This is a genomic window from Niabella sp. CPT15-335-S11 (assembly GCF_058792415.1).
The window spans coordinates 773,652-831,322 of the sequence record NZ_JBYTEI010000001.1; the positions used below are offsets into that span (position 1 = coordinate 773,652).

Sequence of the window (57,671 nt, forward strand, 5' to 3'; positions counted from 1 at the left end):
ACATTTCTTAACCGGCAGGTTGATGGTTTGATTATTACGCCGGTTGAAGGTTCAAGCACACAATTGAAACTGCTGAATAGAATGGATATGCCATATGTTTTGATTGACAGATCTTTTAGTTCGGATGATTCAAATGCTGTGGTCATTGATAATAAAGGCGCTTCGTACGAAGCGGTAAACCTTTTAATAAAGAACGGATATAAGCGGATAGGAATGATCGCTTATAATTCTGCTCTCACGCATATGCAAAATCGCATCGCGGGTTATAAGAGCGCGCTGTCAGATAACAATATCCCGCTGATCGAAAAACATATCTACAGGGTGACGCACGAAAACTTACGGGAAGATGTTCCTCATATATTAAATGAACTTTTAATGGGTAGGAAGCGTCAGGTGGACGCCTTGTTTTTTGCTACGAACTCCATATCTGTTGCAGCTCTGAAATATTTAAACACTTTGCGTATCAGAGTCCCAGGAGAGCTGGGAGTGGTTTGTTTCGATGAGAATGAGGCGTATGACTTTTTTTATTCACCGGTGACTTATGTCAAGCAGGACATGCAGGGCATTGGCGAAAATGCCATCAGGTTACTTACGGATTTTATCGAGGGAAAAGAAGTTCGCTCTCCGACGCTGATAATTCCGGCCACGGTTGTACAGCGTGCGAGCTCGGGATAATGATTTGCTGACCATGTTCATGGTGTGCTAGGCATGCTGCGAAAGGTCCTAATTCCAACGAATGTAGGAACGATTAAGCGTTGTCTGCCATAAGCTCAAATATAAAATGCCCTGACCTGTGGAACCCACAACAGTTTAAGTAATACATATCAAGACTATCTAATATTTAAACCTAATGTCTAATATCTAAAGTCTAATGTCTACTGTCTAGCGCCTCTCCTGAGTCTCAAAACCGTTTGCTCGACACCCCGGATCTCGGCAAGCGCTTTTAACCGGCCAATATAAGAGTAACCTGGGTACATGGTCCGGTCCATGGCAGAGATTAGGTGTCCATGATCGGGGCGCATGGGTATGCTTCGTTGCTCGTTTTCCTGGATACGGCTTATCTCCCCGATCAACGCTATCAGATCCGCGCTGCCTTCCAAATGGTTGGCTTCATGAAAATTCTTGTTGCCTTCTCTTTGAACACTTCTAAGGTGGAGGAAATGAATGCGGTTGCTATGTGTTTTTAGAATCTGAAGGAGATCATTGTCTTCCCCGGCGCCCAGCGAGCCGGTACATAAACACAAACCGGAGGAGCGAACCGGTATCGTCTCCAGGAGTTTCTGTATATGCGCGGTAGTGCTCATGATCCGTGGCAGGCCAAAGACTGGAAAGGGGGGGTCATCGGGATGAATAGCCAGTTTCAGGTTCAGGCTTTCCGCGACGGGAGCGATTTCCTCCAGGAACCGAAACAGGTGGTCCTGTAGCTGTTCTTCAGAAATATTGTTGTAACCCGCTAACAACTTCAGTACCTCGTCACTGGAAAAGGTACCGGTTGAGCCCGGTAGGCCCATCAGACAGGACTCCGACAACTTTTCTATTTGTTTTTCACTGAGCAGTGAAAAATACTTTTCTGCTTTTTCCAGGTCATCAGAGGAATAATCTTTTTCTGCGCCCGGTCTTTTCAGAATAAAAAGATCAAAACACACATAGGCAATCCATTCAAAGCGCAGCCCTTTTGCACCACTTTCCATGGGGTAGGAAACATCGGTCCGCACCCAATCCAGCGCTGGCATAAAGTTATAGGCAATCACCTCCAGGCCGGCATCGGCGAGATTTTGTAAACTGATCTTATAATGATCGATATATTCCCGAAAAGGACCACTTCTCCTTTTGATGTCTTCGTGCACCGGCAGACTCTCCACCACCTTCCAGGTTAGTCCAGCTTTTTCAATATCCGATTTTCTGCGAAGGATCTCTTCCCTGGTCCAGACATCCCCAACCGGAATCTGGTGAAGCGCGGTAACCACCGATTGGGCACCGGCCTGCCTGATATCGCTGAGGCTGATCTCGTCCTGTTCGCCAAACCAACGCATGCTGTAATTCATCTTATAAACCATCTTATTTCGCTTGTTTAGTTACAATAATTGAATGCAAATATGAGGAATTACGCCCAATTTGGCGCGGGCTCACTTAGAGGCAGCATAGACAGCTAAGTTGCGGGCCTTTATAACGGTGCATTTCATTATCGTAGACCGGGAATTTTATCAGGGTTGATTCGCGGCCAGATCACCCCGGCTGTACCGATCTTTTGAAGGACAGAGAGTGTTTGTGAATGACGACTCAAAACGTATTATTAAAATTTGATATTTAGTCATTTAAAGTGATTACTCCCTGGTAGGCCGGTTTTGCTTCTCCCTTCCTGTCGAAGAGTAACGGATAATTGGTCCGGCCCTTCACGGGCCAGTTGTTCAGCCATGACTGCCCGTCATAAACGCCCCAGAAGGTAACGCGGCTAATGTTTGCTTTATGTTTTAAGAAAATCCTGAACAAGGTCTCATAGTCGCTTTTCAGTTGTTCCTGAATCGCCTGCGGCAGGCCGTTTGGATAGGGGTTCAGTTTAGGGTCGGGGGCAAAATGCTGACTGACCTCAGCGCCGGACATCCTTTCGGGCCTGGGTAGTACATTGATGTCCAACTCGGTTATTGCTATCTTGATGCCAAGTGCTGCGTATTCAAGTATGCTTTGTTCAATGTCTTTGAAAGGGACCTGTCCAAGGCGCCAGTGCCCCTGGATGCCCACGCCATCTATTCTTGCGCCTGATGCCTGGATATTTTTGATCAGCTCAATGGCTCCCTTTCTTTTCGCGGGATGTTCAATATTATAATCGTTATAATATAATAAGGTGTTTGATGCGGCTTTTTCTGCAAGCCTGAATGCCTCGACGAGGTAAGCGGGTCCAAGCTTTTCCAGGAAGATCGATTTGCGGAGGCTCCCGTCTTCGTTCAGGGCTTCGTTGACCACATCCCAGCTATTCACTTTTCCTGCATAGCGGCCGGCGACCGTGCGGATGTGCTCCTGCATGAAGAGTCTAAGCGAATCGGCTGACTGGATCCGTTGTGCAAATGGGGATAGCTGGCTATGCCAGATCAGGGTATGACCCACGATAAACATATGATGTATTTGGCCATATGTAACGAAATCATCTGCCGGTTTGAAATTGTAGCGATCCCAAGTGGGATGAATCTCTGCGCTTTTCATCACATTTTCAGGAGTGATGGAGTTAAACTGTCTGGGGATGAGTTTTGCTGCAACCGCATCTTTTCCATCAACCTGGACCGCACTGATAGCGGCACCGATCAGAAAGTCATTTTTGAACTTGTCTTTTAAATCCGCGAAGGCCCGGTTGGTTTTTTGGCCACCCGCACAACCGCCCACCAGCAAAGCAGAGGCAGCTATCAGGAGAAAGGATAACTTTTTCATATGCTAAAGTTTTTGGTTTAAAGATGCAATCGCTTGCATGAAATTGAGGAATATTTCCTGATCAGCCAAAACAAAATTTTTGAATTGAAAGGATGAAAAACGGAAGGCAATGATTAATTTCTATCATTTCGTTTGCCGGGGCCAACCTAAGCTGGCCATTGTGATTGGAAATCTAAGCCCGCCCCCCATATTCTTCAAGAAGTAAAAAACAATTCGAGCAATCGGTTGCACCTTTGTTTCTATAATCGATATTCATTATTGTGAAAATGTGCCAATGAGGATACGCATATCGCGGGTATGGACAGTTTTGCCAGGGCATTGCTGGTGGCGGCAGCGGTCTGGGAGCAATCCGAATACCGGTCGCTGCGATCAAAGCGCTATGCGAGCTTTGATACAGGTGAGGGGCAGGCTTTTGAGGAAGGCAGGCTGACGCTGGAAGATCTTCGTCAGTATGCCATCGATCACGGTGAGCCGGAAACGATCAGCGGCAGACAGGAGTACATGGAGAATATCATCAACCGGTATATCTGAGCCCTACAGCTCAGTATTTGGGGTGAAAAGTTTTTTCTTTGCCGGGGCTGACCTACTTTTATCAGCAAATATCGCCTCTGAGCGGGTTAGCTCGAAAATAGTTTTACAAATTTCAACCGAAAAAGAATGAAATACCGGATACTGCTGGTTTGCCTTTTGTTGAGTGGAGCTTTCGTTTCAAATGGACAAAAAACAAGCGCCCTCAAAACGCATGCTTCTAAACCAAACATCATATTGATTGTTGCGGATGACCTGGGTTACGGGGATCTGGGAGTTTATGGTCAGCAGAAGATCAAGACGCCGAAGATCGACCAGTTGGCGCACGAAGGGATGAGATTCTCACAGTTTTATGCCGGAACTACGGTTTGTGCACCGTCGCGTTCTTCGTTGATGACCGGGCAGCATACCGGGCATACTCCTATCCGGGGGAACAAAGAAGTGAGGCCTGAAGGGCAATGGCCACTGAAAGCTTCCGCCGTGACGGTAGCAGAGCTGATGAAAAAGGCAGGATATACCACCGCCGCTTTTGGTAAATGGGGCCTGGGTTTCGTGGGGACCGAAGGTGATCCGTTGAACCAGGGGTTTGACCGATTTTATGGATATAACTGCCAGGCTCAGGCGCATAATTATTTCCCGGATCATCTTTGGGATAATGATCAAAGAATCGAGCTCGGTAATACCCCTACATCGCAGACGGCCTATGCTGCCGACATGATTCACCAGAAAGCGCTTTCATTTATCACAGAGCACAAAGACAGCCCGTTGTTTATCTGCCTGACTTATACCCTGCCGCATGCCGGCCTGCAAATACCAAAGAATGATCCCTTGTTTGAATACTATAAAAAGGCTTTTAATGAAAAGCCTGTTCAGGTGCCTGAAACCTGGAACGGCGTCGGTTACCAACCCCAGGCTTATCCAAAAGCAGCTTATGCTGCGATGGTCGGCAGGCTGGATAGATATGTGGGGGACGTCATTCAGACGCTTCAGAAGCTTGGCCTGGACAAAAACACATTGGTTTTTTTCACAAGCGATAACGGACCCCATCATGAAGGTGGGAATGATCCGGCATTTTTCAATAGTAGTGGTGTCTTCAGGGGGATCAAAAGAGATTTATATGAAGGCGGTATCCGGGTACCGATGATCGCCCGATGGCCGGGTAGGATTCGCGCGGGATCTGTAACTGATTTTGCGGGGGCTTTCTGGGATTTTCTTCCCACGTTTGCTTCCCTTGCCGCTGTGACTACACCCCGGGAAATAGACGGCGTTTCGATGCTTCCTACGCTGCTGCACAAAGGAACCCAGCAACAACATGAATACCTGTACTGGGAGTTTCATGAAGGTGGTGGCAGTCAGGCTGTACGAGCGGGAAAATGGAAAGCTATCCGGTTAAATGTAAAAGCTAATCCCAATAATCCTTTGGAGCTTTTTGATCTTAGCGCGGATCCTGCTGAGAAAAATAATGTCGCCAAAAAATATCCCGATATAGTGAAAAAAATGGGTGAATATATGAGGCAGGCACACGTAGAGAATACCGATTTTCCGCTGTTCAAACCCTGACCCGATGTTTCACATTAATTCTGGGCGATTAAAGTTTGAAGCGCGGTAAGCCTTGCAGAAACCTGCAGTTCGTTTAGATTAATTTGTGACAAATATCCAGATCGGGCAATTTTCAAATTTGCTGGGGCGGTCCGGAACTGCAATGTCGCCGGCCCTGTACAAACCGGTATCCTGTTCAAGACATTTCAGCCCGGGACCAGAACTGAATAGTCTTTAGGAATCTTCCAGGTCATAGCTTACCACCTTCATTTCTTTGCCCTCGGTGATAGAAACCTGGTAGCTTCCGCAATTGGGGCATGAAGTCGCGAAATGATGCATAGGAAATTCTGTGCCACAGGAATTACAGATCGCCCTCCCCTCGGCGATCTCAATGTTGAGCATGGCTCTGCTTAATAGCGTCTTCGCTTTCACAATGTCAAACGCGAAGAGCAAAGCATCCGTTTCTATCGCGCTTAATTCACCCACCCGGATATTGACTGCTGAAATATATCCAGGGGTTTCGGCCGGCTTTACCTCCGACATTAATTGAACGATCGACTGAGCTATAGATACTTCGTGCATGCGTCACATTCTATCAATCTGAAAAATCTGATGACGGTCAAAGTTAACCCAATAATCCCTAGCGAGTTTCTCTACGTATTGCCAATAAGCGGGCGTCATACCAAATTGTTCAATTCCTTTCTGGATATCCTTTTGCATTTTTTGCGCGACATCTTCGTTTAAAGTAAACTTCACACTTTGGTTATTAAACCGGAAAATGACGGTGGGTCGTTTTATGACTGTGTCAGAAACGGTGATAAGCCCCTGTCCAATCGTTGCCCCGCTGCTGATTTGAATGCCGTCGTTGAAACAACTGAGCGGTGGCTTGTTACCCGCAAAGGAAATAGCATATAAGTTATTTACCCCTACATTAAAGTATTCGCAGGCCCTGATGCCTGCTTTTGCGCCGATTATTGAATAGATGCCCGTATGTCCATGTACCTCGTTGGTTAAAGTGATCGCTTTCCATTCGGCCAGACCAAAGTCGGAGATTGTGCCCGGGATTATTTCTGCATAATCTTTCTTATACAGATTTTGCTGAATTGGAAATGTAGTGAAGACCCGGTTCATCGCCGCTGTTTTTGAATGCAGGATTTCAGCAATGTCGCCGTAGATCTTTGCAGCAGAAACGGTTTGTTTCAGCATGGCATTTTCATACCCGTCTTTCTTTTCCACATCAAACAAATCGGGGTGCGAAAGGTATAAGGGTACCAGATCATCCCATAACCCTGCATGTCCCTGCTTCAGTTTTTCTTTTACCACAGGTGTGTTAAGTACATCCAATATAGTTTTTGTATAGATGTTACCCGGCTGCTGCAGGGCGGACATATAGTCCTGATCAGGGGAAAGGGTCCTTTTCCCTTTAGAAACCATCACCAGCGGGACTTTTGAACCCATAATGTCCATCCACGCTAGACTGTCGGTGACGTAATTGAATGAGCCCGACTTTTCGGGTTCACAGTACCAGACAAGTTTCTCAATCTTGTCTAAAGAGTGCCTTGTCTGTTTGATCCACCGCGCATAATTCGTGAGCGGACCCAGGGCAACGAGCGTGACCTTCTCAGCACATCCGTCAACGGCTTTCTCAATAACATCAACGGCGCTCTGCTTTTTTAATCCCACTTGTTTTCCCCAGTTGATCTGTCTGGCAAAGCCGCTCCAGGCCGGCAATGGCTTTGATAAAGACTCTCCTGCGCCGATGGGGATGCCATTATGGTAATAGGTATAAAGCAAGGCGCCAACTTTATCAAAAACTTCCCCCTGGCTCAGGCTGCCCTGCGAAGCAGTAATGCCCAGAACGTTGAAATCGTGACCTGCGAGAAACATATTGATAGCCCTGAAATCATCCAGGGAGCCATCGGTATCAATGACTACATAATGAGATGGTTTCCCCGAATCCGCGATCGCAGGATACCGGAAGGAGAGTATCAAAAGCAAAATGATTGCTGCGTTCCTCATATGTAGATTTTTTATAAAATATCACCAAGTGGCTTAAAATCCAACATTGATGCCACCGGAAATATTGATACCTGGCATTGGGTACCCGTAGTTAATCTCATATTTCCTGTCCAGTAAATTATTGCCGGCTACGAACAAACTGATCTTTTTGAAAGGTGTCACACCCACACGGGCATTAAGCAGGGCATACGAATTGATTATTTCCGGATTCAGGTTACTATGCAGCTTGTCGATGTATTGCAGTCCGGTAAAGAAAGTCCAGATCTTATAATTGTAATTTCCATTTACATTAAATTGCTGCCGCGGCGCCGCCAGGGTGATTTTTTCCTGGTGCAGGTAGTTATAATTTGCATGCAGGTGCAGGTTGTTTATGGGAAAATAGTTGGCTGCAAATTCAATCCCTCTATTGGCGAATGTCCCCAGGTTCTGCCGTTTCATCTTCGGCGGTATGCCCGCAACCTGGATCAGGTTCGTGCCATTGGCGGTGTAACCCGTCAGTTCCAGCTTCAGCCGGTTGTTCAATAATTGCTGCAGCCAGCTTAGCTCATAGCTGACCATTTGCTCAGGCTTCAGCTCAGGGTTAGGTGCATACAAATACATCTCCATAATCGTAGGACTCCTGAAACCCTTCGCAACAGTTGCTTTGAAGGTAGTCCGGTTGTTCGGGCTCACTGCTGCGCCGACGGTAGGAATCCATTGCCCGCCCCAAACGCTGTTGTGTTCTGCCCGGATGCCACCGCTAAGCGTGAGAATACGGGCCAGTGTTTGCTGCGTGTAAACATAACCTGCAATCTCATTGACGGTTTTGAGGCTGTCCCTTGCAACACCGGTATTCGCTTTACCTCCATATTGTTTCAGATCTGTACCAATAGTTAATGAGTTACCTTTAAATAGCCGCAGTGTCTGGTAAAGCATGATCCCTGAGTTTCTGTCGCTTGATTTGAAACCGTCTGAAAGATCATGGTCCCCGAAATTATGATACAGTTTTAAAGCCCCTTCTGATTTTTCGAATTTATTGATCAGCGAGAAGGAAGTCTTTCCCCTTAAAATATCAATATGAAAAGCGGCGGGCTTAAAAACCGGACCGTTGTCGTTAGCGTCATATTTGGCAATCATCAGATCGGCCATCAAACTGAAATGATCATTGATCTGATATCCGAGTTTAGTGTAGCCATTAGTGATATTGAAATCAGTATTTTCTCTGATGCCATCGGTCCTGTCGTGATTCAGGGAAGCGTAAACATCCCATTTCTTTCCACGGTAACCAGCCGTACCATAATATTTTTGGGTGTTATAGGATCCGTAAGAGCCTCCCAGACTGCCATTGAATCCATTCTTCTCATTTTTACGGGTGATGATATTCACGACGCCGCCCATCGCATTGGTTCCATAGAGTACTGATGCAGGCCCTCTGATAATCTCTACTTTTTGGACATCTGATGCGACATAGGCATCGGCAAGGGGATGACCGAATATTCCCTGAAACTGCGGGTGCCCGTCGATCAGTACGAGAACACCGGTATTTGGTGAACCGCCAATTCCACGGATATTGATACCGCCGGATCCGCCGGTTGCTACGCCGAATCCTAAGATATTTCGCTCTGTGACAAAAACGCCGGGCACATAATCGTTGAGGACAGGAAGTATATTGATCTGCCCAGTATTTTCGATTTCCTGCCGGTTGATCTGCGAAACCGAAAAGGGAACTACTTTCTTTGAAGTTTCGAACCGGGAACCTGTAACGACAACTTCTTCTAATGCAATAGTGTCCTGGTTGGTGGGTTTATTGATTTCCTGTGCGTTCACACTGATGTGAAAGATAGTACCTGAGATAGTTAAGATTAAGAATCGCTTCATGTTTTGTTGATTTGAATATGCATTAGTCCGTAAAAGGGCCCATAAACATACACGAAATTACTGACCGGATGCCACTCCGAATCGGCCGATTTGCGTAAACGTTGCCGGTCGGCACCATTGGAAAGGATGGGTTCTAAGACAAATTATTAGTGAATCACAGGCCAAGGAACAGCATACCCAGCCCACACATAAAAATAGTCCCGCCAGCAATAGCATGGCTGAATTTTTCCATGAATTTCATCGGAACAAATTTGAACCCGTATGTCGCCAGCAATACCATGGCGATCATGGTAGATATTGTAACCAGTGAGAAAATCACCGTGACCAAGACGAGGTCACCCATGTGATTTTTCGCAGCAGGGTACATAACCAATGGAATCAGCGGTTCGCATGGGCCGAATACGAAAATAGTAAACAATATCCAGGGGGTGAGATTAATTTTTGAATCGTCTGTGTGTACATGGCTGTGTTCGTTGGTATGTGTGTGCACGTGTTGGTGTACGGAACCATCGCTATGCATGTGCAGATGGGTATGCGGCCGGTTCTTATACGCGCGCTTAATACCCCAGATCAGGTAGAGCAATCCGAATACCGTAAAAATATAAGAGATGATGCTTCCCCGGACGCCCTCCATCAGTTCAATTTTATGGATAGCAATACCAAAGAAGATACCAATCAGGCCCAGCACCACGGAACTTCCCACGTGACCGAGTCCGCACAAAGCCGTGAAGGTAATAGTCTTTCGCATCCGCCAATTCCGGGCTTTTGAGATGACAATAAAAGGAAGATAGTGATCCGGTCCGGTTATGGTATGAAGAAATCCGATGGATACTGTTGTGATTAATAAAATAGTTAATTCCTGTGACATGATATTTATTTTGTATGGGTATGCGGCTTTCCCTTTGTTTCGCTTAGTTCGGCAAGCACCAGTTTACCATAATGAATGCCTTTGATAGCAATAATTTTATCTGCCAATGTTGTCAGTAGCCTGGTTTTGCCCCTGAGGTCAATAGTCACTAAACGGAGATCGTGCGACAAGTGTATATGTTGAGTCTGTATGATCAGGCCAACTCCGGATTTTGACCTTCTTCTTTTCGTCCGGTAATTTTAAATGATTCAGCGGCTGCACGGGCTTTTGCCTGTGCTTCTTTTTCTTCGGCCTGTTTTCTCTTTTTTTCTGCCGTGTAAGCCGCCCTGCTTTCAAGGGCTTCGCTGAATAGTCTGTTCCAACTGTTATTTACATCTTGTTCTTTCAAACCCGGAGGGCCGGGTTCAGCCGTTTGCAACAGGGCGCCCGGAGCGGGGCAGGCTCTCACACATTCCTTACAGTAAATGCACACATACGGGCTGTAATGATACGTTTGTTTACCAGTATTTAAATCCTGCGAAAATACGATCGCCCCCGGAGGGCAGGCCATTTCACATTTCCGGCACCAGATACAGAGCGATTCTTCAAAAGCGATCAGACCCCTGTAATCATCCGGCTTGAAAGTGGGTTCAAACGGATACCTGGTGGTTACCGGCTTTTTGAATAAATTTCCAAGGGCGCTAAAAAAACTTTTCATCTCAATATTTTTTGTCTTTCTGGTAGTCGCATTTTATTTTTCAATGATCGCAACTCCAAATATTCTATTCCTTTAAGTTACCTGGACGTGCAGGACAGGCATGGATCATAAGAGCCAATAATCGCTGGAGCACTGGCATATTCATTTCCCGCGAAGCAATGAACCATAACCGGAACGTTTGAAAAGGTCGGCGCTTTGATCTTCAGCCTTTCCAGGATCTGTGTTTTGTTGCCCCTCGCGTAATAGAAAAGTTCACCTCTTGGTGCTTCCAGACGGTTGATGGCTTCACCATCAGGGAACCCTTTAAAATCAACCGCGATATCTCCCTCCGGCAATCCATGGATTACGTTTTCAATGATCTTCATTGAGACGTAGATCTCTCTGAGTCTGACCAGGTTCCGTGCGTACACATCGCCTGCTGTATCAGTTACCATTTCAAAGCCCGCTTCTTTCCAGGGCAGCAGGTCCTCGGTTTCATTTCTTACATCGATAGCCAGGCCGGCAGCCCGGGCAAAAGGGCCCACAACACAAAGCCGCATGGCATCTTCACGCGTGAGCTTACCCACACCTTTGTTTTTCAATCCAAGAGTAAGGTTGTTACTGTAGATATCCACGAGCTCATCCAGTTGCGGTCTGAATATTTTCAATTTCTCCAGGATCGTTTTTGCCACATCAGTTCGCAGATCCCTTGTTACGCCACCGACGATTGAAAAGTCGTATTGGATGCGGTTTCCGCAGACAGCTTCGAGCAATTCCATGGCAAATTCGCGGTACTGCATGGTCTTCATGAACAAGGCTTCAAAGCCGGAGTTTTCGGCTACATGCGACAAGCAAAGCAGGTGCGAGTGTATCCTGTCGAGCTCAACAACAAGCATCCGCAGGTATTTTGCCTTCCTGGGAATATCCAGCTTCATCAGTTTCTCAGCGACCTGTGAGTAGCAGGTGGTATGTGAGATCGAGCATAAGCCACACACCCGGCCAACGACAAAGCTTACCTGCCTGAATTTAAATTTGGTACAGCATGCCTGTTCAATACCGCGATGAACATAGCCTACGTTGGCTTCTGCCTTAATGATCTTTTCGTTTTCCGTGGTGAACTTGAAGTGCAAGGGTTCCAGCAATGCAATATGCTGTGCGCCCACCGGAATATTGTATTGGGTAGCCATAATTATTTTTTCTTTTTTCTTAATGGAGCAGGATCGGCGTCTACATCCAGCATAAAACCTTTATCGGCGCCTTCGATATTCACACCCAGTAAATCTGTAAGCTCAGCTTCCGGTACCCAGGCCGGGGCCACTACTTCGCGGATGCTGGGGACGGTTTGCGCTGCCGGTGCTTTGGCTACGAAAACGGTAGCCGAGCAGGGAAATGCGTAGTCACAAAAGAACCATTGATATTCTATTTCGTCGTTGCCCAGATCAACACCGTTCATGGTGATGAAGTGATGGGCATCGGGCCTGTAAAAAGCTGCAATGTCCTGCTTAAGGTTCTCGAAACTGGTCTCTCTGCGGTTCATAATTTAAGTTTTTAACTTTATCAGACTCTCTGGGCGGCGGGGGACTGGCTTTACTACAGTTACAATATCCTGCCTGAAACGAAAGTCGATTGTTCAACCAAATATCGCCGGTTCATTGTCCGGTATGGTTTCAGCCACTTTTCTGCGGTTTACCTGCTCGTCATACAGAACCGCTTCACCGTCGAGTTTGATCGACTTTTCCCTGTCTTTAGTTTTCTGCTCCAGTTTGGCGAGTGCTTCCACCACACCTGCGATGATTTGTTCAGGGCGGCAACCGCAGCCAGGTACATAAACATCAACCGGGATATACTGATCCACACCACCTTCTACGTTATACATACCGCGGAATACACCTCCCGTGCAGGTACAGCTCCCACAGGCCACGACTACTTTGGGTTCCGGCATCTGGGAGTAGATATCTACCAGCCGTTCGCGGGACCGCTTGGTCACTGGTCCGGTGACCAGCATGATATCGGCCTGTTTGGGGTTGCCGGAATTGATCATCCCAAATCTTTCGATATCATATTTGGGGCCAAGGCAGGCCAGTATCTCAATATCGCAACCATTGCAACCCCCTGCGTTATAGTGCAGGATCCAGGGAGATTTTTTTCTGAATTTGTTGAGTTTCATCGTTGATACTTAATCTTGTTTTTTTAACGATATCAAAACATTCCGAACATCGTCAGGATCAGATTTACGAAAGCCAGTGGCAGCGCTACCCACAGGCAAAAACGGACCATCTGTTTATAATTCACTCTGGCACTGGAATTGTCGAGCGCGTTGATATACAGAAAAGTGAGCGCTACCAGCAGAAGTCCAAACCAGATATTGGCGCCCCCAAAAAGGAAAACCAGCAGGTAGCAGAATACGTAGTCCAGCCATTTGGCCGTATAAATAGCTTCGTAAAAAATACCGGAAAATTCCAGTTCTACACCTCCCACCACTTCCTGGTGCGCTTCAGCTACATCAAACGGCGACTTTTTCAGCTTCACCGGCAGTACCAGCAACAGCGCAACAAAAGCGAGCGGCATTTTATACAATATGGGAATGGGGCTGGCATACAGCGCGGACACCTCAAAACTTCCTGTTAGTAAATATGCCGAAATAGCTATGATCACCAGCACAGGTTCATAGGCCAGGATGCTGATGGCGCTTCTGTTTGCGCCCAGGTGGCTGAAAATGGAGCGTGTACTGAATCCTGCAAGGATGATCACGGCTGAAGACAACAAGTGCAGGAATATAATCAGGATAAAATCGCCGCCCAGAATTAGCAAGGCTACGGCCACCCAAAGGGCAAGAAAATGCACGAGGCCCAGGAAGGCGTGGGTGCTATGTACCAGCATCCTGCGTTTGTCCAGCAACTTCAGGAAGTCGTAAAAAGGTTGCAGCAGCGGCGGGCCTATCCGGCGCTGCATACGGGCCCGGACAATTCTTTCCAGGCCGTAGATCAATCCCCCGATCACAGGCGCCAGGACGATGAGTATAATCTGAACAAGCAAATGATTCATTTGAAATACTTTAAATTAAGTAAAATATCCCGTCAGTAAAATAGCGGCAAAGAACAAGATGCCGGTAAGCACAAACCAGGGATCAGCCTTATCGGTAGAAAAATAGAAAGATGAAAAATTATAATCTACTTTTTCGCCACACGCATACTCTTTCACCCGATCTACTTTCTTGAAGCGGACATACATGGCCACAATGATACCCACCGGCAGGAGAATCAATGCTGCAATCATGGGTAATATGGGCAGCCGTATGTTATCGATCAGCATACCCAGGCCGGCCAGAGAAATAATCACCGGTCCCTGGATCACGTCCTCGGCCACCGGTGCAAAATACTCCGGGATCAGCCATGGAATAGCTATTGTGAACAGTAATACTGTTGCCAGCAGAAAGCTCAGGGTACCTTTATACAGGGGATCCAATTTTTCAAAGTTTACTTTGTCCCGCTCTCCGCTTCTGGATATCATAGCCCCCAGCACTTTAAAGTATAGCAGCGACAACACCGCGCTTCCACCAGCAATCGCAACCAGGATCAGTGCCCCAGCGAGTTTAAAAGTGGGTGCTACCGTACCGATTGTTTCGATGCTGAACCATTTCCCAATAAACGCACCGAACGGGGGCAGTAGCAACGACATGAAACCTACGGCTACAACCAGGGTGGTAAATGGACCTGAATCACCCAACTTCGACATATCGCTGGTTTTCTTCAGATGAAATACATTTTCGAGTATTCCTGCATCGAGGAAGAGCATACATTTTGAAAGTCCGTGAAACACGATCAGCATCAGCGCAGCTGTTACGGCGACCGGAGTGCCGATCGCACCCATCAGGATCATCAACGCGAGAAGTGCGATGGTTGAGTGGGCCAGTATTTTCTTGAAGGTATCCTGGGCCAGTGCGCCAATCGCCGCGGCAATGAATACAAAGGCTGCCAGGCACATGATAACCGTGGCAACCGGAGTACCTTTAATTGCGGGCACCATCCTCAAAATCAGGAAGGGTGCAATCTTTACCATGGTTGATGAGTGCAGTAGCGCGCTTACAGGCGTAGGGGCTACCATTGCGCCAATCAGCCACTTGCTGAAGGGGTATTGAGCGCCTTTTACCAGTGCGGCAACTGCGAGAAGGGCAAAAGGCATCATTACGCCAACAGCGGGAGCCTTGGAAATGAGGTCACTCATGGACGGAATGCCATACGCCGGGGTGAAAATCGTGTAAGCGATAGCCCCAAGTATAGCCAGCCCACCGATCTGGTTCATCCAGAGGGCCGTTAGTGCATTTTCTTTTGATTCTTTGTCTTTTCGGAACCGGATAAATAAGTAGGATGCGAGCGTGGTCAGTTCAAAAAACAGGTAGAAATACTCCATGTTATCCGCGGCTGCAAGCAGGTTCATAGCAGCCATGAACCAGAAAATGGTCGACATGAAATACTTCCGGCGAAAATTGCTGCAATTTTCGTCTTCAATGTATTTTAATGAATAGATGGCGATGACCCCACTGATCACATTCACCAGGAGGAACATGAAGATACTCAGTTTATCCACGTAAAACTGCATGGCGCCTTCATGCGGCATATGGCCGGATAAATAAGCCAGCAGTCCGCCCTGGACCAGCGCCAGCGACCAGACGAGTACATTTCGCTGCATGATACCCTGAAAGAGTATATATGCCAGCAGCATAAAGTCTACTATCAGCACGATGGTATCCAGATAAGAAGGCGCTGAGAAACGCAAAACACCATTGCCTGCATAGATATACAAATACAGCGAAAGCGACGAAATCACGACCGTTGCCAGTATCGTGGTAATTCTCACCAGGGCTCTGGGGAGGATCAAAATAACCAGGCTGACAATTGCCGGGATGACAAACAGACTAACAACGATGGAGGTCATTTCGTTAGTTTTTATGTGAATCGATAAGATCTACAAAGTTAAAAATACCTGCCCGCAAAACAGGCTTGTAAACTATGATATTAGTCAGGAAACCGAATGGCAGTTTTCATATTTCCGCGGTTGTCCGAATGAGCGCCCCGAACTGTCCGGCAATACTACAACCAGGATCATTTGGGAAGTTTAAGAAGCTGATTCCTTATTTTTGAAAAAATAAATATTGACGTCCGACCAGATTTTTCATGCATTTTATGAGGGATTACTGAATACTTCCTTACTGGAATATATCGCGGTTTTCTCGGGTATCATCAGCGTGTGGTTCAGTCGAAAGGAGAATATACTGGTGTATCCGACGGGGCTTGCAAACACGATCATTTACGTATACTTAAGCTTCAAATACCATTTGCTGGGGGAGGCGTCGGTGAACTTGTACTACACTGTCGTCAGTTTCTACGGGTGGATTTTGTGGGCAAAAAGGGACCGGGAGCACCGTCACGTCGTGACCGTCAAATATTCTACAAGTCGCGAATGGTTCTATCAGTTATTGTTTTGCGGTTTTTTCTACGTAGTCATATTCATATCACTGACTTTTCTGAAGGAAGCATTTGCATCGGGGGCTATTCCGTGGGCAGATGCTCTGGCATCTTCTACCGCATATACCGCCATGTGGCTGATGGCAAAAAAGAAAGTGGAGAGCTGGTATTGGTGGATCGCAACGAATATTTGTTCGATTCCGCTTTATTTTGTCAAAGGTCTTGTTTTTACCAGTGTGTATTACCTGATCTTGTTATTCATGGCTTTTTGGGGACTGGCGGAATGGCGGCGAAAAGCCTCGGAAAATAACACATATGCTTAAAAAAATCGTCATAATAGGACCGGAAAGTACGGGAAAGAGCACATTATCGGAGTTGCTGGCGGAGGAGTTTAGGACCTTATGGGTGCCTGAATATGCCAGGGAGTATTTACTCAGATTCGGGAAATCATATGGGTACGAAGATCTGCTGGAGATTGCGAAAGGTCAGTTGGTCAGGGAGGACAGCCAATCCGAGAAGTTGTCGGGCGATCCGGCTGCGCCAGTGTACGGGCCTGATCAGTCGAAACTGCTGTTTATCGATACGGATATGTATGTGATGAAGGTGTGGTCAGAGTTTGTTTTTGGCCGATGTCATTCATTCATACTCAACGAGGCTGCCTCCCGGAAATACGACCTCTATCTGTTGTGCGATGTAGATCTCCCCTGGGTTGCAGATGAATTGAGGGAATATCCTGATCCGGGGCCGCGGATCGAGCTATTCGATATATATAAAGATTTGCTAATCAATCAGAGCGCTCCCTGGGTAATCGTGCGCGGGGATTACCCCGAGCGGTTCCGGATTGCGCGGGATGCGGTGAATCGCCTGATCGCGGGGGAATTAATATAATAACGGAACTAAATTTATTTGTTGATAATTGCCTGTATTTCCCGGTCGGGTTTCAGGAAATTCATCTGTTGCATAATCTTTCTGCTTCTTTCCGTTACATACGGCGACATCGGCTTGATCTTGTATTTTCCCGGGTTGGGTAAAATTGCGGCTATCGCAGCGGCTTCATAAGCCGTCAGGTCTGCAGCAGGTTTATTGAAATAAGTTTGCGCGGCCTGCTCAATGCCAAACAACCCCTTACCCATTTCAGCTACATTCAGGTAAATTTCCAGGATTCTTTTCTTTCCCCAGATCTTTTCGATCAGAAAAGTGAAATAAGTCTCAAGACCTTTGCGGGTCCAGCTCCTGCCCTGCCACAGGAACACATTTTTAGCGGTCTGCTGACTGATGGTGCTGGCGCCACGGGTTCTACCCGGTTTCCGGGTATTGTACTCAATCGCTTTCTGAATGCTTTTCCAGTCAAATCCATTGTGATCGGGGAAGAGTTGATCCTCGGCGGCAATTACGGCCAGCCTGGCGTTTGGCGAGATTTGTTTTTCGCTGACATATTTCCGGTGCAATCCATTCCCATTTACAAGGCTGACAAGCTGGGTTATTGTAATAGGAGGTTCGACCCATTTCAGCAGGACTACATATAGCAAATGCGTTATGAGCAAAAAGATAAACAGCCTCTTGCCCAATTTCCATATTCCTGAAAATAATCTTCCTATTAACATTTGCTAAATAAAGCAGACCGTTCAAAAATATTGAATATAATTTTCATTTTGGGAATTGATAAACCATCAATCCCCAAATCAGTGCGAATCCAAAACCTACCAAAATGATACCATTTATCCGGTTTATCAGGTGAATATTATGAGGAGTGAGCTTATTTCTGATTTTGTTAGCAAGTAGTACTTTGGTAACGTCTGAACTGAGCACCAGTAGCAGGCAGGTTAAAAAAAGTAAGATTCTTTCCTGAACGGTGTGATTGATAAACGTAGTAGATGCGGTAAGCCAGAAGATGAACACGGAAGGATTAAGCGTATTCATGAAAAAACCTGAAAGGAACAGTTTCAGGTAATCCCGCCGGCGGAATAAAATGGGGGCGGTACTCCCCTTTTCTCTGAATTCCTCCTTTTTGAAGAATATGAAATAAAGGCCTACGATGACCAGGAAAACGCTGCCTGTAATGCCAATTAATTGTTTATGGCTGGATATCGTAGCGAAAAGTTCAGAGAAAACATTGCTCACGAATGCGAGGCTGAAATCGCTGGCCGAGACCCCTGCCACAAAAGCTAAACCGCCCTTGTGACCCACATTAATACTATGTCTGATAACGGAGAATAAAACAGGCCCTACTGCTATGCTCAGCAACAAACCCAGGGTAATTCCTTTGAGTAATGCCTCTGTCATAATTAAGAGAACAAAATAAGGAAGATTTTTTTTGGTTGTGATTAAATTTTTCTAGTAGTTAAAAAATGCTGCCATTCCACCAGTAAATTACCTTTCATAACCCTGGGGAATTTACTCTGACTGCCAATTTTCCCCTTTTGCTCAAGAAATTTCAGAAAAGTGGCTTCGGGATAGACTTCCAGGAAAACTTCTTTTAGCGCACTAGTCCTTTCAACGGCATAGTCGTCATTAATCTCTTTCAGTTTGTTATCGATAAACTTCCTGAGTTTTTCAGGGTTTACTTTGTCGTCAGTACCGATATACCATTTATGAGCAAATAAATTCTCATAAGGAAATCCTGCTACAGTATATTCGGGAATACAGATATTGAACTGTTCGTTGGCCTCTTCAATGGCCCTGTTCATATTGTCTACACTCAGGTGTTCGCCCACAAGACTCAAATAATGTTTGGTTCTTCCCGTAATAATGATTTCGCAGTTTTCCTTATTGATGAAGCGAACTGTATCCCCCAGGAGGTATCGCCAGCTCCCCGCGTTTGTGCTTATAAGCAAGGCGTAGTCTGTTCCGCATTCCACTTCGTCAATTAACAGCGCCTCCGGATTTGTCACTATTTCGCCTTCCGGTGTGAAATTTTTGTTGTTAAATGGAACGAATTCAAAGAAGATATTGTTGTTGGTGATCAGTTGCATGCCCTTTGCCTTTTCTTTCATTTTAAACCCGATAAACCCTTCGCTTGACAGATAGTTTTCTACATAGGAAATAGGTTTTCCCAGCAATTTTTCAAAGGATTTACGATAGGGTTGAAAAGCCACCCCGCCGTGTACGAACACTCCGAAATTCGGCCATATCTCATGAATATTCTTCACTTTGTAGTGTTCAATGATCATTTCCATGCACATCTGGCACCAGGCGGGCACACCCACGATACATCCGATATCCCAGTCTCTCGCGTGTTCCACAATTTCATGTAGTTTTTCATTCCAGTCTTTCATTGCAGCAATTCTTCCGCCGGGTTTGTAAAAGGTCTGGAACCAGAAAGGCTTATTCTTAGCCAGTATTCCGCTAAGGTCGCCGGCGTACCACCCCGCCTTTCCTTTTTCAAGGTTGGTGGCGCCCCCCATCATCAGGAATCCTTTTGTAAGCGCCTTCAGGTTGGCCTCTTCATATCCGAAAACGCTCATTAGCTGCCGGAGATAGTTTATGGTATTGCTCCTGAGCAGCTCCCTGGTGATTGGAATATACTTGCTGGAAGCCTCCGATGTACCCGAACTCAGCGCATAGTATTGTACTTTCCCAGGCCAGGCAACGTCCGGAACGCCATCGAGCGTCTTTTTCCACCACTCATTATAGATTTTGTTGTAGTCGTGAACCGGAACCAGGGATTGAAACTTTCTTTCAAGATCCTGGCTCATCAAAGCCTGATCGAAATGATATTTCTGACCAAACTCGGTAAACCGGGCTTTCTTCAGAAGCTTTTTTAATACTTTCCGCTGGTGGCTCTTCGGATCACTCTGACCAAGTCTGAAAGCGGATCCTATCGACCGGGAAATTTTAATTTCGATGAGAGAAGCCATAATGACACTTTCCGGTATGACTAAATATTAAAATTACAAATAGTCTTTCAAAGTCCGCAATATACGGATTTGGCACATTTGGATTATTTTTTATCGAAGATCCGGATAAAAGCACCTTTTCCTTAAATTGGGTGCGACCACTTCCGTCCCTACTAATAAAAGTGGAGATGCCGGTCTTTTATAGGGGATGACTATCTTTGGGGCATGTTAAAATCAGTATTGCACGAGGCCGTCAAAGCCGGCGCTGGAGAAATTAGCCGTTTTTTTAATCAATCTTTTGCGATCTCTCACAAAGAGGGTAGGAATAACTTGGTCACCGAAGCCGACCACGCCTCTGAAAAAGCGATTATTCAGGTCATTCGGACAAATTTCCCCGACCATTTTATCCTTACCGAGGAAAGCGGTGAGCTACCAAGCAATTCTGAGTATAAATGGATTGTAGATCCGATTGACGGGACAGTGAATTTCGCACATGGTATTCCCCTTCACTGTGTTTCCATTGGTGTTGAATTCCAGTCAGAAATGATCCTGGGTATGATTTTTAACCCACACATGAATGAACTTTTTTTTGCGGAAAAAAATAAGGGGGCAACCCTGAACGACCAGCCGATCAGGGTCAGCAGGGAAGAAGATGCCATGAGCTCCTGCCTGGTTACCGGGTTCCCCTATCAGTATATCAATCAACCCAACGGTCCCCTGGAAGTTTTTGGTCGTCTCGTCAGGGAAGGAGTGCCGGTAAGACGGATGGGTTCGGCTGCCCTGGATCTCTGCTGGGTTGCATGTGGCCGATTCGACGGATTTTACGAGCACAAGCTGGAAGCCTGGGATAGCGCAGCCGGCAGCCTGATCGTACGTGAAGCGGGGGGTAAGGTTACGGATCTGAAGGGAAACGATTATTCAGTTTACCAGCATGGAATGGTGGCCACCAACGGGCTGATTCACGATCAGCTGGTGAACATTATTAACCAATGATTATCACTACTTGGTGATTTTATTAAGTTATATTACAAGACATGAGTAATAGGACAGAACTTTCGGAACTGGGGGAATTCGGTTTGATTGATCATCTCACCAGAAATATCGAATTGCAACAGGCGTCCACGCTGGTGGGTGTCGGGGATGATGCTGCCGTCATGGATTTCTTTGGCCGGCAGACAGTGGTTACGACCGACCTGTTGCTGGAAGGGGTTCATTTCGACCTTATGTACTCACCTCTGAAGCACCTGGGGTATAAAGCGGTTGTTGTGAACCTGAGCGATGTGTACGCGATGAATGCGGTCCCTACCCAAATAACCCTGAGCCTGGGTGTAAGCAACCGGATTAGCCTGGAAGCACTGGAAGAATTTTATGAGGGGGTGTATGCCGCTTGCCGGGCTTATGGAGTGGATATGGTTGGGGGCGACACAACCACTTCACAAAAAGGTTTTGTTATTTCAGTTACAGCTCTTGGCGAAGTGGCACCCGACAATTTCGTAAAACGCAGTACTGCACAGCAAGGTGATCTGATCTGTGTGAGCGGCGATCTGGGCGCCGCCTACCTGGGATTGCTGTTCCTCGAACGGGAACGAAAAATATTTCTGGAAAACCCTAAAATTCAACCGGATCTTGAACAGGAGGAGTATGTGATTGGGCGCCTGTTGAAGCCGGAGGCAAGGAACGATATTGTCGGGTTCTTTGCAGAACAGAAACTTCGGCCAACCTCTATGATTGATATCAGCGACGGACTCAGTTCGGACCTGTTGCATCTTTGCCGCGACAGCAATCTGGGCTGTATACTATATGAAGAAAAAATACCGATAGCGGAGGACACCCGTAAAGCCGCTTTTAAATTTGAGTTGGATCCTACTGCCTGTGCGCTGAGCGGTGGAGAGGACTACGAATTGCTTTTTACTATTTCCCAGGCCGATTATGACAAAGTTTCACAGCATGCAGGCATCGCTGTGGTGGGGTATATGACCGAAATCAGCGAAGGAGAACATATAATCACGAAGGGGGGCAGCAAATATCCACTGACGGCGCAGGGGTGGAACCACCTGAAATAACGGGTTACTAAACGCCCGTAGTTTCCAGTTTCGGGGCAGATAGTATTTTGCATTTCAGCGTATTGTGCCCGGGGCTTTGGCCGTCTTAAAACACCATATCGGGAACACTATGGGACTGCGATTTACAGGTTTGGCGGCAGGTTTGGGGTTAGTCCTCCTCCTGACAGCCTGTGCCTCATCCAAAAAGACTTTCAACCCGGGGCGCAAATTCAGCCCTCAGGAAATGATGCAGGATTTTGATCTCTACCGGCAGATCCTGGAGGAGCGGCATCCCTCACTCTATTGGTACACGCCCAGATCCGCCCTGGAACACACCTGGAGCGAGACCCGGCAAGCCCTGAGCGACAGTATGACGGAAGCCGAATTCCGGAAGCATTTGGTGAAAGCTACAGCAGCTATTCAATGCGGACACACGACCGTAATGGCCTCAAAGAAATACACGAGGTATGCGGAACGGCGGGAAGTTCATTCTCTCTTTCCGCTCAGCGTAAAGATCTGGGAAGATACAATGGTAGTTGTTCAAAACAGGTCTACCCGTGAAACCCGACTCAAACGGGGTACGCTCATAGATTCTTTGGACGGTATCCCTGTCCGCGCATTGCTGGATACCATGTATCAGTACATCAGTGCGGACGGGAATAATTCTGTAGCCCGGAATCAATTGCTGAGTCTGGGTACTAATTTCGGGGCATTGTATATTACGCTTTTTGGCTGGAAAGAGGCTTTCCGGTTGTCTTACAGGAATGAAGCCGGCGCGGCGGAAAGTGTGTTGGTCAGGCCCCTCACCCTCAGGCGCGATGCACAGCCGGAAGAAAAAAAACATAAAAAGAAATTGGAGAGCCCGAAGTCTAAAGCTGAGAAATTGCAGCAACAAAGATCGCTGAAAACGGACGCTGCAGGGCGCTATGCAGTGATGGAGCTGAACAGCTTTTCTTCGAAGTTGCAATTGGGCAAATTTTTTCGTCAGTCGTTCAGGTCGCTGGAAAACCAGCACATCAACAACCTGATCTTAGATCTCCGGTTGAATGGTGGTGGCCGGGTAAGCCATTCCAACCGCCTGACCCGATATATCACAGACAAACCGTTTAAGATCAGCGATTCGCTGTATGCCGTTAGCCGGCGATCTGCCTGCAGTTCCTGTATTAAAAATGATTTCTGGATCAGGATATTCCTGAACCTGGTCACGAGACGCAGGACTGACGGGCATTTTCACTTTGCTTATTACGAAAATCATTTCTTTAAACCTTTGAAAAGGCATCATTTCAGCGGCCAGGTATTTATTTTGAGCGGAGGGCAATCCTTTTCGGCTTCCACGCTGGTGATGACCGCTCTCCGGTCACAGGCAAATGTTGTAATTGCCGGTGAGCAATCCGGAGGGGCTGCTTACGGGAATTCAGCATGGCTGATCCCGGACGTTACGCTGCCTTTGACGGGCGTCCGTTTTCGATTACCGTTATTCCGGTTGGTGGTCGATAAAGATCTGCCCCATGACGGAAGTGGCGTCAGGCCTGAGCGTTATGCCGGTCCTTCTATTGATGCGATTAAGGAAAGCAGAGACTATAAGATGGATGCGGTCATGAAATGGATCGAGCAGGAGAGATCCGGGCGGCACGGGCATGAAAAATAAAAGTGATTTTTATTTAGGGTTGGTAAATTTGTCCTGGTCTTGCTATAATCTATTCAAGCTAAAAAACGATATATATATGAATATGCAGAAACGGAAACTGGGTAAAAGCGGCCCCGAAGTTTCAGCTATCGGGCTTGGTTGTATGGGTATGAGTTATGGATACGGTCCTGCGTCCGACAACCAGGAAATGATTCGAATGATTCGCACAGCAGTAGAAAAGGGGATCAATTTTTTTGATACGGCAGAAATGTACGGGCCGTTCACCAATGAAACGCTGTTAGGTGAGGCGCTGGCTCCCTTTAGGGGTGAGGTGGTGATCGCGACCAAGTTCGGGATCAAGCTTGTGGATGGACAGCAGGTACAAGACAGTAATCCTGCCCGGATCAGGGCCTCGCTGGAAGGTTCCCTCAAAAGACTCCGGACTGATTACATTGATCTTTATTATCAGCACAGAGTAGATTCCGGAACGCCCATAGAAGAAGTTGCCGGAACTATCAAAGACCTGATTCAGGAAGGTAAAATAAGGTATTGGGGGCTTTCAGAGGCAGGCGTACAGACTATTCGCAGGGCGCACGCGGTGCTACCGGTAACAGCCGTGGAAAGCGAATACTCTCTTTGGTGGCGCAAGCCTGAACGGGAATTAATGCCAGTTCTGGAGGAGTTGGGTATCGGCTTTGTACCTTTCAGTCCGCTTGGAAAGGGTTTTCTAACAGGGAATATTGGCAGCGGCACCAGATTTGATGACCACGATTTTCGCAGTAAAGTGCCGCGGTTTAGTCCGGAGAATATTGCTGCAAACCAAGTTTTGGTTGGGCTACTAAAGGAATTGGCTGTCAGAAAAAATACGACAGCCGCTCAGATTGCCCTGGCCTGGATACTGGCTCAAAAACCATGGATCGTTCCAATTCCCGGGACCACAAAAGTTCATCGGCTGATAGAAAATATTGAGTCGGTGGGTGTGGGGTTGGGTAAACAAGAGGTGGATGAAATAAATCAGGTACTGGATCAGATCCCGATTGCAGGAGATCGATATCCGCCGGAACTGGAAGCCAGAACAGGGATTTGAGTTATTCGGGGGCCGCGCATCGGGCGCGACCAGCCGGGAATTGGTTTCAGTAATTTAAAAGAAATTTATATGGGTAACTTCGTCGACAGTCATTTTGATAAAGGACAGCCGGGTTTACCAGCTTATTTTACGGGAAGCACTTATGTTACTCCGTTGCTGGCCCGCGACCGGAACAATGATTTTTCAATTGCTAACGTGGTTTTTGAGCCCGGCGCCCGAACTCATTGGCATACTCATCCGAGGGGGCAGGTCTTGATTGTGACAGCCGGCAGGGGATTTTACCAGGTAAAAGGTGAGGCTGCCAGGATGCTGAAGGAAGGAGATGTCGTGAACATTCCCGAAAATATGGAACATTGGCATGGCGCCGCATCCGATACAGCTTTGGTACACATCGCGATAACCAACTACAAAGGAGAGGAAAATGTAGTATGGTTGCAGGCTGTGACCGATGATGAGTATAAGTCTGTTCAGTGAGATCCTGCGCGCGAGAACTTTTTCGTACGATCTGCTCAAAAAAACTAACGACCGGCTAGTCTGCTCCTTAAACGCGGAGGATGGTAGAATCAGGGTGCGTTTTATTGTGGAATAAAAGCGGGATTTGAGAGTATTTATTCTCTCAAATCCCTTTTTGAGTTTTAGTTTTTGCTAAATCTGAAATTAGCGAAATAAAAAGTTAGAGGTTCTGTCGGCGTGCCAAAATTCATCGACGGCTCTCCGCCGATGTTGAGCACGATAACCCGGTTGTGTTTACCCACGGCCTGAGAAAGATCCACTTTTATGTCGGTCCATACCTGAAGCTGACTATCGTTGATGGAGAAGTCGTTGGCGTTAGGCGCCCAATATTGCTGGCCAAAGCTGCTTTCCGAATTAAATGCCCACATGTAATTCATAAAACGTGGCCATAGTCTCTGAAATGGAGCATAAATCCCAGAGAATGTGGATTTAGCGGGTGCATATACTTTGAACCGGAGAAATTTATACTGCGCAATATCAAATTCGTATTCTTTTGGGATGGTTAAAACAAAGGACCCACTTCTGTCCAGAACAGTTGCCTTTATCACATTTTGCAGACCGACCCCATCGGGGTAAGTGAGGGCCGGAGCTTCCAGGCTCATCCTCCATGCGTTATCCTGAACAAGTCCATCCAACAAAAAGGGCTGGAGAGGAATCAGGGCTTCGTCGGGTTTGCCGACATACTCGATGACACCACTAGAAGCGTATGGAGCCAGTAATTGGTCGATGCCTAACGAATTTGGAATATATTTTACTTTAGTCAGCATTCCCAGGTCCAGCAGATCCAGTAAATATTGCGCACTGGCAAGAGGTATGTCGCCCGCTCTTCTGGCAAATGCAACGAGCGGTCCACCGCCAATAGACTTTACAATACCGTTCCGGTTATAATTTGTTTTAGTCATTTCAAACAATGTCCCGCCCGTCAAATCAATTTCCTTCAGTCCTGAGAAATAGAATATATCCTGCAAGGTCGCCGTATGCACCGGGAATGTTAATTTCTGCACGTTCGCTACAGCGTCAGCGGTGAATGTATTTATACCGTTTGCTTTAAGAATGCTCAATTCCACGGGCGTGAATGGTGTAGATCCGGTGGGGATATTTATCTGCAATTTTTGAGGAAAATAAACGGTATCCAGGATGGGAACGCCATTTACTTTGGGTATGATTTTATAAGTAATATCAATATTTGCTGCTTCACCTGAATTCAGGTTAGCCATGAATATACGCGGATTCGAGCCTCTGTCACCGGTACGTTGCAAGCCACCTTTATCCGTATACGTATATTTCAAACCATAATAATTCAGGAGGATGGAGGAGAGTCCGGATGGCCAGCTCAATACTCCCGAAGAAGGTGAAGCCAGGACTTTGGGTGAAGATACGACCAGACTTGACAAATCAGTTGCTGTATAAGGAATCAATGCAATTTGCTGCGGAACCGATTTATTCCCAAACTCATCGACCGTATAGACTTTAAACCTGTACAATTTTGGCATTTTGAGATCCTTTACATTGATCCAGGATGCCAGTGAGTCGATGGTGATTTTTTTGTCGTCGTATTCTACTACGGTCTTGAGGGCCTTGCCCAGATTAATCTTACTAGATGGGATCCTGCCAGCCTTCATTAAATCAATTTCTACCCGTTCGTATCCGATCCTTCCAATGATGGTGTCAAATTTGCCTGGGTATACAATTTCACCCGCGTACTTTTCCAGGTTGTCATACATCTTTCCACAGGATGAAAGGAAGAGTATAAATAAAAAGGAGACTAATAATATTTTATTGCTCATGACTTGATGTTTTTTGATCAGAAATCAATTTGCCTTTCGTCCGTATAAGGTTATTTCCGAGAGGCAATTGGCGTCATCGAGGGTGTAATTGCCATTAAAGGATTTTACTGCTTCATACCTGAATAACCTGGTAGCTTTTGTATACGCGGGATTATCGGGGAACATATAAGCCATATCACCGGCTTCGCCGATCTTGACGAACTCCAATTCCGTTAATCCGGTTGGTACGGGAATTTTATGTTGCATGACAAACTCCCACTGGTTTAGTACATCATCCCAGATATACACATTGTATAACCCTACATTTTCACTTCGATAGTATTGGCCCCTGGACACATTGGCCAGTCCACCGGAGTGACGCTGTACGGTTACGATACGGCTTATTTCATACTTTGCCCCCAGGTCAATGATGAAGTTCCATGGCATATTTCCGTTTGCAGTCTTGCCGGTACGGCCCCTGCTCTGTGTATGCATAAAATTTAGGTTGTCACCACGGTCAATAATACCATCAATAACTTTGACGTTCCTTCCTTCCAGTCCGTTTCCAAAAACCATGGGTATGCCGCCGATGGAATCGTTCGGATTAGGAAGCACCCAATTTTGTTTAGGTATCTGGATATCTTCGAACAGGCTGAATTCACCTTTATCAATAGGTTCCGTAATATTTCCGTAGATATCTGCAACCCGTATTTTGACTTTGACTTTCTGGTTTGTACTCAGGAAAAGATCATTGATAAACCTGCGGTCCTTGGGTAAGTTGGAGGAAAACACGGTTGTCAGTTTCCGGTTAGTGCCCTTATCAGGGAATTCATAATCGACATAAACCGTTATGTTCTGCTGTAATTCATTGTTCCAGTCCAGAAAAAATGAGCTGAATCCCGGTTTGGCCTGTATGTTATTCGCAACCTTTGCATAGGCTGGTTCCAGGGGAGTCACGGAAACGTCCAGAGGTTCCGACCGGTTACCTGCCCTGTCTACCGCAAAAAGCTGTACCTTATATTCGGCCACGCTTGCGAATCCGTACACATCCAGGGAGTCCAGGAAATAGGAGGCCATGAATTTGAAGGAACGGTTGTCTTTGTTCGTATAGACAGCTTCAACGCCTAACAAATCCTGATCATTGGGGAGGCTATAAAAAAATCTGGCACCGCCATATAAAGGTGTATAACTTTTCAGGGTTACTTTCCCCGGGGGAGTGCCATCCTTTTCTGTTTGAAACCTTTGTTGCTTTTCACAGGAAGCGAACAAAAGTATAAGAGCAGCGAGTGTAACCAATTGATTCTTCATAATAATTTTCATTTTGTAGAAAAGTGTATGGCTATTACCATCCGGGATTTTGAATTAGTTTTCCGTTTGTATTCATTTCATTCAGGTCAATTGGCCAAAGGCAATCCGTGATCGTAAAACGCCGTACCTGTTTGGCTTCCAGCATGAAAAAGGTTGCAGCGGTCGTTCCCGTATGCGTCCAGCCCCAGATTGGTGATGAAAAAGAAGAGACGGCCCTCTTGTGACGGATCATATCCCAGAAATGCTGACCTTCAAAGGCAAATTCAATTGAGCGCTCACGCAGAATGATATCTCTAAGCCCCTCTTTTGTTAAATGTTTACCCGGATTTCTGGTGAGACCAGGGTCGGCCCACACAGCCTGTACATCGGGAATTCCCGCCCTTCTGCGGACTTTATTTATCTCTTCATACACCTGTCCGCTGGGACCTGAATACTCGTTGAGCGCTTCCGCTTTCATCAGGTAAAGGTCTGCCATGCGAATTAATGGGTAGGGAAATTTGATGGTCCGCTGCCAGGCGTTCGATTGTGATTCGGGATGTACAAATTTTTGAACGCCAATTCCCGTACAAAGAAAATCTGTGGTGTGCTGCGAAGAGTTAAATCCTCCGTCGCTATTCGCAAACATCATCGTGTTAATTCGTACAGTGTGTGCCCGCCAATAACCTCCGGTGATCCCAAGATTTGCATAGAACCGCGGTTCCCTGTTCAGGTAGAGACCGATAGTCTGAGCGCCTGGCTGCATAATGCCGAGCATGGGTGTATATTGGGCGGAGTTAGCCCCCGGAGTCGTTTCAATATTCTGTCTTTTGTTCATATCAAAGGTCAGATCATCTTCGATGGGCAGTCCGTTCTTTGTGTAATATCTCTCGGCCATTTGGTAGCTGGCTGCCAACCACTGCCAGGAGTACGCCGGCGTGTTCACTACGCCATCCCCATAACCTGGCGGGAGTCGGATGTTCGAACCGTGTGATAATTCGCCTTGGTTATAGTAATCCAGGTTAGAATAACCCCACACTACTTCTTTATTCCAGGGATCGCAAATTAGCATCCTCAGGTCATAAAGTTTTTTCATATTGTCATGATTGCGGGTAAAGGCATCGCGGTCGAATGTGTACGGGTCTCTCTCGAAAGTATAAAGTCCGCGCCCGTTGGCTTCGGCAATGGCTATAGCTTCGTTGGTTGCGTCAATGACTTCTTTCCATTTTTCCTTGTTATAGGTCAGGGGGAAAAACGGTTTGCCATCATGGTCCATGAAATCACCAAAGTACTCATTATTCCCATTAAAGAAAGGACTTGCCCTAAAGAAAAGAATGCGCGCTTTGATGGCCTTTGCCACGACCTGATCAATCTGACCAAGGTCATTTTCGGCGGCTCTTTCCTTTAAGTCAGGGATCGCCTCGTTAGCAAGTTTTAGAATAAAATTAAAGCAGTCTTCTACTTTTGAACGAGGCATGAAAAGGTCATCTTTCTCTGATTCGGGAGAAGCTGTTTTGACAGGCAGCACGATCGGTCCATAATGTTGAACTAATAAAAAGAGGTAATAAGCTTTTAGCATTTTTACCTGCGCTTTCCAGTCTTTCTTTTCATCGTCTGTCATATCCTTCACGCGGTCAATGTTTGCTAAGAATACATCAGCCTGTCTGACTGCCTGGTACAATGGTTTTCCACCCTCGGTCCCGGACCATAATCCGAGCTCGGGCGAAGACTGAGACTGCAGACCTCTCATGATGCGCATGGCTCTGAGGTCCCATGTATTGTCGTTAAGGTCGAGTCTCCCAATCCATTCGTCACCCAGGGTCCATGAAGTCAGATGGACTTTATCGTCCTGGGGGATAAAACTATATACTTTGGCCAGTGCATCCCATGCGTCCTGTTTCAGGTTAAAAATGTTCTCAAGCCTTAGCGTATTGTCAGGTACTATATCCAAATATTTTTTACAGGAGATAGTTGAAGTTATCAGAATAACGAATGCAATAGATCTATAAAATTTCATATTCCTGTTTTTATAAAGTCAAAAGAATTCCAATGTTATATCTTTTATTCGGCGGATACTCTAGCCCTCTCCTGCCCATTTCAGGGTCCCATAGTTTAAAGGAAGAAAAGGTCATCAGGTTTTCACCGCTTATGTAGATCCTGCTGCCGGGTTTTATACCCCAGTGTTTCAGTCCTTTCAAATTATACCCGATTTCCACGGATTTCAATTTCATGAAAGATCCGTCTCTGAGCCACCAGGATGATTGCTGAGTATTATTATTTATGGGATCTGTCGACAACCTTGGCCAGAATGCATGTACATCAGGATTTGTTTCGCTCCAGTAATCATCGGCAATGATGCTTAGCGCGTTTCGTCTTTTTGCGAATGGCGCTATACCTGCTTCCCTTGTTGAACTCGCCGCACTCGCATCGATAAAAAATGATGTTCTGGCGCTTCCGTTACAGAAGAATGAGAAGTCAACGCTTTTATACATCACGGATGCTCCAAAACCGTATTGTATTTCCGGAACCGTGGGAAAGCCTAATGCTACCCTGTCATTGTCATTGATGATTCCATCGCCATTGATATCCTTATATTTAATATCACCTGCCATATATTCACCAAAATCCTGTTTAGGTGAGTTTTTGATTTCCTGTTCATCCACGAAAAGTCTTTCGGCGACTAGTCCCCACTGCTGGTTAATGTTGCTACCCAGTCTTTTCAGGTATTCATCGGGGAAGTTTTTTTCATCGATCTTTACCAGTTTGTTTGTAGCATAGGTGAAATTGAAGCGTGCTGAGGCCCACCAGTTTTTATTGATTGCTTTTTGGTAGTCGATAGAACTTTCAAAACCTTTGGATTCCACTTCACCAACGTTCCCGCTCACTGCAGCCTCCAGCCCCGCCGTTGCGGGGAAATTCTCGCGCCTCATATAAATTTTGCTCCTTACATCGCGGTAGAAATCGAGTGTAGTCTTCAGGGATTCGTTAAGGAAGTTTGCTTCCATTCCGAGGTTCCATTTTTCAGATTGTTCCCAGGTAATATTTGGATTCGCATAGCGCCTTACCCAGTAACCGGAGTAAGAATTCATAAAGGAAGATCCCCACCTGTATCCGTTAATGGTACTGTTTGTACCTCCCCTGAGAGAAATATCGGAAAGGTAGAAGAAGCGGTCAACACGCTGTGCGATCGCATCATTGCCGACAAGCCCCCAGGATCCACGAAGCTTCAAAGTACTAACAACATTGCGCAGGGACTCCCAGAAGTCTTCGCGGGATATGGTCCATCCGCCACCCACTGACGGGAAAAAACCATAGCGCTTATCGCCGGTAAATTTTTCTGATCCGTTGTATGCATACGCAAACTCCAGGTAATACCTGCCGTCATAAGAGTAATTAGCACGCCCTGAATTTCCCATATTTCTTTCGGGGAGCGTTTCATAAATGGATGTACTGTTGCCGCTTGTCAGTAGCTTCTCCTCCATCGTTCCAACGGTCATTAATGAAATGTTGTGTTTGCCAAATATCCTCTCCCAGTTTAACCGGGCCTCAAAATAATAGTGACCGTCCGCATCCCTGACTGGCTGAACGTTTCCAAGATAAGGTTGACCACTGGTTGGATTGAGTGGGAATAGCTTGTACTCTTTGGTTACCTGATTATAAGATTCCAGGTCGTAATAAAAGGGTGAATAAGTGCGTCTGCTAGCGTACTTACTCCAGGTGGTGGCGGATGCCTTCCCCTGAAATTTCAAACCCTTTATAATTTTATCGAGGTCCTGCATCAGTGTAGCCTGGGCGCTAATCGTGGATTCATTCCGGCCTTCATATCCGCGTACCATTTCAGCATAGGGATTGTTTTTCAGGCTACCTTGTACGAAGCTGTTTCCAAAAAGTATATGCTCCGTGTATTTATTGGCCGAATCAGGTTCATAATAAGGCGGGAAATCCACGGGGTTACTGTTCATAACCATTCGGAAGATTTCAGAGGCGGAAACAAAGGGTCCGTTATATCTTTCAAACCTTCCCTGAATTCTGGTATCGAGTTTCGTGGATGGAGTTAATTTGAATATAACATTTGATCGGATAGAATACCGGCCAATATCAATATTGTTGTTGAAATTATTCCTTTTATCCACTTTTAAAAGTCCCGATTCTTTATCGGCCCCGACTGAGACATAATAAGTAGCCACTTGTCCGCCACCCGATATATTAACATTTGCCTTCATGTTAGTAGTGCTCTTGTTAAACAAGGTCCCATACCAATCTATATTTGGAAATATCATCGGATTCTCACCAGATTCAGTGGACTGAATTTTCTGTTCAGGATAATACGCGCCCAATTGCGGATTCCTGGAAATGCGCGCTTCATTATATAATCTCATATACCGGACACCATCCAGCATCTTTATGGTCCGCGTAGGTGCCGAGATATTTACGTCGACTCTTGCGTTCAGGCTTACAGGTCCTTCTCTTCCAGCTTTCGTATTCACAATGATGATACCGTTCGCACCCCTGGCTCCGTACAATACCGTAGCGAGGGCGTCTTTCATGATAGAAAAAGATTCTATATCATCGGGCTGTAAACGGGCCAGGTTATCGGTGGTTGATTCAAAGCCATCGATCAGGATAAGCGGCGACGCCTGGTAGCCGAAGGTGGTAACGCCGCGTACAAAGAACTGTGCATTATCCCTTCCGGGCTCACCGGATTGTTGATAGGATATCACGCCTGGCAATCTTCCTGCAAAAGATGAAGTAAGGTTAGAAGCCGGGATCCTGAGGTCTTTGGTGTTCACTGTAGTGATGGCACCCACTACACTGGCTTTCTTCTGTTTACCAAAGGCAACGACCGTTACTTCGTCCATGGGATTGGCCTCTGTGTACAGGAGGATCTCAAGAATGTTCTTCTCGCCGACAATTTCGGTTCGGGATTTCTTACCAACATAAGAAAAGATCAGCGTATCTCCCAATGCTACACTGATCCGGAATTCGCCGTTCTTATCAGTTAATACTGGCGTTGCTCTTTTCGTCGCACTCACGGTCACGCCCGATAAAAGCGCTCCGTCATCTGCATTTTTGACGACGCCGGAAACACTTTTGACCTGTGCGAACCCCGCGGAAAACAGAAAGCAAAACACAATCGTTCCAATGATACTTATTCTCATTTTTGACAATATGAGGGGTTAGTAAATAAAATGGTTTATTTAGTTAAGCGGAAAAATCGAAGTAGAAATTATATGTTATATATAATTAATATAAATAATTAGTGATAAATCGAAATTTTAGTTTAAATGTTTCGTAAATGTCTCACATGGAAAAAATCAGTTCATATATCAGGTCGTCTGCACGAATATAGATGATTTTGTTAAAAAATAACAGAAGTGAGATTATTTTTTTGTATTTTCTATTTTGGGAATTAAAGATTTGGTAATACACATCAGTCCCAGCTTGGGTTTCAGTGGCTCCGAGTGGTGATAAATTAATGTAGCGGGAGCCTAATTTACCCGGACGACCAAACGATAATTTGTTTAATTTGAATATTTACGAGGCGGCAATATCTACTTTAGATTAGATTTCAATTTAACAAGGACACCCATGAAAAGGAGTACGAGAACTTTTTCTCGCACAGTGAATTTTCTTGCCAAGGCCCCTGCCTGTCTGCCTATCTTCGGCAGGCCTGCACGCCGAAGGAGGGTAAACCGACAGGCAAGCACCCGACAAGATCATTAGCTGCCAAAAACGGGGATGTAAAAAAATATAAGGGTAGGCAGAGTTTCATTCACCCACCATCAGGTCTGCCGGTTAAATCGTAGTCCTACAGGTCCCTTAAAATATTGAACCCATCCGCATCAGCCCAGAACGGGTATTTTTTTCGTACATCTTCAAGGTGCGATTTATTCAGTGTAATTGTATATACTTCCTCTCTTTCGCTCCCCTGGTATAAAATATCGCCTGATGGTCCGACCACCATGCTCTCTCCCTGGTGGTCTATTCCGTTCCCATCGCGTCCAACGCGGTTTACACCGATTACGTAACACTGATTTTCAATAGCTCTTGCCTGGAGCAGTGTTTTCCATGCCAATGCCCTGCTCGTCGGCCAGTTGGCTACAAAAACCAGGATATCGTATTCAAAAGGATATTCCCCGGCCAAAGTCGGGGATTGCCGGTTCCAGACCGGAAACCTCAGGTCGTAACAGATCTGCAGGTTTATTTTCCAGCCGTTTACTGACGCGATGAGTCGATTCTGACCCGCTGTATAAAAATTATGTTCGCCGGCATACGCGAACAGGTGCCGTTTGTCGTAGATCCCATGTTCGCCGTTGGGGAGCATCCAGATGAGCCGGTTATAATACCTGGCTTCAGTTGATTTCCCTGCATCCTTCGAAGAATCCGGATTTGTTTCCTTCATCATCAGGCTGCCGGTCAAGATAATTTTTCGCCGCAGGGCTATTTCGCGCATCCATTTTATGGCAGGCCCATCCATTGTTTCTGCGAGATGTTCAGGTTGCATGCTGAAACCGGTGGAAAACATTTCAGGAAGCACAACTATTTCAGTCTTTTCACGAATGGCCTCAATCTTCGTTCCGATCATGCCGAGATTGGTTTCTTTGTCTTCCCAGGCTAACCCTGTCTGAATAAGCGTGAAGGTGATTGTGTTCATGATGTTGCCGGGTTTTCGAGAATTTGTTGAAGGAATTCGTGCACCAGCCTTGGTTCATATCCTTTTTGGATCAGGTAGGAAGTGGTCTTCTTCATCTTCACAAACCGGTTGCCACCAAGCCCTTCCCATTTATCCACCATCAGTTTGCGCAGGGTACCAAGGTAGTCTGCTTCATCGATTTCTTCGAAGGCTTTTCTGATGCAATAGTCACTGATCTGCCTGCGCCTGAGTTCGGCCAGGATTTTGTTCCGCCCCCATTTTTTCTGGCGGAAATGACCACCCGCGAACAATCTGGCAAATCGCTCTTCGTTCAGATACCCCTCTTCGATCAGTGTGGCAATGACCTCATCGTGGTCACGACGCCTGACTGCCAGTTCATATAACCGGGTACTGACGTCGTAATGACATCGCTCAGCATATGCGCAGAAATGCCGTAGCTTTTGCAGAGCCTGCTCCTTTGTGAGCGGCTTGTTTTCCGATTTCATCAATGGTATCCGGTTTTCGACCCGAAGTTCAGGTTTTCAGCCGAAATTAAGAAGGGAACAGCCCAAAACGGCCTCCGGGAGCGAAGAAATGGGGCTGCCAAACCGTTCTGCCGTGATCCGATAGAATGCGGGAAATGCGGAATATTATTTTTATGGAATAGGCAATAAAATAGTAGTTTCGCCTCAATCAATTTAGAACCAAAGGATTCGTTAAACCCGTAAAAAGACTAAGATGAAGTTTATTGCATCTTCAACAGCATTGCTAAAACAATTACAGAATATTGCAGGTGTAATCAACGCCAATAACGTATTACCCATACTGGAAGATTTTCTTTTTGAAATTGATCAAAACCGACTGTCGATTGTAGCCACCGACCTTGAAACCGTCATGCGGACCGAATTGAACGTTGAAGCGAAGGAAAACGGAAGGGTGTGTATACCCGGTAAAATACTGATTGATTCCCTGAAGAATATTCCGGAGCAGCCGCTTACTTTCACGATAGACAAGAACTTTGGGATTGAAATAACCAGCGATAGCGGTAAATACAAAGTGATGGGTGAAAATCCTGATAATTTCCCTAAAGAACCGGTTGCCGATGATACAACTTCGTTTACCATGACGTCTTCGGCGCTGGTAACAGCCATCAACAAGTCACTTTTTGCCGCCAGCACCGATGATCTTCGCCCCGCTATGACAGGTGTGTTCTTCGAATTGAGCGAGGACGGTATCCAGTTTGTGACCACCGATGCTCACCGACTGGTACGTTATCACCGGAATGATGTAAAATGCCCGGCGAACGACAGCTTTATCGTTCCGCGGAAACCGCTTAACCTGTTGAAGTCGGCTCTTCCGGATAACAACGACGAGATCGTACTAAATTACAACAATAATCACTTCTTTGTGGTTCATGGCACCACCCAAATGAGCTGCCGGCTGATCGATGCCCGATTTCCGGACTACAGGGTAGTGATACCTACAGAGAATCCTTACCGGCTGACGGTGAGCAGAACGGATTTCCTGGGAGCGCTGCGCAGAGTAAGTGTCTTCAGTAATAAAAGTACGTACCAGGTTGCATTGAGTATCACGGGAAGCGAATTGCAGCTTACCGCGCAGGATATTGATTTTAGCTTCGAAGGTAATGAGCGCATGCAATGCCAGTATAACGGGGAGGATCTGGTGATAGCCTTTAATGCTAAATTCCTGATGGAAATGTTGAATGCCACCGACAGTGCCGAAGTCTTTATGGAATTGAGTACTCCTACAAAGGCAGGCTTGCTCAAGCCGTCAGAACAGGCGCCCGAAGAAGATTTATTAATGCTTGTTATGCCCCTGATGCTGAATGAATAATTTTAGCGCGCTGCCTACTGTCAAATCACCGGTATTTTTCAATTCATGATCGTTACAGATATTTGTATTATAGGCGCCGGTCCGGCAGGAGCGGCTGCTGCCCTGCAATTGAACCGGGACGGCATCGACTGCGTCATTGTTGATAAAGCCATCTTTCCGAGAGATAAAGTTTGCGGTGATGGACTGAGTGGTAAAGTGCTCACTACCCTGAAAAGAATAGACCCGGATGTGGCCGCCAGGCTGGGGCAGTTTGCCGGTAAAGCAGATAGCGGGGGTGTACGTTTTGTCGCGCCAAACCGGCGTAGCGTGGATATTTCAGGGGGAATGACTGAGCCGGAAGTGGATGGCAGCATGCAGAACGCACCCATCGGATATGTATGCAAAAGAATGGACTTCGACCATTTCCTGGCCCGCGAGCTTAGAAATTGCAAGCATGTGAAATTTTTTGAAGGTGTGGAAATTTCAGATTTTAGGCTGGGGGAAGATGGATACATGCTGTGGAATAAAGACGGCTTTAATATCAAAGCCCGTATACTGATTGTGGCCAACGGCGCCCATTCGTCTTTTTCAAAGGAAGTAGCCGGTATCAAAATGGAACCGGCTCATTACATGGCGGGTCTCAGGGCGTATTACAAAAATGTGCAGGGGAATCATCCGGATAATTTTATTGAATTACATTTTCTCAAGGGCCTCCTGCCGGGCTATTTCTGGATTTTTCCCCTACCCGGCGGAGAAGCCAATGTGGGCTTAGGAATGCCCAGCAACGTATTGCAAAAGAAAAAAATCAACCTGAAAAAGGAACTCCTGAGAATTATTGACGAAGACCCGGTTATCAGGGAAAGATTTAAAGAAGCGAGTCTTACCGGCAAGATTGAAGGCTACGGTCTTCCGCTGGGCAGTAAGAAAAGGAGGCTTTCCGGCGAAAGGTACCTGCTGACTGGAGATGCCGCGTCGCTAATAGACCCCTTCACCGGCGAAGGCATCGGAAACGCTTTTTATTCCGGCAGGATTGCCGCACAACAGGCTGTACAGGCTTTGAAAAACAACGACTTTTCTGCAAAAGCACTCCTGCGTTACGATGCAGAGATCGATAGGGTCATAGGTGCAGAGCTCCGTCTAAGTGCGAGGCTGCAACGCCTGGTCAGGGTGCCGCTGCTCTTCAACTTGCTGATGAATATCAGCGCACGCAATAAAAAACTACAGGAACTGATGTCTGGCATGTTTTATGAAGTGGATTTGCGGAAAATGCTCACACGGCCGGGGTTCTACCTGAGGCTGATATTCAACCGGCCCTGAGTCACAAGGCAACTGCAACTGCAGGTGATGTCCGTAATTATTCATATATTCAACAAAAAGTTCCCATGTTCATAATCAATGACAAAGTCCCCGCAAAACTATTCTTGCTGATCATCCTGTCAGCTTCATTTGCAAGCCTGGTATCCTGCAACCCGGGCAAGGTTTCTATGGCCGCTGCAGGGCAAAGTAATGTACGCAACGCCCAGCGGACTTTGAAGCCGCCGATATCCCATAGCACACCGGCAACGGTGGGTTACGTGTATGACCAGGAAGGGCTCTTCACAGAGGTCCAGCGTCACAAGCTTGATTCGCTGATGAGGCTTTTTGAAAGCACCAACCTGATTCCCATCAAGTTGGTTACGCTTGGAGCAGACAATGTACCTGCGTCCAATTTCGATTCAAATAACGTGGCCCTGTTAAAACAGTGGGACGCGCTCCACAATAACTCGCAGAAATGCATGACCATTTCTATGAGCAGGGAGTTTAATCGGGTTAAAATCGATTTCGGCAGTTTTGTCAATAAATTGCTGTCACCGGCCGAAGCTACCCATGTGGTTGAGACCACTTTTCAACCAGCCATCTCAAAGGGAACCTATTATGAAGGGAGTTTTGCCGGTTTACAGGAACTGATGAACACCGTCCGGAAGAATATTGTCTTTGACCCCAAGCCCATCAGGAAACCGGTCGCAAATTAAATCGTCATGAAATTCGGGGTTGTCGCTGCATACGATAATTATATTGAAGCCCACCTGGCTATGGGCTTGCTTGAAGATGTAGATATCAGGTGCTGGCTGAAGGATGAGAATGCGGTGACAATCAGTCCTTTCATTTCAAACGCGGTGGGCGGGATTAAACTGATGGTAACTGAACCCCAGATGGAGCGGGCGCTGCGGACACTGGCTGCGCTTCGGAAAAATGACGGTAAACGGTAGCCAGCAAACCGGTACCGATTCGGGCAATGACCGGTAGTGATTATCTTTGACCACATGGACCAAGTCATTGCAATAATTCCCGCCCGTTACGCCGCTACCCGCTTCCCGGCGAAGCTGATGCAAATGCTGGGGGACAAACCCGTTATCTGCCATACTTACGACACCGTCGTTGCCAGCGGTCTTTTCCGGGATGTATGGGTGGCTACCGATAGCCAGATCATTTTTGATGAAATTACCCGTCGCGGCGGGAGGGCGGTTATGAGCACCCGTACACATGAAAGCGGGACCGATCGTATAGCCGAAGCGGCCGCGGCCATGGACGTAGATGTGATCGTGAATGTGCAGGGTGATGAACCGTTCATCCAAAAAGAGCCGCTTAAAAAACTGATTGAACTTTTTAATGATGACCGGGTTGAGGTAGGATCACTGATGCGTCGTTTTGATCATCCCGCTGAAGCCCAGAATCCGAACGCTGTTAAAGTGGTAACCAATCAAAGAGGCAAGGCCCTGTACTTCAGCAGAAGCCTGATCCCGTACCGCCGCGATGAAGAGGTTATCGTTCATTATTATCTGCATGTGGGTGTTTACGCGTTTCGGAAAAACGCGCTCATGGCGTTTACAACCTGGCCTCCTTCCGAACTGGAAAAGGCTGAAAAACTGGAACAGTTGAGGTTCCTGGAAAACGGCGTGGATATTTATCTGGCGGAAACTGATTACAGGAATATCGCCATCGATACACCCGAAGACCTGGAAAAGGCGATGGCTGGTTTACACAAATAATTAAAAGCCCGAATAGATGAATTCAACCCCCCGAAAATATCTGAAGTATTTACTGTTGCCAAATATTCTGGAATTGTTCGGAACGAAGAGAACAAAAGAAATCCTTTCTGTCAACCCAACCGTTGCCCCCGTCAGAGAAGAGGCCTCCCGTGTAGTGATCAATGCATATTGCTACGACAAAGAATCCATGACGGAATACCGGGAGATATCGGTAGACGAAGCGCTGGCCTTGCGAAACAACAAAAAGATCGTCTGGATCAATGTCGATGGGCTGCGAAAGGCCGATGTAGACGCATTTGGGGAACGCTTCGGTATTCACCCGTTATTGAGAGAGGATATTCTGAGCCTGGGGCAGCGTCCGAAGATGGATGAGATCGATGAAATTCTTTTTTGTGTGCTGAATATGTTGTATTACAATCCGCAACAGCGATCAGTTGATCAGGAGCAAATCAGCCTTGTGCTTGGTAAAGACTTTGTGATCACTTTTCAGGACGATCCGGACCGCGATGTGTTTGATGCGCTTCGGAGCCGTTTGAAATTGCCCGTTAGCCGGACCCGCACTAAAGAATCGGATTATCTTTTTTATACCCTGCTGGATACGATTGTTGACCATTATTTCCTGGTGATGGAAGAATTGGGTGATCAGATTGAAGAAATCGAGGAAGAAATCGTGCGTCGGACGACAAAGAGAACCCTTGCCAGAATCAATGCGTTGCGGAAAGAACAGATCGTACTGAAACGAAGTATTTATCCCGTCAGGGAGCTGGTTGGTAACCTGGTAAAGAGCGAGAGCGATCTGCTGACTGAATTTAATGAGCGGTTTTACAAAGATGTATATGACCACATCGTGCAGGCCATTGACCTGGTTGATAACTACCGTGACATGATTATGAGTATGCAGGACCTGTACATCAGCAACGTCAATCTCAAAATGAACGAAGTGATGAAAGTTATGGCGATAGTAACCTGCGTGCTGGCGCCGGCTACCGTTATCGGCGGCATCTTCGGCATGAACTTCCAGGTAATCCCGTTATCTGGTCATCATTGGGGCTTCTGGATCGCCGTAGGAATGATGCTGCTGATTCCGGTCTGGATGCTGCTGGTCTTCAAAAGAAGAGGCTGGTTTTAAATCTCATTCAGACTTTCCTTCACTGCCTGGATTGTTTCATCAAGGTCTTCATAACGCAGGGCATTGTTCAGGAACCAGCTTTCAAATCCCGAAGGCGGCAAATAAATACCGCGTTTCAGCAGGGCCTGAAAGAATCGTTTAAATAATTCCATATCAGAACCGGCAGCTTCAGTAAAGTTGGTTACAGGGTGACTGTTGAAGAAAAGGCTCATCATGCTCCCGAAATGATTCAACTGAAACGGCCGTCCCCAGGCGTTTAGCGCTGATTCAATACCGTCTTTCAAATATTGGGTTTTAGCTTCCAGTTCCTTTAATAGACTGGGATTGTTTTTCAATGCCTGCAAAAGAGTATAACCTGCCGTCATGGCAATGGGGTTACCGCTCAATGTACCTGCCTGATATACTTTTCCGATGGGTGCTACCTGCTCCATGATTTCTTTTCTTCCACCAAATGCCCCAACAGGAAGGCCTCCGCCAATGACTTTGCCATAAGTGATAAGATCCGCATCAATACCCAGTCTCTCCTGGGCCCCGCCCAGTGCCAGCCGGAAGCCAGTCATCACCTCATCAAAAATCAATACGATACCTTCTTCGTTGCAGATCTGACGCAAGCCTTGCAGGAAGCCTTCACCCGGCAATACGCATCCCATATTTCCCGCAATCGGTTCCACAATAATCGCAGCTATGTCACCTTTGTGTTGTTCGGTCAATCGCCTTACCGCATCCAGATCATTGTAGGGGCAGGTCAGGGTATCATTGGCCGCACCCGCCGTAACACCCGGAACTGTCTGTATATTGAAAGTAGCAACGCCACTCCCGGCGCTTACCAGGAAAGCGTCGGCGTGACCATGATAGCAACCTTCAAATTTGATGAACTTGTTCCGTCCGGTATAACCACGGGCCAGGCGCAGTGCGCTCATGCAGGCTTCGGTGCCACTGTTCACCATTCGTATCAGGTCTACATTCCGTGTCATCGATTTGATCAGCTCCGCCATCTCGATTTCCAGTTCAGTGGGGGCGCCATAAGAGGTGGACAGGGTCACCTGTTCTTTAATGGCTTCCACGACCGGTCCGTAGGCGTGCCCAAGGATCATCGGCCCCCAGGATGCGATGTAATCGATATACCGCTGCCCATCAGCATCGAAGAGATAGGCGTCGGTTGCTTTTGTAATGAATATAGGGGTGCCACCAACGCTTTTAAATGCCCGTACCGGTGAATTCACACCCCCGGGAATACTTTGCTGCGCCCTGGCAAATAATGCTTTGCTTGATTCGTATGTGTACATAATGGTTAGATTCCGGTCAACTGAATTTTTTACTATTCGTGCTTATCAATGTATAAAGTTCATCAATACCAATTTTCAAACCTTTGGAAGTCAGACTGACAGGCGTGTTGAAGAGTTTCAGATTCAACTCCATCATTTGTTTCTCCAGCGGGTTCTTTTCCCGATCCAGGTAAAAAAGCGGATTCTTCATTTTCAGCAAAATGAAAGGCTGATTCATGATGTCTTTTCTGGATATCTCCACAATATCTTTCCAAAAAAATTTTCCCACCGAACTTCCCCCCGCGTTATCGGTGATACCCTCGTCATCCAGTACCAGACCGGGGAGATTGTTCCATAGTTTTTGCGCGATAAACAAAGCAACGCCGCTAAATAAAATGATAAAGATGTAACCGATGATTTTAATAACCGCGGGGTCATCCGAACGTATAAACCAAAAAGGTTTTATAATAAAAAGAATTCCGGCTATGATCAACACCAGTGCACCGATAAAATACAGCGCCAGTTTTGATTTATCAAAAGGGATTTTAACTACTTCCATCCTGCATACTTTTCTGCCTGTTCAAATCTGTCCACTGCCGGCCGGAAGCCATGAAGACCTTTCCGGCGTTGCGTGCTGGGTCCTGGTCATCAGACCGTCATCGAGAAAATCCTGGTTTCCGGCTGGTTGCGGATCATCCTCAGGTCAAAGGCCATCGCGATATTCCGTACAAAACTGCGCCCTTTTTCTGTCACCTGCAAATGGTTTTGACTGATCTCAATCAGCCCATCTAGTTTCATTTCCTCCAGGCGCTCCATGATTGCAGGCATCTCAGGCAGTCTCGCTTCTTCTTCCTGCCAGGAAGTTTCCAGCAGGCACATGATGTTCAGGATATGCCGGCGGACAATCAGATCCTCCCGGTTTAAGAGGTGCCCGCGGAAAACGGGCAGGATTCCTTTGTTCACCTGTTCCGTGTAACCATCAACAGATTTGTCATTCTGTGCGAACGCATACCAGCTATCGCTGATGGCAGACATGCCGAGGCCGATCATCAGTTGGGTTGACGATGATGAGTATCCCATGAAATTCCGGTGGATCGTTTTGTCGAGCATCGATTGGTAAAGCTTGTCGGTAGGAAGTGAAAAATGATCCATACCTATTTCGATATAACCCAACTCCTCGAGGAGCCTTCTGCCTTTTTCATACAACTCCCGTTTCAATTCGGGCGATGGCAGATCATTTTCATCAAATCCGCGCTGGCCCACTCCTTTGATCCAGGGGACATGGGCATAGGAATAAAAGGCGATCCGGTCGGGTTTCAGCGACTTGGTTTTTTCAATGGTCGCGGACATTGAGGCCCAGCTTTGGTGCGGAAGGCCAAAAATCAGATCGTGGCTGACGCTTTCGTAACCTATCTCCCTGGCTTTGTCCGTAACATGCTGCACATTTTCAAAGGGTTGAACGCGGTGAATGGTTCGCTGAACTTTTTCGTCATAATCCTGCACCCCGAAGCTGCATCGCCTGAACCCCAGGTCATATAGGGTTTTCAGATGTGCGGGTGTTGTATTGTTAGGGTGCCCTTCGAAACTGAATCCCGGGTGCCCATCAATATCTGCCGACTCGAAAATATTTTCCAGTAAATATTTCAGGTTTTCAGGGCTGAAAAAAGTTGGGGTGCCGCCACCCAAATGAAGTTCCTTTATCTTCGGTCTCTTTCCCAGGATCTGCCGGTATAATTTCCATTCTTTCAAAACGGTTTCGATATAGGGCTCCTCTACAGAATGTCGTTTTGTAATGTGTTTGTGACAGGCGCAAAATGTGCAAAGACTCTCACAAAAAGGCAGGTGGATATAGATGCTGATGCCCTGGCTGTCATTGCTCTCTTCAAAACTACGGGTCAGGGATTCCTTCCAGTTGCTGGCCGAGAAAGTTGTTTCATCCCAGTACGGGACAGTGGGATAGCTCGTGTACCTCGGACCGGGGATATTATATTTATTTATCAGATTCATATAGTATGAATAAAAATACTTTCGCGCTGCTGTCTCTTACCCATGGATAAGTCGCGCGGCATCTTTAGCAAAGTAAGTCGCGATCAGATCGGCACCCGCGCGTTTAATAGAGGTCAGGCTCTCGATGATCGCTTTGTCTTCGTCGAGCCAGCCATTTGCCGCTGCTGCCTTGATCATGGCGTATTCGCCGCTTACGTGATATGCTGAAACGGGTACTGTCACCGCATTTTTTACTTCCCGGATAATATCCAAGTAGGCCATGGCGGGTTTTACCATCACGATGTCGGCGCCCTCTTCCACGTCCTGAAGAACCTCATCGATCGCTTCGATCCGGTTGGCAAAATTCATCTGGTAGGTCTTCTTGTCTCCAAATCCCGGTGCGCTGTCCAAAGCATCCCTGAACGGTCCGTAAAAGCAGCTCGCATATTTGGCCGAGTAACTCAGGATGCCAACCTCACTATACCCATTTTCTTCCAGCGCTTGCCGGAATGCACCGATCCGCCCGTCCATCATATCGCTAGGGGCAATGAAATCAGCACCTGCTGCGGCGTGGGAAAGACTCATTCGCGTCAGGGCTTCTACGGTCTCGTCATTCAGGATGGTTCCCTTTTCCGGGTTTACAATACCATCGTGTCCATACTCCGAATAGGGATCCAGAGCGACATCCGTCATCACCACCATTTCAGGTAAGGCATCTTTGATCGCGCCGACAGATCTTTGCATCAGACCGTTGGGGTTCCAGCTTTCTTTGCCCGTGTTATCTTTCAGGGAGTCCTCAGCTTTTACAAAAAGTAAAATGCTTTTTATACCCATTGCCCACAACTCCTTTACGTCATCGATGGTCCGGTCCAGCGATCGCCGGTAATAATTTTTCATCGAAGGAATTTCCTCCACTACGCCTGTGCCCTCCGTGATAAACAGGGGAGCTATAAAATCGTTTGCGGTTAATACCGTTTCCGCCACCATGGCCCTAATTGCGGCCGTGCGACGTGTGATGCGGTTCCTGCGTTGTAAATACATAATTTAAATGTAGTGTTACCCAATATATATAAATCTAAAATTAACTATTTTGATATTGGTGACCATGGATAAACTCTTTCACCGTATCCACGAAAGCCCTGGCGTGGTCCACCGGAATATTCGGAAGGATGCCGTGCCCCAGGTTGGCGATATGCCGGGTGCTGCCAAACGCCTCAAGCATTTCCTTTACATCTTTTTTGATCTGTGGAATGGGCGACATCAGTTTTGCAGGATCAAGATTTCCCTGCAGCGTGACGTAATTCCCGGCTAGTTGACGTGCCATGGTCGGTTCTATACACCAGTCGATACCCAGCCCTTGTGCACCAGTGTCAGCCATTTCAGGCAACGAGTTCCAGGCTCCTTTTGCAAAGATGATCACGGGTATTTCCTCTTTCAGGGCTGCAACAATTTGCCGAATGTACCGCAGTGATAAGTTCTCAAAATCCTTTTTCCCCAATAAACCTCCCCAACTGTCGAAAATTTGTAAAATATCTGCACCTGCCGCCGCCTGTCCTCTGAGGTAGGCGATGGTGGTGTCTGTGATCATCTGTAATAAGCGATGTGCCAGTTCAGGTTGCTGGTAACAAAATGCTTTGGCTTCATCGAAAGTTTTGCTGCCCTTTCCCTGCACCATATAGCAAAGGAGTGTCCAGGGCGCCCCCGCAAAGCCGATTAAGGGTACACGACCATTCAGTTCCTGCTTCACGAGCCGGATCGCTTCAAATACATAACCCAGGCCTTCTTGCACATCGGGAATATGCAGACGCTGCAGGTCCTTCTCGATTTTGATGGGTTCGGGGAGAAATGGGCCCATCTTCTCTATTAATTGTACTTCCAGCCCCATAGCCTGGGGAACGACCAGGATATCTGAAAACAATATTGCTGCGTCCACCCCGATGATGTCTACCGGTTGCAGTGTGATCTCGCTGGCGAGATCAGGATTCTGGCAGCGCTCGAAAAAAGAATATTTCTCCCGCAGCTTGATGTATTCCGGCAGGTAGCGGCCAGCCTGCCGCATCATCCACACGGGAGTACGTTCGGTTTCCTCGCCCAACAGGGTCCGAATGATCAAATCATTTTTTATATGCTTATCTCTTTTCATCATAATTTCCTTGCTGCAAAAAACTTTCCTTAACGACTTTTAGTATTCCCTGTTGTGTTGTTTCGGCTGAGACCCGTACATCATCGCAGTGCTTCCTCAGCGCGTCCGCGGTGGTCTCGCCAATGGCGAATACGGTTGTATCCGAACTCAGCCGGTTGAGCTGAAAAAAACTCTCTACCGCGCTGGGGCTGAAGAAAAGTATACCCTGGTATGCCGAATCAATTTTTACCGGGGTAAGTGTGGTTTCATACACGACCAGCTCCTGCACCGCGATGCCAGCATTTGAAAGCGTTTGAGGAATGGTATCCAGCCTCCTGCTGCCGCAAAAGAAGAGGACTTCACTCACTTCTTTTCTTTGCAGGATTTTATCGGCTAAAATATCACCATACGGTGCAGATCCCAAAATTTTTGAACCGGGGAAAAACTGTTGCACAGCTTTTTTAGTGCTGCCTGATATACAGAATATGCCCCAGGCTGGCGGGTTTGCAAGACTTTGCGCGACGGCTTTGACTGCATTTGCACTGGTAAAAATGACGTCTTTCAATAGAATGCCTAACCCGTTTATTTGCTGTTGCAAATCCACATCTGCAATATATTTTGTTTCAATGAAAGGGACACACTCAATGGAGATATTATCGGATGCGGCTTGTTCAATGATATCCGTATCCAATATTTTTGTGCTCAGTATTTTTATTTGATTATACATTGCTCATTGCCTGCAGGATTTCTTCTCCGCCATTTGCACGAATTATGGCCGCAGCAACGCTGCCTGCCTCCATATATTGATCCATAGAAAATATTTTCTCTACGTCGGCTCTCTTAGTCCCGTCCGGTGAAACGATGTTCCCTTTGAAGACAATATAGCCATTTTTTACTACAGCCAACGCGCTGATTGGCGTGGAGCAACCACCCATCAATGCACTTAGAAAATCGCGCTCTACCCTTACAGCAATCGCTGTGTCAGGATCTTTTAGCCTTTCACAGGCCTTCAATACCTGGTCGTTGTTTTCCGCTGCCGTTACCATGATGGCGCCCTGAGCCGGCGCCGGCAGCATCCAGTCCAGGTCAACACTGTTCAACGGTCGGAGGCCGATCCGTTCCAGACCGGCAGCAGCAAAAATGGCGCCCAGCCATTGGCTTTCTGCCAGTTTATTCAGGCGCGTGTTGATATTGCCCCTTAGGTTTTCGAAAACAGTGCCCGGATACCGGTTCAACCACTGTGCTTTGCGGCGAATGCTGGAGGTGGCAATAACGGCCTGCCTGTTTTGCAACAAACCACTCTCTACCTGGGAGAAATACGCTTCAATGTCCACCCCTTCCCTGAATACTAAAATATCTTTATGTGATGCCCTGGGTGACACGGCTGCCTGTACGATACCTTTTGGCAATTGTACGGGTACATCTTTCATACTATGGACAGCAACATCAATCCGGTTATTCAGCAGGGCTGTGTCAAGACTCCGCGTAAATATGCCCTCTACGCCTATTGCGTACAATGGAGTTTCTACATCCAGGTCCCCTTCACTCTTAATGGTGACCAGCTCTGCGCTGTGGCCGTTTTGCTCCAGCAACTTCTTTACTCTGTTGGCTTGCCACAGGGCTAACTGGCTATCTCTGGTTCCTATTCTGATTGGCTTTGTCATATCTGTCAGTGACGCTGATTTTGGTGGGTTTAGAAGGATTAAAAATTTGGTGGTTGTGCGATATTATGCTTTGCTTACGAATCCTGGTCCCGGGTAATATCGCGAAAGGAAAAAGTCCGGTTTCAGGCACTGAGATAATCATTGATCAGGTTTATGAACTGGCATCCTCTGTCTTTCCCACTTTTGAGATTCAGAGCCAGCCGCTTGACAGCCTTCCGCGCCCTGTCCACTCTTTCTGTATCATCGATCAGTTCGTGATTCTCGTAAAATTCACAGGCACCTGCGGATGCATCAATGGCTGTAAGTTTATTTTTCCATTCCTTGAGATGTAAAACGTAATGGTAATCCTTCAGCCAAGCCAGGAAATCCTCTTTGTATTGTTCAATGATGGCCAGTGCCTCAGGGACCTCTGCCTGTCGCTTAGTTAGCGTGGTATCCAGTATTTGTTTTGAGATCTCATCCACATCGATCACTTCCACCCCTTTCAGATTTTTCACCTCGGGGTGAACATTTGCGGGCACAGAAAGATCGAGTATAAGTTTGTCGCCAACGCCTTCAAAGAATGCCGGCAGGATCGTAGGTGTCGTTGCATTTGTGCAAACGATAATCACTTCGTTTTCCCTGATCTGATTTTCCAGGTTGGCGTACAGGTCAGATTCAATGCTTGTTTCTTCGGCAAGTAGCCTGGCTTTCTCATCTGTCCGGTTGACCACCGTCAGCCGGGCGCCGGGCAAATAAATGTTCAGGTTTTTACAAACATTCACGCTGAACTTCCCTGCCCCAATCACCAATACCTTTGCATTGGACAGCCTGGGGCGCTCATTAAGCAGTTCTATTGCTGCAAAAGAAACAGAGACCGTTCCATTGCTTAAATCAGTTTCTGTCTTTACCTTTTTCGAGGCCTGGTAAACGAAATTCAGGATCCTGTCCATAACCGGACCTATCAAACCCAGTTTTCTGGAGTGATCGACCGACCTCCGGATCTGCCCCAGAATCTCATAATCACCCAGGATCTGTGAATCCAGTCCGGCAGCAACGCTGAACAGGTGATCCAGCGCATAGTCTCCGTTCCTGAAATAACCAAATTCATATAAGTCGTTGCTGCTCCCATTCGTATGTTCTACTAACAAGTCGGCCAGTTCCATGGGCGACTCCACGATACCATAGATCTCTGTGCGATTACAGGTGGACACAACAAAGACGCTTCGTATATTTTGTTGTTTGGCGCTTTCTGCAAGATCAATAAAACTCTCCTGGGTTACGGAAAACAGGCCCCTTGTAGCGGTGTCGGCTTTGCTATAATTGATCCCTACAACGGTGAAATGGTCTAATACCCGTTTTGAAATATGATACTCGTCTAAAGGCATTGTTTTGCTGAGGGACAAAAATAGGCCTGTTACTCAATATTTTAGTCATATTTATGTCATGAACCGGTCAAAAAAGCCGACCAGTTGAAAACAATTGTTATAATTTCCCCTGCGTTTAGCCTCGAGCGCTATCTGTCAACTCGCCAAAAAAAGGTCAGCATTGCGGTAGTGGGGCTGCTAACCGGGGAACGCATTTATTTTAAAATACAACCTTCCGTTAATTCAAAAATTTTCGGACTTTAGGGAAAATTCATAGCTATGCAGCGCATTATATCCATAAAACAAGTCGACTCGCCACTGGGTGTACTGATTGCCTGTGCCGGTGACGATGGCATTTACCTGGTTGAGTTTGATGAGGGGCGGGCTTTGGAACCGGAGCTTGAGAAATTGGAAAGGGAACTCAATGCCAGGATTCAGCCTGGAGATAATGAACATCTGGCTAAACTTGCGGAAGAGTTAAAGGGTTATTTTGCCGGTAGCTTAAAAGAGTTTTCCGTCCCGCTGGTGCTGACGGGCACCAGTTTTCAGCAATCGGTCTGGGCAAAACTCCAGGAGATACCCTATGGAAAGACACGGACCTACCTTCAGCAGGCCAATGCACTCGGTAACCCGGCAGCCATTAGAGCGGTGGCGCACGCCAACGGACAGAACAAGATCGCTATCCTGGTGCCCTGCCACCGTGTGATTGGCTCAGACGGGCAGCTCACAGGTTATGCCGGCGGACTGTGGCGAAAGCGATTTCTCCTGGATCTCGAAAAGGAGACCGGACGGCCATTGTCCTTGTTTGACGGAATGCAGGTGTAAGCAGAACCAGCAGGATCGAGTGCGGCACTCCTGATTGTCCGGACTCAATTTTTAATCGTTTTCAGGCAAAATTCAAGTTCGTTTCCCATTACATTTAATGTCAGGCGATTGCCATTTTTTAATGAATTACCGCCTATTCCTTTAGCTGGTTTCTTTTTTTCGTATCATTGCCTGAATGAATACAACGGGAATCGTATTAATGAACCTGGGGTCCCCGGATTCAACAAAGGTTAACGATGTCAGGCGTTATCTGAACGAGTTTTTGATGGACGAGCGGGTAATTGATAAACCATACCTGGCCAGGCTGTTGCTGGTGAGGGGTATCATTGTTCCTTTCAGGGCCCCACGTTCCGCCGAAGCTTACCGTAGTATTTGGTGGGATGAGGGTTCACCGCTGATCGTGCTTACTGAACAATTGAAAGAAGCCGTACAGCAGCGGACAGATATGCCCGTGGAAATTTCAATGCGCTATGGCAACCCCACACCTGACGAAGCTTACAGGCGGCTAATGAAAAAACAACCCGATCTGAAGGAAGTGATCCTCTTACCGCTGTATCCGCACTACGCGATGAGCAGCTACGAAACTGCTGTTGAGCATATGAAAACGGCGTACGCTAAGAACAAATACTCTTTCGAACTGAAAGTTGTCCCGCCGTTTTATAATCATCCCTCTTATATTGACGCGCTGGCAGCAAGTATCAAACCCTTTCTGGATGAGGAGTTTGACCAGTTGCTCTTCAGTTATCATGGGATTCCGGAACGCCACGTTCTGAAAGCCGATCCCACCGGGTATCACTGCATGCAGGTCGAAAATTGCTGCTATAAAAGCAGCCCTTCGCACAAGACTTGCTATCGGCACCAGGTGACCATGACGAGTGAATTGGTCGCAAAAAAGTTGGGCCTACGCAAAGATCAATGGCAGCAGAGCTACCAGAGTCGTCTGGGCAAAAGAGATCCCTGGCTTACCCCCAGCACGCAATTACGTCTTCCGGAATTACCAAAAGAAGGCGTGAAAAAGCTGCTGATCGTCTGCCCCGCATTTATCAGTGATTGCCTGGAAACGCTGGAAGAGATCAACCAGGAGGGGAAAGAGTTGTTTATGCACGCCGGCGGTGAAAAGTATACGTACATTCCGTGCCTGAATACAAATGAGCCTTGGTTGGATACGGTCCTGCAACTAATTAAGGAGAGCCAGACGGCCAACGAGGCGGTACAAGCAGGATGATCGATCACGGAAATACGGGAGCGAAAAAACTAACTTAAGGAGCAGCGATGACTTATCTATACCTAAAAGCAATCCACATCATATTTGTGGTGACCTGGTTCGCGGGACTATTCTATATGCCCCGCCTGCTGATATATAATGTGGAAGCAAATGAAAAACCTGCTGAAGTGCGGGATGTGCTCCATCATCAGTTTGCCATCATGATGAAACGGTTATGGTATGGGATCACCTGGCCTTCCGCCATTATTACCCTGATCATGGGAGTTTGGTTGCTGTTAAATCTCAAATGGTATTTTCTCCCGTTTCAAAAAGGAGGCCTTTGGTTATTGTTGAAACTTATCCTGGTTGTTTTCCTCTACCTGTATCATTATTCACTTCAGGTCGTCATGAAACAACAACTGGCAGGCAGGTTCAAATACACCGGGGATCAGCTGAGGATGTGGAATGAGGTTGCGACCATTTTTCTGATTACTATTGTCATCCTGGTTGTTGTAAAACAAGCCATGAGTCTGCTTTGGGGAACTGTTGGCACAGTATTGCTGGTCGTTTTGCTTCTGATGGCTATCAGGGTCTACAAGCGGATCCGGACGAAGAAAAAGTAGGGAATTGCGGGGGATTATCGAACCCTGTAGACGAATTCATTACGCTGAAACTGCCTGGCTATCTCCTTTAGGTCGTACGCGATACTTGCATCCACCAGTTTATCACCCACTTCAAGTACAAAACCTCCGATCAGGTCAGGATTCACTTCTGCCTCCAGATCGATATTGGTGAATCCGGCATCCTGCCGGATATGAGTCGTAATATTATCCTTTACTTCCTGGCTTACGGGGACGGCAGTGGTGAGTTTTACCGTGTGGATATCCTTGTATTTTTTATATTGGTCAATAAAACTCGGAATGACCTCCGGCAGAATAGACTCCCTGTTTTTGGTGATCAGAAGCTCCTGAAACTGCCTGGTTAGTACATTGAGACTGCCTGAAGTTATCTGGTCCAGGATTTTCTTCTTTGCATCTGCATGAATAATGGGGCTGCGCAGGAGGTTTACAAATTCCCTGCTTCCTTTGCAGATGGTCTGCAGCCAGATCATATCTTTATATACCTCTTCAAGCGTGCCTTTTTCAATGGAAAGATCCAGTAAGGCTTTGGCATATCTGGAGGCTAAGCGAGGATTAGGCATTCAATATATGTATTAATATTTTTTCGATGTTTGGTTAATTTTTGTCAGTAGCGGACAACGATCTCTTAGATGGATTGTGAATCGCTTAGCTGAATTTGATGCTGTTGATCAGGCTGTTGATATGCTCCTCCTGGCGGGCTTGTGTTGACAGCTCCTGTTTCAGCAGCTTTTCACTAACTTCTATCACCAGCTTTCCTACTTCGTTTTTAACCTCGGTCAAAGCTGCCATTTTTTGTGCATTAATAGCCAGTTGTGCATCACTAATGATCCTGGAGGCCTCAACTTTTGCCTGGTCTTTAGCTTCATTGATAAGTTTTTCCCTGGTATCACGGGCTTCTTTGAGCAACTGCGCTCTCTCTTCCCGGGCCTTTGCCAGCAATGCTTCATTCTCATTCTGGAGTTGCGCCATTTCAGCTCTTACCTTTTCGGCACTTGCAATGGCACCGGCAATATTGTGCTCCCTTTCATTCAGCATTTTAATGATAGGGGTCCAGGCAAATTTCTTCAGGACGATCAACAGGACTAAAAAGATAATCAGTGCCCAGATAAAATATCCCAATGCGGGTTGAAGTAGTTCCATATTTCGGTTGTTTATACTTGTTGCCGGCGTGATCTGTGATCCGATTACTGCCGGCTGTAAAAATTATACAGGAAAAATTAAAATTACTGTATCCTCCGCCCTTTGCTTCGGATACAGTAGCTTTTTGTGGCAGATCCTATTTCAGCACCGCAAGGAGACCAGCGATTACCGCAAAAAGGGCAACCCCTTCGATCAGAGCGGCACTCAGGATCATGGCACCACGAATGTCATTAGCAGCTTCCGGCTGACGGGCAATACCTTCGGTAGCGCCCCTGCCGATCTGGCCGATACCGATACCAGCGCCAATGGCTGCGAGGCCTGCGCCTACTGCACCGCCAAAATGTGACCAGCTTGAAACCACTTCTGATTGTAATAAAACATTCAGTAAATCCATTTTTCTGTTATTATAATTGGTTAAAAAAAACTTTCTGTTGTGGCAGAACCTTTCTGCCGGTACTTTCAAATCAAATTAATGATGCGGCTCCTGCACGTCTGCCTCAAAATGATGATCTCCAATTGCCCCGCCAATAAAGATAGCCGTCAGGCTGGTGAAAATGTAAGCCTGGATGAATGCCACCAAAATCTCAATCAGATAAATGAAAACGGAGAAGATCACAGAAACCGGCGCAAAACCAACTCCGGCAACTTTCGACATATTGGTGAAAATAAATATTAGACTGATAAAACTAAGAACAATGATATGCCCCGCCGTCATATTCGCAAACAAACGGACAATCAGTGCGAAAGGTTTTGTAAATACGCCCATCAACTCTACCGGGAGCATCAGGATCTTAACCGGAATGGGAACTCCGGGGAACCAAAAAATATGTTTCCAGTAATGACTGTTTGTACTGAACAGGATAACAAAAAAGGAGATGATGCCCAGCATCGCGGTAAAGGCTATATTTCCGGTCACATTCGCTGCGCCCGGGAGCATGCCAAATAGATTGTTGATCAGTATAAAGAAAAAGAGTGTCAGCAGGTAAGGGAAATACTTGTGATACTTAGGACCCAGGTTTGGTCTTGCAATGTCATCCCTGATAAAGGTAATCACCGGTTCAATGGCATTCTGCCATCCTTTAGGTGCGGTTGTCACACCCTGACCATTACCGTATTTTTTGGCCAGTGATGTCAGCAGCCAGACAAGGACCAGGCAGGCCACAATCAGTTGTGTCACATTTTTGGACATGGAAAAGTCGTATACCTTTACCGATTCATCCGGAGCGCCTGCTTCATTTACACCTACGATCTTACTGTGTTCATCCTCCTTAAATCCATTGTAAACTGCCGTACCATGGTGAAACTTGGATGACATAAATACGTGAAATCCACGCTGGGGTGAATACAATATAACAGGGAGCGGCAGGGAGACGTTGAGAACCTCGCCATTGCTCTTCTTGAATTCAAAGAAATGAAACTCGTGGGCATCTGCGATATGGTGCAGGATGGTTTGTCCCGGGTTGAAAGCTTCCGTGGGAGCTTCGTTCGCAAGCGCAAATTGTGCCTGCAAAGCAAAAAACAGACCTAAAATACTGGTAACGATGTATTTAGAACAAGTATAGCCCATTTCTCCGAAATTTCCGGCAAAGATAAGGCGGCAACAGCGAATTTAGACATTTCTGGGCGTGGATTTGGGTCAAAAACAGGGGAAATTTTTGGAGGATGTTATCAGGTGGATTCAGATCGTTCAGCAGCCATTCGAACGCATTCCGTTTTTCCCCGACCATTCGTTGCAAGTGGGGGCGTTCCCAACCAATCACACCGACCTGAGTCTTTCCTGCTGGTTTTCAAACTGCATTTTATGGAGCCGGGCATAATAGCCTCCCCGTTCCAGCAATTCTTCGTGGCTGCCACTTTCTACCAGCTGCCCTTTGTCCAGCACCAGGATCTTATCGGCTTTGCGGATGGTGCTGAGCCGGTGGGCAATGACGATGGAGGTCCGGCCCCTTACCAGGGTATCGGTCGCTTTTTGGATCAGTATCTCGCTTTCCGTGTCGATAGATGAAGTGGCTTCATCCAGTACCAGGACAGAAGGATCATACAATAGAGCTCGGATGAACGACAGCAATTGTCGCTGCCCCAGAGAAAGTGTGGCACCACGTTCCCTTACATTGTAGTCGTAACCGCCCGGTAATTGCATGATAAAATCATGCATATCGATCATTTTTGCAGCCGATTCTACCTGTTCACGGCTGATGTTGGGGTTCCGAAGCGTGATATTTTCCAGAATAGATCCCGAAAACAGGAAAACATCCTGAAGGACCAGGCCAATATTTCTTCGCAGGTAAGCCGGGGAAAGTGATTGAATATCTTCACCATCGATCGAAATGATGCCCTGCTGAACGGGATAAAACCGGTTGAGCAGACTGATGATCGTCGTTTTACCGCTTCCGGTATGCCCTACAATAGCCACCGTTTCCCCACTTTTTATCTGAAAACTGATATCTTTCAGGACCCACTGTGGTTCCTGGTAGGCAAAGGATACGTTTTCGAAACGGATTTCCCCCTTCATTTTCTCACGTGGCGACTGCTGAGTATCAGGAGGGAATTTTTCCACATCCGGGTTATCGATTACGGTAAAAACCCGATCACTGGCGATGATACCCATCTGCACCGTGTTAAATTTATCTGCAAGCATCCGCAGCGGCCTGAAGAGCAGATTCAGACAAAGAATAAATGAAACGATGATCCCTTGCTGGCCCTGATGCAGGTTTAGCGCTTCCCTTGCGGTAAACCAGATCACCAGCCCGGTAGAAAGCGCCAAAATGATTTCAATGACCGGGAAGAACACTGAATAAGCAAAAATCGACTGAATATTGGCGTTTCGGTGTTGTTTGTTGATTGCTTTAAACTTGCTGAACTCACGCTGTTCGGCATTAAAAGCCTGCACCACGTTCATTCCGCTCAGGTGTTCCTGAACAAAGGCGTTGAGTGCTGCTATCGCATTTCTTACTTTGAAAAAGGATTTGTTGATGGCCTCTTTGAAGTAGTAAGTGGCGAAGATCATGATGGGGAAAGGAAGCAGGGAAATAAAGGTCAGCTTCCAATCGATCCAGAACATATATGTCAAAACGCAGACGATAGACAAGAGGTCAGCGATTATCGGGATCAGCCCGTCAGAAAAAATTTCATTAATTGATTCAATATCGTTGATCGTCCGGGTAGTCAATGTGCCGATAGGAGTGCGGTCAAACTGACGCAAATTCAGACTCAGGATCTTTCGGTAGGTAGCAACCCGTATATCTTTTACCACAGCTTGCCCCAGCCAGGCTGTTGTAAATGAGAAAACAAAGCGCAAAAAAGTCTCAACCAGAATGATCCCTACCTGGATCAGGGTTATGTAAACGACCATGCGCGGGAGCGATGCAGCGATATATTTGTCTACCGTAAGTTGTATGAGCATCGGTCTCACCGGCGTTATCACTGCCAGCAAAATGGCCAGGATGACCGAAAGAATAAATTTTTTCTTATACGGAGTCGCGTATTGAAATACGCGTCGCAATTTTGATATATCGAACAGAATTTTTCCGCGACCGGCCATAAACCTGCAAGTTAATCAATAAGATTTTGATGCAAAACTTCAATTAGGTGCATATACCGATGCTTTAACTACTTGCTAGCCCCTGAATTCAACGGTGAGCGCTGTTCATTGGTCCGACTTCCTGGCCTGAAGAAATTCCGGGAAAATGACGGTTAATTCTGTTTTTAACAACATCTTTGGTTAGATTTGTTAAAGATGTCGGAAGAAGATTTGCCATATTATATCAAGATACAACCAGATAGCCCCCCTCCCTTTGTTTCCCTGTACGCAGCGACCTAAAAGAACGGGCTACCGTACCTGGCTGACGGGAACAGCGCTAAAGTGGGACAGCTTCCTGTTGTATTTTTAAACCTGTAAGAATGAAAATGAGCCTGCTTGCAATTTGCATGCTAATTGTTTATAATGTGTTCGGACAGTCTGGCTCAGGATCCCGGAACCTGACCTTGTGGTATCAGCAACCGGCGAAAGCCTGGGAGGAAGCACTGCCATTAGGGAATGTAAAAACCGGCGCGATGGTTTTCGGCGGTGTTGCGACAGAGCGATTCCAACTGAATGACAATACCCTTTGGTCGGGGTACCCCATCCCCGGAAATACACCGGGCGGTCCGGCTATCCTTGAGAGGGTTAGAAAACTAATATTCGAGGGCCTCTATGATAGTGCGGCAGTTGTCTGGAAGGGCATGCATGGCCCATATTCGGCCCGCTACCTGCCAATGGCCGATCTCTGGTTGAAACTGAAGGTGACGGACACCGTTGCCAGCAATTATTACAGGGATCTGGACATC

General features: G+C 46.7%; 55 protein-coding genes (2 of these 55 cut by a window edge). 20 read left to right on the forward strand and 35 right to left on the reverse strand.

Going from position 1 to position 57,671, the window contains the following annotated elements; all coding sequences use genetic code 11:
• Window positions 1-675 carry the 3' portion of a LacI family DNA-binding transcriptional regulator gene (locus tag AC3WS5_RS03150; protein WP_492465749.1) on the forward strand. 345 nt of this gene lie to the left of the window's left edge, so 675 of the gene's 1,020 nt are visible here — the last part of the coding sequence; its start codon lies off the left edge, out of view; it ends in the stop codon at window positions 673-675.
• Between the two features lie 200 nt (window positions 676-875).
• On the opposite strand, the gene uxuA is transcribed toward AC3WS5_RS03150, so the two are convergent.
• Complete coding sequence (uxuA, locus tag AC3WS5_RS03155) at window positions 876-2,057, reverse strand: mannonate dehydratase (RefSeq protein WP_492465750.1); 1,182 nt, start codon at window positions 2,055-2,057, stop codon at window positions 876-878.
• Between the two features lie 250 nt (window positions 2,058-2,307).
• Complete coding sequence (locus tag AC3WS5_RS03160) at window positions 2,308-3,420, reverse strand: endo-1,4-beta-xylanase (RefSeq protein ID WP_492465751.1); 1,113 nt, start codon at window positions 3,418-3,420, stop codon at window positions 2,308-2,310.
• A 297-nt stretch (window positions 3,421-3,717) separates the two neighbouring features.
• On the opposite strand from AC3WS5_RS03160, the gene AC3WS5_RS03165 reads away from it, so the two are divergent.
• Window positions 3,718-3,951 (forward strand): hypothetical protein, encoded by a 234-nt coding sequence (locus tag AC3WS5_RS03165; protein ID WP_492465752.1) that lies wholly within the window; start codon window positions 3,718-3,720, stop codon window positions 3,949-3,951.
• 126 nt (window positions 3,952-4,077) lie between these two features.
• Window positions 4,078-5,508 (forward strand): arylsulfatase, encoded by a 1,431-nt coding sequence (locus AC3WS5_RS03170; RefSeq protein WP_492465753.1) that lies wholly within the window; start codon window positions 4,078-4,080, stop codon window positions 5,506-5,508.
• Between the two features lie 213 nt (window positions 5,509-5,721).
• Here AC3WS5_RS03170 and hypA read toward each other — a convergent pair whose 3' ends face one another.
• From hypA to AC3WS5_RS03225, 11 genes are all read right to left on the reverse strand, one after another.
• Window positions 5,722-6,069, reverse strand: a complete 348-nt coding sequence (gene hypA, locus AC3WS5_RS03175; protein ID WP_492465754.1) for a hydrogenase maturation nickel metallochaperone HypA — start codon at window positions 6,067-6,069, stop codon at window positions 5,722-5,724.
• Window positions 6,070-6,072: 3 nt separating this feature from the next.
• Window positions 6,073-7,506: a nucleoside hydrolase gene (locus AC3WS5_RS03180; protein ID WP_492465755.1), complete on the reverse strand. Its 1,434-nt coding sequence runs from the start codon at window positions 7,504-7,506 to the stop codon at window positions 6,073-6,075.
• 33 nt (window positions 7,507-7,539) lie between these two features.
• On the reverse strand, window positions 7,540-9,363 hold the full coding sequence (locus tag AC3WS5_RS03185) for a TonB-dependent receptor plug domain-containing protein (protein ID WP_492465756.1): 1,824 nt from the start codon (window positions 9,361-9,363) through the stop codon (window positions 7,540-7,542).
• A 154-nt stretch (window positions 9,364-9,517) separates the two neighbouring features.
• On the reverse strand, window positions 9,518-10,231 hold the full coding sequence (locus AC3WS5_RS03190) for a hypothetical protein (protein WP_492465757.1): 714 nt from the start codon (window positions 10,229-10,231) through the stop codon (window positions 9,518-9,520).
• A gap of 5 nt (window positions 10,232-10,236) precedes the next feature.
• Entirely contained in the window at window positions 10,237-10,401 is a 165-nt protein-coding gene (locus AC3WS5_RS03195) for a hypothetical protein (protein WP_492465758.1), read from the reverse strand.
• Window positions 10,402-10,424: 23 nt separating this feature from the next.
• Entirely contained in the window at window positions 10,425-10,928 is a 504-nt protein-coding gene (locus tag AC3WS5_RS03200; protein WP_492465759.1) for a 4Fe-4S dicluster domain-containing protein, read from the reverse strand.
• 77 nt (window positions 10,929-11,005) lie between these two features.
• Complete coding sequence (locus AC3WS5_RS03205) at window positions 11,006-12,094, reverse strand: hydrogenase large subunit (RefSeq protein ID WP_492465761.1); 1,089 nt, start codon at window positions 12,092-12,094, stop codon at window positions 11,006-11,008.
• 2 nt (window positions 12,095-12,096) lie between these two features.
• Complete coding sequence (locus tag AC3WS5_RS03210) at window positions 12,097-12,444, reverse strand: NADH-quinone oxidoreductase subunit C (RefSeq protein ID WP_492465763.1); 348 nt, start codon at window positions 12,442-12,444, stop codon at window positions 12,097-12,099.
• Between the two features lie 93 nt (window positions 12,445-12,537).
• Complete coding sequence (locus tag AC3WS5_RS03215) at window positions 12,538-13,074, reverse strand: NADH-quinone oxidoreductase subunit B family protein (protein WP_492465764.1); 537 nt, start codon at window positions 13,072-13,074, stop codon at window positions 12,538-12,540.
• A 32-nt stretch (window positions 13,075-13,106) separates the two neighbouring features.
• Window positions 13,107-13,952 (reverse strand): NADH-quinone oxidoreductase subunit H, encoded by an 846-nt coding sequence (locus tag AC3WS5_RS03220; RefSeq protein WP_492465765.1) that lies wholly within the window; start codon window positions 13,950-13,952, stop codon window positions 13,107-13,109.
• A gap of 15 nt (window positions 13,953-13,967) precedes the next feature.
• Complete coding sequence (locus AC3WS5_RS03225; protein WP_492465767.1) at window positions 13,968-15,842, reverse strand: proton-conducting transporter transmembrane domain-containing protein; 1,875 nt, start codon at window positions 15,840-15,842, stop codon at window positions 13,968-13,970.
• A 217-nt stretch (window positions 15,843-16,059) separates the two neighbouring features.
• On the opposite strand from AC3WS5_RS03225, the gene pnuC reads away from it, so the two are divergent.
• Complete coding sequence (gene pnuC / locus AC3WS5_RS03230; RefSeq protein WP_492465769.1) at window positions 16,060-16,695, forward strand: nicotinamide riboside transporter PnuC; 636 nt, start codon at window positions 16,060-16,062, stop codon at window positions 16,693-16,695.
• Window positions 16,688-17,260 carry an AAA family ATPase gene (locus tag AC3WS5_RS03235; protein ID WP_492465770.1) on the forward strand — a complete coding sequence of 191 codons (573 nt, stop codon included), beginning with the start codon at window positions 16,688-16,690 and terminating at the stop codon, window positions 17,258-17,260. The genes pnuC and AC3WS5_RS03235 overlap by 8 nt, the downstream gene beginning before the upstream one ends.
• 14 nt (window positions 17,261-17,274) lie before the next feature.
• On the opposite strand, the gene mtgA is transcribed toward AC3WS5_RS03235, so the two are convergent.
• The 3 genes from mtgA to AC3WS5_RS03250 are packed head-to-tail and all read right to left on the reverse strand — an operon-like array spanning window position 17,275 to window position 20,229.
• Window positions 17,275-17,976: a monofunctional biosynthetic peptidoglycan transglycosylase gene (gene mtgA, locus AC3WS5_RS03240; protein WP_492465771.1), complete on the reverse strand. Its 702-nt coding sequence runs from the start codon at window positions 17,974-17,976 to the stop codon at window positions 17,275-17,277.
• Window positions 17,977-18,019: 43 nt separating this feature from the next.
• Window positions 18,020-18,655, reverse strand: coding sequence for a LysE family translocator (locus AC3WS5_RS03245; protein WP_492465772.1), 636 nt, complete (start codon window positions 18,653-18,655; stop codon window positions 18,020-18,022).
• Window positions 18,656-18,696: 41 nt separating this feature from the next.
• Entirely contained in the window at window positions 18,697-20,229 is a 1,533-nt protein-coding gene (locus tag AC3WS5_RS03250; protein WP_492465773.1) for a GH3 family acyl-acid amido synthetase, read from the reverse strand.
• 204 nt (window positions 20,230-20,433) lie between these two features.
• On the opposite strand from AC3WS5_RS03250, the gene AC3WS5_RS03255 reads away from it, so the two are divergent.
• The 5 genes from AC3WS5_RS03255 to AC3WS5_RS03275 all read left to right on the forward strand — a co-directional run bounded on the left by AC3WS5_RS03255 (window position 20,434) and on the right by AC3WS5_RS03275 (window position 25,438).
• Window positions 20,434-21,201: an inositol monophosphatase family protein gene (locus AC3WS5_RS03255; RefSeq protein ID WP_492465774.1), complete on the forward strand. Its 768-nt coding sequence runs from the start codon at window positions 20,434-20,436 to the stop codon at window positions 21,199-21,201.
• 41 nt (window positions 21,202-21,242) lie between these two features.
• A complete protein-coding gene (gene thiL, locus AC3WS5_RS03260; RefSeq protein ID WP_492465775.1) occupies window positions 21,243-22,271 on the forward strand; it encodes a thiamine-phosphate kinase in 1,029 nt (342 codons plus the stop codon).
• A 109-nt stretch (window positions 22,272-22,380) separates the two neighbouring features.
• A complete protein-coding gene (locus tag AC3WS5_RS03265) occupies window positions 22,381-23,898 on the forward strand; it encodes a S41 family peptidase (protein WP_492465776.1) in 1,518 nt (505 codons plus the stop codon).
• A gap of 76 nt (window positions 23,899-23,974) precedes the next feature.
• Window positions 23,975-24,964 (forward strand): aldo/keto reductase, encoded by a 990-nt coding sequence (locus tag AC3WS5_RS03270; protein ID WP_492465777.1) that lies wholly within the window; start codon window positions 23,975-23,977, stop codon window positions 24,962-24,964.
• Between the two features lie 69 nt (window positions 24,965-25,033).
• Window positions 25,034-25,438: a (R)-mandelonitrile lyase gene (locus tag AC3WS5_RS03275; protein WP_492465778.1), complete on the forward strand. Its 405-nt coding sequence runs from the start codon at window positions 25,034-25,036 to the stop codon at window positions 25,436-25,438.
• A 161-nt stretch (window positions 25,439-25,599) separates the two neighbouring features.
• Here the strand turns inward: AC3WS5_RS03275 and AC3WS5_RS03280 are convergent, their stop codons facing one another.
• The 6 genes from AC3WS5_RS03280 to AC3WS5_RS03305 all read right to left on the reverse strand — a co-directional run bounded on the left by AC3WS5_RS03280 (window position 25,600) and on the right by AC3WS5_RS03305 (window position 35,667).
• Window positions 25,600-27,264, reverse strand: coding sequence for a DUF4998 domain-containing protein (locus AC3WS5_RS03280; RefSeq protein WP_492465780.1), 1,665 nt, complete (start codon window positions 27,262-27,264; stop codon window positions 25,600-25,602).
• 24 nt (window positions 27,265-27,288) lie between these two features.
• Window positions 27,289-28,551, reverse strand: a complete 1,263-nt coding sequence (locus tag AC3WS5_RS03285; RefSeq protein ID WP_492465781.1) for a DUF4959 domain-containing protein — start codon at window positions 28,549-28,551, stop codon at window positions 27,289-27,291.
• Between the two features lie 34 nt (window positions 28,552-28,585).
• The gene (locus tag AC3WS5_RS03290; protein WP_492465782.1) at window positions 28,586-30,544 is read right to left on the reverse strand and encodes a RagB/SusD family nutrient uptake outer membrane protein; all 1,959 of its coding nucleotides are present in this window, start codon (window positions 30,542-30,544) and stop codon (window positions 28,586-28,588) included.
• 10 nt (window positions 30,545-30,554) lie between these two features.
• The gene (locus tag AC3WS5_RS03295; RefSeq protein WP_492465784.1) at window positions 30,555-33,686 is read right to left on the reverse strand and encodes a SusC/RagA family TonB-linked outer membrane protein; all 3,132 of its coding nucleotides are present in this window, start codon (window positions 33,684-33,686) and stop codon (window positions 30,555-30,557) included.
• A 650-nt stretch (window positions 33,687-34,336) separates the two neighbouring features.
• Complete coding sequence (locus AC3WS5_RS03300) at window positions 34,337-35,182, reverse strand: nitrilase family protein (protein WP_492465785.1); 846 nt, start codon at window positions 35,180-35,182, stop codon at window positions 34,337-34,339.
• Window positions 35,179-35,667, reverse strand: a complete 489-nt coding sequence (locus tag AC3WS5_RS03305; protein WP_492466465.1) for a regulatory protein RecX — start codon at window positions 35,665-35,667, stop codon at window positions 35,179-35,181. Before AC3WS5_RS03305 ends, AC3WS5_RS03300 begins: the two co-directional genes overlap by 4 nt.
• 232 nt (window positions 35,668-35,899) lie before the next feature.
• Between AC3WS5_RS03305 and dnaN the strand changes: the two genes are divergently transcribed.
• From dnaN to corA, 6 genes are all read left to right on the forward strand, one after another.
• On the forward strand, window positions 35,900-37,015 hold the full coding sequence (gene dnaN, locus AC3WS5_RS03310; protein WP_492465786.1) for a DNA polymerase III subunit beta: 1,116 nt from the start codon (window positions 35,900-35,902) through the stop codon (window positions 37,013-37,015).
• A gap of 45 nt (window positions 37,016-37,060) precedes the next feature.
• The gene (locus AC3WS5_RS03315; protein ID WP_492465788.1) at window positions 37,061-38,311 is read left to right on the forward strand and encodes an NAD(P)/FAD-dependent oxidoreductase; all 1,251 of its coding nucleotides are present in this window, start codon (window positions 37,061-37,063) and stop codon (window positions 38,309-38,311) included.
• A gap of 65 nt (window positions 38,312-38,376) precedes the next feature.
• Window positions 38,377-39,006, forward strand: a complete 630-nt coding sequence (locus AC3WS5_RS03320) for a TPM domain-containing protein (protein ID WP_492465789.1) — start codon at window positions 38,377-38,379, stop codon at window positions 39,004-39,006.
• 6 nt (window positions 39,007-39,012) lie between these two features.
• Window positions 39,013-39,243, forward strand: a complete 231-nt coding sequence (locus AC3WS5_RS03325; protein WP_492465790.1) for a putative signal transducing protein — start codon at window positions 39,013-39,015, stop codon at window positions 39,241-39,243.
• A gap of 54 nt (window positions 39,244-39,297) precedes the next feature.
• Entirely contained in the window at window positions 39,298-40,023 is a 726-nt protein-coding gene (gene kdsB / locus AC3WS5_RS03330) for a 3-deoxy-manno-octulosonate cytidylyltransferase (protein ID WP_492465791.1), read from the forward strand.
• 16 nt (window positions 40,024-40,039) lie between these two features.
• On the forward strand, window positions 40,040-41,152 hold the full coding sequence (gene corA, locus AC3WS5_RS03335; protein ID WP_492465792.1) for a magnesium/cobalt transporter CorA: 1,113 nt from the start codon (window positions 40,040-40,042) through the stop codon (window positions 41,150-41,152).
• Here corA and hemL read toward each other — a convergent pair.
• The 8 genes from hemL to hemA form a co-directional block, all read right to left on the reverse strand.
• Entirely contained in the window at window positions 41,149-42,438 is a 1,290-nt protein-coding gene (hemL, locus tag AC3WS5_RS03340; protein WP_492465794.1) for a glutamate-1-semialdehyde 2,1-aminomutase, read from the reverse strand. The genes corA and hemL overlap by 4 nt on opposite strands.
• Before the next feature lie 16 nt (window positions 42,439-42,454).
• The gene (locus tag AC3WS5_RS03345) at window positions 42,455-42,976 is read right to left on the reverse strand and encodes an STM3941 family protein (RefSeq protein WP_492465795.1); all 522 of its coding nucleotides are present in this window, start codon (window positions 42,974-42,976) and stop codon (window positions 42,455-42,457) included.
• Between the two features lie 89 nt (window positions 42,977-43,065).
• Window positions 43,066-44,424 carry an oxygen-independent coproporphyrinogen III oxidase gene (hemN, locus tag AC3WS5_RS03350; protein WP_492465796.1) on the reverse strand — a complete coding sequence of 453 codons (1,359 nt, stop codon included), beginning with the start codon at window positions 44,422-44,424 and terminating at the stop codon, window positions 43,066-43,068.
• 36 nt (window positions 44,425-44,460) lie between these two features.
• Window positions 44,461-45,444, reverse strand: coding sequence for a porphobilinogen synthase (gene hemB, locus AC3WS5_RS03355; RefSeq protein ID WP_492465797.1), 984 nt, complete (start codon window positions 45,442-45,444; stop codon window positions 44,461-44,463).
• Window positions 45,445-45,484: 40 nt separating this feature from the next.
• Window positions 45,485-46,549, reverse strand: coding sequence for a uroporphyrinogen decarboxylase (gene hemE, locus AC3WS5_RS03360; RefSeq protein WP_492465798.1), 1,065 nt, complete (start codon window positions 46,547-46,549; stop codon window positions 45,485-45,487).
• Window positions 46,533-47,216, reverse strand: coding sequence for a uroporphyrinogen-III synthase (locus tag AC3WS5_RS03365; protein WP_492465799.1), 684 nt, complete (start codon window positions 47,214-47,216; stop codon window positions 46,533-46,535). The genes hemE and AC3WS5_RS03365 overlap by 17 nt, the downstream gene beginning before the upstream one ends.
• A gap of 28 nt (window positions 47,217-47,244) precedes the next feature.
• Window positions 47,245-48,189 (reverse strand): hydroxymethylbilane synthase, encoded by a 945-nt coding sequence (gene hemC, locus AC3WS5_RS03370; RefSeq protein WP_492465800.1) that lies wholly within the window; start codon window positions 48,187-48,189, stop codon window positions 47,245-47,247.
• 122 nt (window positions 48,190-48,311) lie between these two features.
• The gene (hemA, locus tag AC3WS5_RS03375) at window positions 48,312-49,556 is read right to left on the reverse strand and encodes a glutamyl-tRNA reductase (RefSeq protein WP_492465801.1); all 1,245 of its coding nucleotides are present in this window, start codon (window positions 49,554-49,556) and stop codon (window positions 48,312-48,314) included.
• 258 nt (window positions 49,557-49,814) lie between these two features.
• Between hemA and AC3WS5_RS03380 the strand changes: the two genes are divergently transcribed.
• From AC3WS5_RS03380 to AC3WS5_RS03390, 3 genes are all read left to right on the forward strand, one after another.
• Window positions 49,815-50,360, forward strand: coding sequence for a methylated-DNA--[protein]-cysteine S-methyltransferase (locus AC3WS5_RS03380; RefSeq protein ID WP_492465802.1), 546 nt, complete (start codon window positions 49,815-49,817; stop codon window positions 50,358-50,360).
• Window positions 50,361-50,535: 175 nt separating this feature from the next.
• Window positions 50,536-51,585 carry a ferrochelatase gene (hemH, locus tag AC3WS5_RS03385; protein ID WP_492465803.1) on the forward strand — a complete coding sequence of 350 codons (1,050 nt, stop codon included), beginning with the start codon at window positions 50,536-50,538 and terminating at the stop codon, window positions 51,583-51,585.
• A 47-nt stretch (window positions 51,586-51,632) separates the two neighbouring features.
• Entirely contained in the window at window positions 51,633-52,187 is a 555-nt protein-coding gene (locus AC3WS5_RS03390; protein ID WP_492465804.1) for a CopD family protein, read from the forward strand.
• Window positions 52,188-52,201: 14 nt separating this feature from the next.
• Here AC3WS5_RS03390 and atpH read toward each other — a convergent pair whose 3' ends face one another.
• From atpH to AC3WS5_RS03415, 5 genes are all read right to left on the reverse strand, one after another.
• A complete protein-coding gene (gene atpH / locus AC3WS5_RS03395; RefSeq protein WP_492465805.1) occupies window positions 52,202-52,765 on the reverse strand; it encodes an ATP synthase F1 subunit delta in 564 nt (187 codons plus the stop codon).
• A gap of 85 nt (window positions 52,766-52,850) precedes the next feature.
• Entirely contained in the window at window positions 52,851-53,345 is a 495-nt protein-coding gene (gene atpF / locus AC3WS5_RS03400) for a F0F1 ATP synthase subunit B (protein WP_492465807.1), read from the reverse strand.
• Between the two features lie 136 nt (window positions 53,346-53,481).
• A complete protein-coding gene (atpE, locus tag AC3WS5_RS03405) occupies window positions 53,482-53,739 on the reverse strand; it encodes an ATP synthase F0 subunit C (RefSeq protein ID WP_492465808.1) in 258 nt (85 codons plus the stop codon).
• Between the two features lie 75 nt (window positions 53,740-53,814).
• Window positions 53,815-54,912: a F0F1 ATP synthase subunit A gene (atpB, locus tag AC3WS5_RS03410; protein ID WP_492465809.1), complete on the reverse strand. Its 1,098-nt coding sequence runs from the start codon at window positions 54,910-54,912 to the stop codon at window positions 53,815-53,817.
• Between the two features lie 189 nt (window positions 54,913-55,101).
• A complete protein-coding gene (locus tag AC3WS5_RS03415) occupies window positions 55,102-56,886 on the reverse strand; it encodes an ABC transporter ATP-binding protein (protein WP_492465810.1) in 1,785 nt (594 codons plus the stop codon).
• A 359-nt stretch (window positions 56,887-57,245) separates the two neighbouring features.
• Here AC3WS5_RS03415 and AC3WS5_RS03420 point away from each other — a divergent pair, with 359 nt between their 5' ends.
• Window positions 57,246-57,671: the start of a glycoside hydrolase family 95 protein gene (locus tag AC3WS5_RS03420; RefSeq protein ID WP_492465811.1), read on the forward strand. 2,136 nt of this gene lie beyond the right edge of the window; 426 of the gene's 2,562 nt are visible here — the first part of the coding sequence; the start codon lies at window positions 57,246-57,248; the stop codon falls past the right edge of the window.

Excerpts from the sequence above, each read along its gene's own strand:
- uxuA (WP_492465750.1), bottom strand. The coding sequence starts at position 2,057 with ATGGTTTATAAGATGAATTACAGCATGCGTTGGTTTGGCGAACAGGAC.
- AC3WS5_RS03160 (WP_492465751.1), bottom strand. The coding sequence starts at position 3,420 with ATGAAAAAGTTATCCTTTCTCCTGATAGCTGCCTCTGCTTTGCTGGTG.
- AC3WS5_RS03165 (WP_492465752.1), top strand. The coding sequence starts at position 3,718 with ATGGACAGTTTTGCCAGGGCATTGCTGGTGGCGGCAGCGGTCTGGGAG.
- AC3WS5_RS03170 (WP_492465753.1), top strand. The coding sequence starts at position 4,078 with ATGAAATACCGGATACTGCTGGTTTGCCTTTTGTTGAGTGGAGCTTTC.
- hypA (WP_492465754.1), bottom strand. The coding sequence starts at position 6,069 with ATGCACGAAGTATCTATAGCTCAGTCGATCGTTCAATTAATGTCGGAG.
- AC3WS5_RS03180 (WP_492465755.1), bottom strand. The coding sequence starts at position 7,506 with ATGAGGAACGCAGCAATCATTTTGCTTTTGATACTCTCCTTCCGGTAT.
- AC3WS5_RS03185 (WP_492465756.1), bottom strand. The coding sequence starts at position 9,363 with ATGAAGCGATTCTTAATCTTAACTATCTCAGGTACTATCTTTCACATC.
- AC3WS5_RS03190 (WP_492465757.1), bottom strand. The coding sequence starts at position 10,231 with ATGTCACAGGAATTAACTATTTTATTAATCACAACAGTATCCATCGGA.
- AC3WS5_RS03200 (WP_492465759.1), bottom strand. The coding sequence starts at position 10,928 with ATGAAAAGTTTTTTTAGCGCCCTTGGAAATTTATTCAAAAAGCCGGTA.
- AC3WS5_RS03205 (WP_492465761.1), bottom strand. The coding sequence starts at position 12,094 with ATGGCTACCCAATACAATATTCCGGTGGGCGCACAGCATATTGCATTG.
- AC3WS5_RS03210 (WP_492465763.1), bottom strand. The coding sequence starts at position 12,444 with ATGAACCGCAGAGAGACCAGTTTCGAGAACCTTAAGCAGGACATTGCA.
- AC3WS5_RS03215 (WP_492465764.1), bottom strand. The coding sequence starts at position 13,074 with ATGAAACTCAACAAATTCAGAAAAAAATCTCCCTGGATCCTGCACTAT.
- AC3WS5_RS03220 (WP_492465765.1), bottom strand. The coding sequence starts at position 13,952 with ATGAATCATTTGCTTGTTCAGATTATACTCATCGTCCTGGCGCCTGTG.
- AC3WS5_RS03225 (WP_492465767.1), bottom strand. The coding sequence starts at position 15,842 with ATGACCTCCATCGTTGTTAGTCTGTTTGTCATCCCGGCAATTGTCAGC.
- AC3WS5_RS03235 (WP_492465770.1), top strand. The coding sequence starts at position 16,688 with ATGCTTAAAAAAATCGTCATAATAGGACCGGAAAGTACGGGAAAGAGC.
- mtgA (WP_492465771.1), bottom strand. The coding sequence starts at position 17,976 with ATGTTAATAGGAAGATTATTTTCAGGAATATGGAAATTGGGCAAGAGG.
- AC3WS5_RS03245 (WP_492465772.1), bottom strand. The coding sequence starts at position 18,655 with ATGACAGAGGCATTACTCAAAGGAATTACCCTGGGTTTGTTGCTGAGC.
- AC3WS5_RS03250 (WP_492465773.1), bottom strand. The coding sequence starts at position 20,229 with ATGGCTTCTCTCATCGAAATTAAAATTTCCCGGTCGATAGGATCCGCT.
- AC3WS5_RS03255 (WP_492465774.1), top strand. The coding sequence starts at position 20,434 with ATGTTAAAATCAGTATTGCACGAGGCCGTCAAAGCCGGCGCTGGAGAA.
- thiL (WP_492465775.1), top strand. The coding sequence starts at position 21,243 with ATGAGTAATAGGACAGAACTTTCGGAACTGGGGGAATTCGGTTTGATT.
- AC3WS5_RS03265 (WP_492465776.1), top strand. The coding sequence starts at position 22,381 with ATGGGACTGCGATTTACAGGTTTGGCGGCAGGTTTGGGGTTAGTCCTC.
- AC3WS5_RS03270 (WP_492465777.1), top strand. The coding sequence starts at position 23,975 with ATGAATATGCAGAAACGGAAACTGGGTAAAAGCGGCCCCGAAGTTTCA.
- AC3WS5_RS03275 (WP_492465778.1), top strand. The coding sequence starts at position 25,034 with ATGGGTAACTTCGTCGACAGTCATTTTGATAAAGGACAGCCGGGTTTA.
- AC3WS5_RS03280 (WP_492465780.1), bottom strand. The coding sequence starts at position 27,264 with ATGAGCAATAAAATATTATTAGTCTCCTTTTTATTTATACTCTTCCTT.
- AC3WS5_RS03285 (WP_492465781.1), bottom strand. The coding sequence starts at position 28,551 with ATGAAGAATCAATTGGTTACACTCGCTGCTCTTATACTTTTGTTCGCT.
- AC3WS5_RS03290 (WP_492465782.1), bottom strand. The coding sequence starts at position 30,544 with ATGAAATTTTATAGATCTATTGCATTCGTTATTCTGATAACTTCAACT.
- AC3WS5_RS03295 (WP_492465784.1), bottom strand. The coding sequence starts at position 33,686 with ATGAGAATAAGTATCATTGGAACGATTGTGTTTTGCTTTCTGTTTTCC.
- AC3WS5_RS03300 (WP_492465785.1), bottom strand. The coding sequence starts at position 35,182 with ATGAACACAATCACCTTCACGCTTATTCAGACAGGGTTAGCCTGGGAA.
- AC3WS5_RS03305 (WP_492466465.1), bottom strand. The coding sequence starts at position 35,667 with ATGAAATCGGAAAACAAGCCGCTCACAAAGGAGCAGGCTCTGCAAAAG.
- dnaN (WP_492465786.1), top strand. The coding sequence starts at position 35,900 with ATGAAGTTTATTGCATCTTCAACAGCATTGCTAAAACAATTACAGAAT.
- AC3WS5_RS03315 (WP_492465788.1), top strand. The coding sequence starts at position 37,061 with ATGATCGTTACAGATATTTGTATTATAGGCGCCGGTCCGGCAGGAGCG.
- AC3WS5_RS03320 (WP_492465789.1), top strand. The coding sequence starts at position 38,377 with ATGTTCATAATCAATGACAAAGTCCCCGCAAAACTATTCTTGCTGATC.
- AC3WS5_RS03325 (WP_492465790.1), top strand. The coding sequence starts at position 39,013 with ATGAAATTCGGGGTTGTCGCTGCATACGATAATTATATTGAAGCCCAC.
- kdsB (WP_492465791.1), top strand. The coding sequence starts at position 39,298 with ATGGACCAAGTCATTGCAATAATTCCCGCCCGTTACGCCGCTACCCGC.
- corA (WP_492465792.1), top strand. The coding sequence starts at position 40,040 with ATGAATTCAACCCCCCGAAAATATCTGAAGTATTTACTGTTGCCAAAT.
- hemL (WP_492465794.1), bottom strand. The coding sequence starts at position 42,438 with ATGTACACATACGAATCAAGCAAAGCATTATTTGCCAGGGCGCAGCAA.
- AC3WS5_RS03345 (WP_492465795.1), bottom strand. The coding sequence starts at position 42,976 with ATGGAAGTAGTTAAAATCCCTTTTGATAAATCAAAACTGGCGCTGTAT.
- hemN (WP_492465796.1), bottom strand. The coding sequence starts at position 44,424 with ATGAATCTGATAAATAAATATAATATCCCCGGTCCGAGGTACACGAGC.
- hemB (WP_492465797.1), bottom strand. The coding sequence starts at position 45,444 with ATGTATTTACAACGCAGGAACCGCATCACACGTCGCACGGCCGCAATT.
- hemE (WP_492465798.1), bottom strand. The coding sequence starts at position 46,549 with ATGATGAAAAGAGATAAGCATATAAAAAATGATTTGATCATTCGGACC.
- hemC (WP_492465800.1), bottom strand. The coding sequence starts at position 48,189 with ATGACAAAGCCAATCAGAATAGGAACCAGAGATAGCCAGTTAGCCCTG.
- hemA (WP_492465801.1), bottom strand. The coding sequence starts at position 49,556 with ATGCCTTTAGACGAGTATCATATTTCAAAACGGGTATTAGACCATTTC.
- AC3WS5_RS03380 (WP_492465802.1), top strand. The coding sequence starts at position 49,815 with ATGCAGCGCATTATATCCATAAAACAAGTCGACTCGCCACTGGGTGTA.
- hemH (WP_492465803.1), top strand. The coding sequence starts at position 50,536 with ATGAATACAACGGGAATCGTATTAATGAACCTGGGGTCCCCGGATTCA.
- AC3WS5_RS03390 (WP_492465804.1), top strand. The coding sequence starts at position 51,633 with ATGACTTATCTATACCTAAAAGCAATCCACATCATATTTGTGGTGACC.
- atpH (WP_492465805.1), bottom strand. The coding sequence starts at position 52,765 with ATGCCTAATCCTCGCTTAGCCTCCAGATATGCCAAAGCCTTACTGGAT.
- atpF (WP_492465807.1), bottom strand. The coding sequence starts at position 53,345 with ATGGAACTACTTCAACCCGCATTGGGATATTTTATCTGGGCACTGATT.
- atpE (WP_492465808.1), bottom strand. The coding sequence starts at position 53,739 with ATGGATTTACTGAATGTTTTATTACAATCAGAAGTGGTTTCAAGCTGG.
- atpB (WP_492465809.1), bottom strand. The coding sequence starts at position 54,912 with ATGGGCTATACTTGTTCTAAATACATCGTTACCAGTATTTTAGGTCTG.
- AC3WS5_RS03415 (WP_492465810.1), bottom strand. The coding sequence starts at position 56,886 with ATGGCCGGTCGCGGAAAAATTCTGTTCGATATATCAAAATTGCGACGC.